The sequence below is a fragment of the Asanoa sp. NPDC049475 genome (assembly GCF_040676915.1).
Taxonomy (GTDB): domain Bacteria; phylum Actinomycetota; class Actinomycetes; order Mycobacteriales; family Micromonosporaceae; genus Asanoa.
In genome coordinates this window covers 1-56331 of sequence record NZ_JBFAPY010000004.1, presented here as the reverse complement: position 1 = coordinate 56331, position 56331 = coordinate 1, and the positions used below count along the sequence as shown (strand labels likewise).

Annotated in this window: 55 protein-coding genes, 1 pseudogene and 1 riboswitch (1 of these 57 only partly in view); of the genes and pseudogenes, 45 read left to right on the top strand and 11 right to left on the bottom strand. The window is 71.4% G+C overall.

Annotated features, from left to right (window positions below; all coding sequences use genetic code 11):
• The 6 genes from rpe to ribH form a co-directional block, all read left to right on the top strand.
• Positions 1 to 310, top strand: partial view of a ribulose-phosphate 3-epimerase gene (rpe, locus tag AB0J88_RS15760; protein ID WP_364344335.1) — the 3' portion only. 371 nt of this gene lie to the left of the window's left edge; only the last 310 of its 681 coding nucleotides appear in the window; its start codon lies beyond the left edge, outside the window; the stop codon is at positions 308 to 310.
• Complete coding sequence (locus tag AB0J88_RS15755) at positions 307 to 1284, top strand: response regulator (RefSeq protein WP_364344338.1); 978 nt, start codon at positions 307 to 309, stop codon at positions 1282 to 1284. Before rpe ends, AB0J88_RS15755 begins: the two co-directional genes overlap by 4 nt.
• Before the next feature lie 126 nt (positions 1285 to 1410).
• Positions 1411 to 1586: riboswitch (FMN riboswitch) on the top strand.
• A gap of 132 nt (positions 1587 to 1718) precedes the next feature.
• Positions 1719 to 2786 carry a bifunctional diaminohydroxyphosphoribosylaminopyrimidine deaminase/5-amino-6-(5-phosphoribosylamino)uracil reductase RibD gene (ribD, locus tag AB0J88_RS15750; protein WP_364344341.1) on the top strand — a complete coding sequence of 356 codons (1068 nt, stop codon included), beginning with the start codon at positions 1719 to 1721 and terminating at the stop codon, positions 2784 to 2786.
• Between the two features lie 5 nt (positions 2787 to 2791).
• Positions 2792 to 3388: a riboflavin synthase gene (locus AB0J88_RS15745; RefSeq protein WP_364344344.1), complete on the top strand. Its 597-nt coding sequence runs from the start codon at positions 2792 to 2794 to the stop codon at positions 3386 to 3388.
• A complete protein-coding gene (locus tag AB0J88_RS15740) occupies positions 3385 to 4617 on the top strand; it encodes a bifunctional 3,4-dihydroxy-2-butanone-4-phosphate synthase/GTP cyclohydrolase II (protein WP_364344347.1) in 1233 nt (410 codons plus the stop codon). The genes AB0J88_RS15745 and AB0J88_RS15740 overlap by 4 nt, the downstream gene beginning before the upstream one ends.
• Complete coding sequence (ribH, locus tag AB0J88_RS15735; protein ID WP_364344350.1) at positions 4617 to 5084, top strand: 6,7-dimethyl-8-ribityllumazine synthase; 468 nt, start codon at positions 4617 to 4619, stop codon at positions 5082 to 5084. The genes AB0J88_RS15740 and ribH overlap by 1 nt, the downstream gene beginning before the upstream one ends.
• Here ribH and AB0J88_RS15730 read toward each other — a convergent pair.
• Positions 5081 to 6856 carry an MOSC and FAD-binding oxidoreductase domain-containing protein gene (locus AB0J88_RS15730; protein WP_364344353.1) on the bottom strand — a complete coding sequence of 592 codons (1776 nt, stop codon included), beginning with the start codon at positions 6854 to 6856 and terminating at the stop codon, positions 5081 to 5083. The genes ribH and AB0J88_RS15730 overlap by 4 nt on opposite strands.
• Before the next feature lies 1 nt (position 6857).
• Positions 6858 to 7571, bottom strand: coding sequence for an SDR family oxidoreductase (locus AB0J88_RS15725; protein ID WP_364344356.1), 714 nt, complete (start codon positions 7569 to 7571; stop codon positions 6858 to 6860).
• A gap of 93 nt (positions 7572 to 7664) precedes the next feature.
• On the opposite strand from AB0J88_RS15725, the pseudogene AB0J88_RS15720 reads away from it, so the two are divergent.
• Positions 7665 to 8180 (top strand): annotated as a pseudogene (locus AB0J88_RS15720) (ABATE domain-containing protein); the annotation flags it as partial.
• Here AB0J88_RS15720 and AB0J88_RS15715 read toward each other — a convergent pair.
• Positions 8088 to 10508 (bottom strand): UvrD-helicase domain-containing protein, encoded by a 2421-nt coding sequence (locus AB0J88_RS15715; RefSeq protein WP_364344359.1) that lies wholly within the window; start codon positions 10506 to 10508, stop codon positions 8088 to 8090. The pseudogene AB0J88_RS15720 and the gene AB0J88_RS15715 overlap by 93 nt on opposite strands.
• A gap of 177 nt (positions 10509 to 10685) precedes the next feature.
• Here AB0J88_RS15715 and AB0J88_RS15710 point away from each other — a divergent pair, with 177 nt between their 5' ends.
• Complete coding sequence (locus AB0J88_RS15710) at positions 10686 to 11174, top strand: pyridoxamine 5'-phosphate oxidase family protein (protein WP_364344362.1); 489 nt, start codon at positions 10686 to 10688, stop codon at positions 11172 to 11174.
• A gap of 5 nt (positions 11175 to 11179) precedes the next feature.
• A complete protein-coding gene (locus AB0J88_RS15705) occupies positions 11180 to 11641 on the top strand; it encodes a hypothetical protein (protein ID WP_364344365.1) in 462 nt (153 codons plus the stop codon).
• Here AB0J88_RS15705 and AB0J88_RS15700 read toward each other — a convergent pair.
• The 4 genes from AB0J88_RS15700 to AB0J88_RS15685 form a co-directional block, all read right to left on the bottom strand.
• The gene (locus AB0J88_RS15700; RefSeq protein ID WP_364344367.1) at positions 11623 to 12075 is read right to left on the bottom strand and encodes a hypothetical protein; all 453 of its coding nucleotides are present in this window, start codon (positions 12073 to 12075) and stop codon (positions 11623 to 11625) included. The two genes, AB0J88_RS15705 and AB0J88_RS15700, sit on opposite strands and share 19 nt — an antisense overlap.
• 217 nt (positions 12076 to 12292) lie before the next feature.
• A complete protein-coding gene (locus AB0J88_RS15695) occupies positions 12293 to 13030 on the bottom strand; it encodes an amino acid ABC transporter ATP-binding protein (protein ID WP_364344370.1) in 738 nt (245 codons plus the stop codon).
• Positions 13027 to 13881 (bottom strand): amino acid ABC transporter permease, encoded by an 855-nt coding sequence (locus AB0J88_RS15690; protein WP_364344373.1) that lies wholly within the window; start codon positions 13879 to 13881, stop codon positions 13027 to 13029. The genes AB0J88_RS15695 and AB0J88_RS15690 overlap by 4 nt, the downstream gene beginning before the upstream one ends.
• The gene (locus AB0J88_RS15685) at positions 13878 to 14741 is read right to left on the bottom strand and encodes an ABC transporter substrate-binding protein (RefSeq protein WP_364344376.1); all 864 of its coding nucleotides are present in this window, start codon (positions 14739 to 14741) and stop codon (positions 13878 to 13880) included. Before AB0J88_RS15685 ends, AB0J88_RS15690 begins: the two co-directional genes overlap by 4 nt.
• A 172-nt stretch (positions 14742 to 14913) precedes the next feature.
• Here AB0J88_RS15685 and AB0J88_RS15680 point away from each other — a divergent pair, with 172 nt between their 5' ends.
• The 5 genes from AB0J88_RS15680 to AB0J88_RS15660 all read left to right on the top strand — a co-directional run bounded on the left by AB0J88_RS15680 (position 14914) and on the right by AB0J88_RS15660 (position 18021).
• Positions 14914 to 15435: a SigE family RNA polymerase sigma factor gene (locus AB0J88_RS15680; RefSeq protein ID WP_364344379.1), complete on the top strand. Its 522-nt coding sequence runs from the start codon at positions 14914 to 14916 to the stop codon at positions 15433 to 15435.
• Complete coding sequence (locus AB0J88_RS15675) at positions 15432 to 16292, top strand: GerMN domain-containing protein (protein ID WP_364344382.1); 861 nt, start codon at positions 15432 to 15434, stop codon at positions 16290 to 16292. The genes AB0J88_RS15680 and AB0J88_RS15675 overlap by 4 nt, the downstream gene beginning before the upstream one ends.
• Before the next feature lie 68 nt (positions 16293 to 16360).
• Complete coding sequence (locus AB0J88_RS15670; protein WP_089255983.1) at positions 16361 to 16624, top strand: phosphoribosyl-ATP diphosphatase; 264 nt, start codon at positions 16361 to 16363, stop codon at positions 16622 to 16624.
• 48 nt (positions 16625 to 16672) lie between these two features.
• Entirely contained in the window at positions 16673 to 17542 is an 870-nt protein-coding gene (hisG, locus tag AB0J88_RS15665; RefSeq protein ID WP_364344385.1) for an ATP phosphoribosyltransferase, read from the top strand.
• Between the two features lie 11 nt (positions 17543 to 17553).
• Complete coding sequence (locus AB0J88_RS15660; RefSeq protein ID WP_364344388.1) at positions 17554 to 18021, top strand: PH domain-containing protein; 468 nt, start codon at positions 17554 to 17556, stop codon at positions 18019 to 18021.
• On the opposite strand, the gene AB0J88_RS15655 is transcribed toward AB0J88_RS15660, so the two are convergent.
• Positions 18012 to 18620: a PadR family transcriptional regulator gene (locus tag AB0J88_RS15655; protein ID WP_364344391.1), complete on the bottom strand. Its 609-nt coding sequence runs from the start codon at positions 18618 to 18620 to the stop codon at positions 18012 to 18014. The two genes, AB0J88_RS15660 and AB0J88_RS15655, sit on opposite strands and share 10 nt — an antisense overlap.
• 76 nt (positions 18621 to 18696) lie before the next feature.
• Here AB0J88_RS15655 and AB0J88_RS15650 point away from each other — a divergent pair, with 76 nt between their 5' ends.
• Both AB0J88_RS15650 and AB0J88_RS15645 read left to right on the top strand, forming a co-directional pair.
• Positions 18697 to 19596 (top strand): alpha/beta hydrolase, encoded by a 900-nt coding sequence (locus tag AB0J88_RS15650; protein WP_364344394.1) that lies wholly within the window; start codon positions 18697 to 18699, stop codon positions 19594 to 19596.
• Between the two features lie 45 nt (positions 19597 to 19641).
• Positions 19642 to 21501 carry a sensor domain-containing diguanylate cyclase gene (locus tag AB0J88_RS15645; RefSeq protein WP_364344397.1) on the top strand — a complete coding sequence of 620 codons (1860 nt, stop codon included), beginning with the start codon at positions 19642 to 19644 and terminating at the stop codon, positions 21499 to 21501.
• A 69-nt stretch (positions 21502 to 21570) separates the two neighbouring features.
• On the opposite strand, the gene AB0J88_RS15640 is transcribed toward AB0J88_RS15645, so the two are convergent.
• A complete protein-coding gene (locus tag AB0J88_RS15640) occupies positions 21571 to 22701 on the bottom strand; it encodes an NAD(P)/FAD-dependent oxidoreductase (protein WP_364344405.1) in 1131 nt (376 codons plus the stop codon).
• A gap of 415 nt (positions 22702 to 23116) precedes the next feature.
• On the opposite strand from AB0J88_RS15640, the gene infC reads away from it, so the two are divergent.
• The 7 genes from infC to pheT all read left to right on the top strand — a co-directional run bounded on the left by infC (position 23117) and on the right by pheT (position 30308).
• Positions 23117 to 23743 carry a translation initiation factor IF-3 gene (infC, locus tag AB0J88_RS15635; RefSeq protein WP_089256009.1) on the top strand — a complete coding sequence of 209 codons (627 nt, stop codon included), beginning with the start codon at positions 23117 to 23119 and terminating at the stop codon, positions 23741 to 23743.
• A 21-nt stretch (positions 23744 to 23764) separates the two neighbouring features.
• Complete coding sequence (gene rpmI, locus AB0J88_RS15630) at positions 23765 to 23959, top strand: 50S ribosomal protein L35 (RefSeq protein ID WP_089255971.1); 195 nt, start codon at positions 23765 to 23767, stop codon at positions 23957 to 23959.
• 30 nt (positions 23960 to 23989) lie between these two features.
• The gene (rplT, locus tag AB0J88_RS15625; protein WP_089255969.1) at positions 23990 to 24376 is read left to right on the top strand and encodes a 50S ribosomal protein L20; all 387 of its coding nucleotides are present in this window, start codon (positions 23990 to 23992) and stop codon (positions 24374 to 24376) included.
• Between the two features lie 5 nt (positions 24377 to 24381).
• On the top strand, positions 24382 to 25206 hold the full coding sequence (locus AB0J88_RS15620) for an RNA methyltransferase (RefSeq protein WP_364344409.1): 825 nt from the start codon (positions 24382 to 24384) through the stop codon (positions 25204 to 25206).
• Between the two features lie 66 nt (positions 25207 to 25272).
• Positions 25273 to 26688: a transposase gene (locus AB0J88_RS15615; RefSeq protein WP_364344412.1), complete on the top strand. Its 1416-nt coding sequence runs from the start codon at positions 25273 to 25275 to the stop codon at positions 26686 to 26688.
• A gap of 23 nt (positions 26689 to 26711) precedes the next feature.
• Positions 26712 to 27812, top strand: coding sequence for a phenylalanine--tRNA ligase subunit alpha (gene pheS, locus AB0J88_RS15610; RefSeq protein ID WP_364344415.1), 1101 nt, complete (start codon positions 26712 to 26714; stop codon positions 27810 to 27812).
• Positions 27813 to 30308, top strand: a complete 2496-nt coding sequence (gene pheT / locus AB0J88_RS15605) for a phenylalanine--tRNA ligase subunit beta (protein ID WP_364344418.1) — start codon at positions 27813 to 27815, stop codon at positions 30306 to 30308.
• Between the two features lie 6 nt (positions 30309 to 30314).
• Here the strand turns inward: pheT and AB0J88_RS15600 are convergent, their stop codons facing one another.
• The gene (locus AB0J88_RS15600) at positions 30315 to 31004 is read right to left on the bottom strand and encodes a class I SAM-dependent methyltransferase (RefSeq protein WP_364344421.1); all 690 of its coding nucleotides are present in this window, start codon (positions 31002 to 31004) and stop codon (positions 30315 to 30317) included.
• 142 nt (positions 31005 to 31146) lie between these two features.
• Here AB0J88_RS15600 and AB0J88_RS15595 point away from each other — a divergent pair, with 142 nt between their 5' ends.
• The 17 genes from AB0J88_RS15595 to AB0J88_RS15515 all read left to right on the top strand — a co-directional run bounded on the left by AB0J88_RS15595 (position 31147) and on the right by AB0J88_RS15515 (position 50255).
• Positions 31147 to 32361, top strand: a complete 1215-nt coding sequence (locus AB0J88_RS15595) for a nucleotide sugar dehydrogenase (protein WP_364344424.1) — start codon at positions 31147 to 31149, stop codon at positions 32359 to 32361.
• Positions 32358 to 33143, top strand: coding sequence for a glycosyltransferase family 2 protein (locus AB0J88_RS15590; protein WP_364344427.1), 786 nt, complete (start codon positions 32358 to 32360; stop codon positions 33141 to 33143). The genes AB0J88_RS15595 and AB0J88_RS15590 overlap by 4 nt, the downstream gene beginning before the upstream one ends.
• Before the next feature lie 15 nt (positions 33144 to 33158).
• Positions 33159 to 34184 (top strand): NAD-dependent epimerase/dehydratase family protein, encoded by a 1026-nt coding sequence (locus AB0J88_RS15585; protein WP_364344430.1) that lies wholly within the window; start codon positions 33159 to 33161, stop codon positions 34182 to 34184.
• A complete protein-coding gene (locus AB0J88_RS15580; RefSeq protein ID WP_364344433.1) occupies positions 34181 to 35611 on the top strand; it encodes a hypothetical protein in 1431 nt (476 codons plus the stop codon). The genes AB0J88_RS15585 and AB0J88_RS15580 overlap by 4 nt, the downstream gene beginning before the upstream one ends.
• A 141-nt stretch (positions 35612 to 35752) precedes the next feature.
• On the top strand, positions 35753 to 38476 hold the full coding sequence (locus AB0J88_RS15575) for a YfhO family protein (protein ID WP_364344436.1): 2724 nt from the start codon (positions 35753 to 35755) through the stop codon (positions 38474 to 38476).
• Between the two features lie 83 nt (positions 38477 to 38559).
• Positions 38560 to 39561: an N-acetyl-gamma-glutamyl-phosphate reductase gene (gene argC / locus AB0J88_RS15570; RefSeq protein WP_364344439.1), complete on the top strand. Its 1002-nt coding sequence runs from the start codon at positions 38560 to 38562 to the stop codon at positions 39559 to 39561.
• On the top strand, positions 39558 to 40709 hold the full coding sequence (gene argJ, locus AB0J88_RS15565; RefSeq protein ID WP_364344442.1) for a bifunctional glutamate N-acetyltransferase/amino-acid acetyltransferase ArgJ: 1152 nt from the start codon (positions 39558 to 39560) through the stop codon (positions 40707 to 40709). The genes argC and argJ overlap by 4 nt, the downstream gene beginning before the upstream one ends.
• Positions 40706 to 41602 carry an acetylglutamate kinase gene (argB, locus tag AB0J88_RS15560; protein WP_364344445.1) on the top strand — a complete coding sequence of 299 codons (897 nt, stop codon included), beginning with the start codon at positions 40706 to 40708 and terminating at the stop codon, positions 41600 to 41602. Before argJ ends, argB begins: the two co-directional genes overlap by 4 nt.
• Positions 41599 to 42753: an acetylornithine transaminase gene (locus tag AB0J88_RS15555; protein WP_364344448.1), complete on the top strand. Its 1155-nt coding sequence runs from the start codon at positions 41599 to 41601 to the stop codon at positions 42751 to 42753. Before argB ends, AB0J88_RS15555 begins: the two co-directional genes overlap by 4 nt.
• The gene (gene argF / locus AB0J88_RS15550; RefSeq protein WP_364344451.1) at positions 42750 to 43679 is read left to right on the top strand and encodes an ornithine carbamoyltransferase; all 930 of its coding nucleotides are present in this window, start codon (positions 42750 to 42752) and stop codon (positions 43677 to 43679) included. The genes AB0J88_RS15555 and argF overlap by 4 nt, the downstream gene beginning before the upstream one ends.
• Positions 43676 to 44179 carry an arginine repressor gene (locus AB0J88_RS15545; protein WP_364344454.1) on the top strand — a complete coding sequence of 168 codons (504 nt, stop codon included), beginning with the start codon at positions 43676 to 43678 and terminating at the stop codon, positions 44177 to 44179. The genes argF and AB0J88_RS15545 overlap by 4 nt, the downstream gene beginning before the upstream one ends.
• Positions 44179 to 45390 (top strand): argininosuccinate synthase, encoded by a 1212-nt coding sequence (locus AB0J88_RS15540; RefSeq protein ID WP_364344457.1) that lies wholly within the window; start codon positions 44179 to 44181, stop codon positions 45388 to 45390. Before AB0J88_RS15545 ends, AB0J88_RS15540 begins: the two co-directional genes overlap by 1 nt.
• A 17-nt stretch (positions 45391 to 45407) precedes the next feature.
• The gene (gene argH / locus AB0J88_RS15535) at positions 45408 to 46841 is read left to right on the top strand and encodes an argininosuccinate lyase (protein ID WP_364344460.1); all 1434 of its coding nucleotides are present in this window, start codon (positions 45408 to 45410) and stop codon (positions 46839 to 46841) included.
• A 64-nt stretch (positions 46842 to 46905) separates the two neighbouring features.
• Positions 46906 to 47232: a hypothetical protein gene (locus tag AB0J88_RS15530; protein ID WP_364344463.1), complete on the top strand. Its 327-nt coding sequence runs from the start codon at positions 46906 to 46908 to the stop codon at positions 47230 to 47232.
• A gap of 109 nt (positions 47233 to 47341) precedes the next feature.
• The gene (locus AB0J88_RS15525) at positions 47342 to 47884 is read left to right on the top strand and encodes a hypothetical protein (RefSeq protein WP_364344466.1); all 543 of its coding nucleotides are present in this window, start codon (positions 47342 to 47344) and stop codon (positions 47882 to 47884) included.
• A 12-nt stretch (positions 47885 to 47896) separates the two neighbouring features.
• Positions 47897 to 48505 (top strand): DNA-3-methyladenine glycosylase, encoded by a 609-nt coding sequence (locus AB0J88_RS15520; RefSeq protein ID WP_364344469.1) that lies wholly within the window; start codon positions 47897 to 47899, stop codon positions 48503 to 48505.
• Between the two features lie 124 nt (positions 48506 to 48629).
• Positions 48630 to 50255, top strand: a complete 1626-nt coding sequence (locus AB0J88_RS15515) for a family 10 glycosylhydrolase (RefSeq protein WP_364344472.1) — start codon at positions 48630 to 48632, stop codon at positions 50253 to 50255.
• A 24-nt stretch (positions 50256 to 50279) separates the two neighbouring features.
• On the opposite strand, the gene AB0J88_RS15510 is transcribed toward AB0J88_RS15515, so the two are convergent.
• A complete protein-coding gene (locus AB0J88_RS15510) occupies positions 50280 to 50876 on the bottom strand; it encodes a TetR/AcrR family transcriptional regulator (protein ID WP_364344475.1) in 597 nt (198 codons plus the stop codon).
• Positions 50877 to 50965: 89 nt separating this feature from the next.
• Between AB0J88_RS15510 and AB0J88_RS15505 the strand changes: the two genes are divergently transcribed.
• From AB0J88_RS15505 to tyrS, 5 genes are all read left to right on the top strand, one after another.
• The gene (locus AB0J88_RS15505; RefSeq protein WP_364344478.1) at positions 50966 to 52402 is read left to right on the top strand and encodes an MFS transporter; all 1437 of its coding nucleotides are present in this window, start codon (positions 50966 to 50968) and stop codon (positions 52400 to 52402) included.
• 10 nt (positions 52403 to 52412) lie between these two features.
• Positions 52413 to 52772 (top strand): PadR family transcriptional regulator, encoded by a 360-nt coding sequence (locus AB0J88_RS15500; protein ID WP_364344480.1) that lies wholly within the window; start codon positions 52413 to 52415, stop codon positions 52770 to 52772.
• On the top strand, positions 52765 to 53454 hold the full coding sequence (locus tag AB0J88_RS15495; RefSeq protein ID WP_364344483.1) for a hypothetical protein: 690 nt from the start codon (positions 52765 to 52767) through the stop codon (positions 53452 to 53454). The genes AB0J88_RS15500 and AB0J88_RS15495 overlap by 8 nt, the downstream gene beginning before the upstream one ends.
• 427 nt (positions 53455 to 53881) lie before the next feature.
• Positions 53882 to 54520 carry an FKBP-type peptidyl-prolyl cis-trans isomerase gene (locus tag AB0J88_RS15490; RefSeq protein WP_364344486.1) on the top strand — a complete coding sequence of 213 codons (639 nt, stop codon included), beginning with the start codon at positions 53882 to 53884 and terminating at the stop codon, positions 54518 to 54520.
• Between the two features lie 42 nt (positions 54521 to 54562).
• Positions 54563 to 55822: a tyrosine--tRNA ligase gene (tyrS, locus tag AB0J88_RS15485; protein ID WP_364344489.1), complete on the top strand. Its 1260-nt coding sequence runs from the start codon at positions 54563 to 54565 to the stop codon at positions 55820 to 55822.
• Positions 55823 to 56331: the final 509 nt, after the last annotated feature.

Sequence of the window (56331 nt, the reverse complement as noted above, 5' to 3'; positions counted from 1 at the left end):
GCCCTACCTGGAACTGCTGCCCAGCTTCGACACGCTTCTGGTGATGACCATCAAGGCGGGCTTCGGCGGCCAGCGCTTCGTGCCGGAGCTGCTCGACAAGGTCCGCAAGGTGCGCGCCGCGCAGGAGAGCGGGCACCTGGAGCTGCGCATCGAGGTCGACGGCGGCATCGCCGCCGACACGATCGAGCAGGCGGCCGAGGCGGGCGCCGACGCGTTCGTCGCGGGCACCGCGGTCTACGGCGCCGACGATCCGGCGGCGGCGATCAGACGGCTGCGCGGCCTCGCCGCCGGTGTGGTCGGCCACCGATGAGCGAGCGCAACGAGGTCAGCCTGGAGACCGCCAACAAGCTCGGTCTCGTGCTGGTCGTCGACGACGACGAAGACATCGCCCGGTTCGTCGGCATCAGCCTCAAGCTGCACGGTTTCGACGTCATGCACGCCGCCGACGGCCAGGAGGCGCTCGACCTGATCGAGCGGGCCAGGCCGGACCTGTGCGTGGTCGACCTGATGATGCCCCGGATCGACGGCGTCGAGCTGACCCGGCGGCTGCGCGCCAACCCGATGACCGCCGCCCTGCCGATCATCATGTTGACCGCCAAGGGGCTGACCGTCGACAAGGTCTACGGGCTGACGAACGGTGCCGACGACTACATCGTCAAGCCGTTCGACACCTCGGAGCTCTGCGCGCGGGTCGAGTCGACGCTGCGCCGCAACCGCGAATATCGCGAGGTCTCGCCGCTGACCGGCCTGCCCGGCAACACGCGGATCGGCCGGGAGATCACCGACCGGGTCCGCAGCGGCACCGACTACGCGGTCGCCTACATCGACATCGACCGGTTCAAGAGCGTCAACGACGTGTACGGCTTCGGCCGCGGCGACGAGTTCATCAGCGCGCTGGCCCGCAGCCTCCACCGGGCGGTGATCGAGGCCGGCATGCCACCGGCCTTCCTGGGGCACATCGGTGGCGACGACTTCGTGATCGTCTGCTCGCCGCAGCAGGTCCGGCCGCTGTCCGAGAAGGCGGTCCTCGACTACGAGAAGACCACCGACGGGCTCTACGACGAGCGTGACGCGGCCCGGGGCTACGTCGAGGTGCGCGACCGCCGCAACAACATCCAGCGGGCCGCGCTGGTCACCCTCTCGATCGGGGTGGCGCTCTCCAGCGGCGACCGGAGGTTCTCCGACCCGCGCGAGATCATCGCGCTGGCCAACGAGATGAAGAGCGTCGCGAAGAGCCAACCTGGCTCGTACGTCGCCGTCGACCGCCGCCTGGCGGCCAGCTGAAGCACTCGCTGCCCGGTCACGCTGTCCGTTTTGTCGGAGTGTGTCCGTGACCGGCGCCGCGTGTGAGGTAGGTCGCCTGTCGATCGCTGTTCCGCGAATCGCGTGTAAGACTGGACCGTACCCACCACGCGCTGGCGGGACTCGGTGAAATTCCGAACCGGCGGTGATCCGGGGGCCTGGCCCCTGGTAAGCCCGCGACCCGGTCGAGGAACCTCTCGAACGGTGGACCTGGTGAGAATCCGGGGCCGACGGTTGGGCAGCCCCCATGGCCGCCCAGACAGTCCGGATGGGAGACAGCGCGAGGGCGGATGGCCGCGCCGTTCCCTGGCGCTGCCGTCGGGTCGGCGCGTCGTTGCCGTCCCGAGCCGCGCCTTGCCGCAATCCCAGACCCTGCCCGCGCCGCGCGTGACCATGGCGAACGGGAAGGAACGGGCATGGCGAGCGGCGGCGTCTCCATCGACGAGGCGATGCGGCGCGCGATCGCACTCGGTGCGCGCGGCCTCGGCACCACGAGCCCCAACCCGATCGTGGGCTGCGTGCTGCTCGATGCCGCGGGCGAGGTGGTCGGCGAGGGCTTCCACGCGTACGCCGGCGGACCGCACGCCGAGATCGTCGCGTTGGCGCAGGCCGGCGAGCGGGCCAGGAATGGCACCGCGATCGTCACCCTGGAGCCCTGCAACCACACCGGCCGCACCGGCCCCTGCACCCGTGCGCTGATCAACGCGGGCGTCTCCAAGGTCGTCGTCGGCGTCGCCGACCCGGACCCGGTCGCCCGGGGCGGCGCCGAGACGCTGCGCGCCGCGGGCGTCGAGGTCGAGATGGGCGTACGCGAGGACGAGGCCGAGGCCGGCAACATCGCCTGGCTGACCAGCGTGCGCCGGGGCTGGCCCTACGTGACCTGGAAGTACGCGGCGACCCTCGACGGCCGGTCCGCGGCCGCCGACGGCACCAGCATGTGGATCACCTCCGAGGCCGCCCGGACGGACGTGCACGCGCTGCGCTGCGCCAGCGACGCGGTCATGGTCGGCATCGGCACCGTGCTGGCCGACGACCCCCGGCTCACCGCCCGCAACCTGCGCGACGGCTCGCTGGCGATCCGGCAGCCGCTGCGGGTCGTGGTGGACAGCGCCGGGCGTACCCCCGCCGGCGCGAAGGTCCGTGACAACGCCGCCGCGACCTGGGTGGCGACCGCCGCGCAGGTCGGCACCGGCCCGGACGGCAAGGTCGACCTCCAGGCGCTGCTCGCGGCCCTGCACGTACGCGGCGTCCGGTCCGTGCTGCTCGAAGGCGGCCCCCGACTCGCCGGCGCGTTCCTCGCGGCCGGGCTGGTCGACAAGGTGGTCGGCTACGTCGCTCCGAAGCTGCTCGGCGCCGGTGCGTCGGCGCTCGTCGACGCCGGCGTGTCGACCATCTCCGAGGTCATCGACCTCGACCTCACCGATGTCACGCGGGTCGGCCCTGACCTGCGGTTCACCGCTGTGCCACGCAAGAAGGAGGGCTGACCCGCATGTTCACCGGCATCATCGAAGAGCTCGGCGAAATGGTCGGCTGGACGGCGACCGGCGACGACTCCGGCCTGATCGCCATCCGCGGCAAGACCGTCGTCGACGATCTCAAGCACGGCGACTCGATCTCGGTCAACGGCGTCTGCCTGACCGCCGTCGAGATCTCCGGCGAGGGGTTCACGGCCGACGTGATGGGCGAGACGCTGCGGCGTTCGTCGCTCGGCGAGCTGCACCCGGGTGACCCGGTCAACCTGGAGCGCGCGGCCCGGCTGGACACCCGGCTCGGCGGCCACCTGGTGCAGGGGCACGTCGACGGCGTCGCCCGGATCGTCGGTCGGGAGGCCGCCGAGCAGTGGACCACGGTGCGGTTCGAGCTGCCCGCGTCGATCCGGCGCTATGTGGTGGAGAAGGGCTCGATCACCGTCGACGGTGTCTCGCTGACGGTGATGGAGGCGGGTGACGACACGTTCTCGGTCGGGCTGATCCCGACCACGCTGTCGCTCACCACGCTCGGGCACAAGCAGGTCGGAGACCTTGTGAACCTCGAGGTCGACGTGATCGCCAAGTATGTCGAACGGCTGCTGGGGGAGAGGTCATGACGCTGTCCACTGTGGAAGAGGCCGTCGCCGCGATCGCGGCGGGCAAGCCGGTCGTGGTCGTCGACGACGAGGACCGGGAGAACGAGGGCGACCTCATCTTCGCCGCCGAGCTGGCGACGCCGGAACTCCTCGCGTTCACCGTCCGCTACACCTCCGGCTACATCTGCGCGCCGATCACCGAGGAGGACGCGGACCGCCTCGAGCTGCCGCCGATGTACCACACCAACCAGGACCGGCGCGGCACCGCGTACACGGTGACGGTCGACGCCCGGGCGGGCGTCACCACCGGCATCTCGGCCGCGGACCGCGCGCACACGATCCGGCTCCTGGCCGGGGCGGAGACGAACCCGGGCGACCTGTCCCGCCCCGGCCACGTCGTGCCGCTGCGGGCCAAGGCCGGCGGCGTGCTGCGCCGGCCCGGCCACACCGAGGCCGCGATCGACCTCGCGGTGCTGGCCGGCCTGCGCCCGGCCGGCGTCCTCTGCGAGCTCGTCAACGACGACGGCACGATGATGCGCCTGCCTGACCTGGAGACGTTCGCGGCCGAGCACGACCTGGTGCTGATCTCGATCGCCGACCTGATCGCCTACCGCCGGCACCACGAGAAGCAGGTCGAGCGGGTCGTCGAGACGCGCATCCCGACCGACCACGGCGTGTTCACCGCCATCGGCTACCGCGCCGAGCACGACGCGGCGGAGCACGTCGCGATGGTCTACGGCGACATCGGCGACGGTGCCGACGTGCTCGTCCGGGTGCACTCCGAGTGCCTGACCGGCGACGTGTTCGGCTCGCTGCGCTGCGACTGCGGCCCGCAGCTCAACGCGGCGCTCGCCCGCGTGGCGGCCGAGGGCCGCGGCGTGGTGCTCTACATGCGCGGCCACGAGGGTCGCGGCATCGGCCTGCTGCACAAGCTCCAGGCCTACCAGCTGCAGGACATGGGCCGCGACACCGTCGACGCCAACCTCGACCTGGGTCTGCCCGCCGACGCCCGCGACTACGGCACCGGCGCGCAGATCCTCTACGACCTGGGCGTGCGCTCGATGCGCCTGCTCACCAACAACCCGGCCAAGCGGGCGGGCCTGGAGGGCTACGGGCTGACCATCGTCGGCCGCGAGGGTCTCCCGGTGCGGCCGCACCCGGAGAACGTCCGCTACCTGCGGACGAAGCGTGACCGCATGGGTCACCTGATCGACGCGCTCGACGACGTCGACGTGGCGGAGGGATTCTGATGGCCGGTTTCGGCGAACCTGAGGTGGCCGCTGTCAACGCGGAAGGGCTGACGGTGGGCATCGTCGCCGCCCGCTGGCACGCCGAGCTGACCGACCACATGGTCGACCGCGCGGTGGCGGCGGCGAAGGCCTCGGCGGTCGCGGACGTGGCGGTCGCGCGGGTCGCGGGCTCCGTCGAGATCCCGGTGGTCGCGCAGGCGCTGGCGAAGAAGTACGACGTGGTCGTGGCCCTCGGCGTGGTCATCCGCGGCTCCACGGCGCACTTCGACTACGTCTGCCAGTCGGTGACCGAGGGGCTGACCCGGGTCGCGCTCGACTCGGGCAAGCCGGTCGCGCACGGCGTGCTCACCGTCAACACGCTGGAGCAGGCGCAGGACCGCGCGGGCCTGCCGGGCTCGGCCGAGGACAAGGGCTGGGCCGCGACCGTGGCCGCCCTGGACGCGGCCCTGGCCATCCGCGCGATCTAGAGGTCCAGGACCACCTCGCCGCGGGGGCGGGAGCAGCAGATCAGGGTGTTGCCCGGCCCCGCGGGCTCGAGGGGCTCCGGGTCGAACGCGACCTCGCCCGAGAGCAGGCCTGTCTCGCAGGTGTGGCAGACGCCGGTGCGGCAGGACCAGCGGGTCGGCACGTCGCACGACTCCGCCAGCTCCAGCAGCGAGTGACGGTCGTCGGACCACGGGACCGTCAGGCCGCTGCGGGCGAAGGTGACCCGCGGGCCGGTGCCCGGTGGGCCTTCCGGCGGGTGCGGCTGGCGGCGGGTCTTGTCGGTGATGCCGGGGTTGATCGCCGAGCGGGCCGCGAACAGCTCCGTGCGTACTCTGGCCGGCTTCATGCCGTAGTCGACCAGCGCCCTGCTGATGTCGTCCATGAAGGACTCCGGGCCGCAGACGTACGCGTCGGCGTCCTTGGGTGGTGCCAGCGCGTCCAGCACGGAACCGGTCAGCCGCGTCTTTGTCGACCAGAAGACGTGCTCCTGCGCGTTCGGCAGTTCGGCCAGCAGGGCGCGGGTCTCGTCGGCGAACGCCTCGTGGTTCGCGTCGTGCGCCGTGTGGATCCACCAGATCTGCCGCTGGTCGCGGTCGGCCGCCAGCTGGTGCAGCATCGCGAGCACCGGTGTCACGCCGATGCCGGCCGAGATCAGCAGCACCGGGTCCGTGCCATCGGCCAGCAGGAACTCGCCCCGCGCCGGCGCCACCTCGATCAGCGCGCCGGGCTTGCAGTGGTCGGCCAGGAAGCCGCTGACCGCTCCGTGCTGCTCGCGCTTCACGCTGATCCGGTACGCCACCGGGTCCGACAGCGAGTAGGAGCGCACCGGCACCGGGTCGCCGGCCTCCGGAACCCGCAGCGTCAGGTACTGGCCCGGCTGCACCGGCGGCAGCGCCTGGTCGTCGGTCGGGGCCAGGTAGTAGGACGTGATCGACGCGTTCTCCGGGACGATCCGGTCCACCCGCAGCTTCTTGAAGCCCGTCCACGCCGGTTCCTTGCCCACCGGGATCGGCGCGAGCCCGCCCCCGCCGGCCAGCATCTCCTTGAACGACGCCTGCCAGCCCGGGCTCAGCGCCGGGACGTCGAGGGCGTCGCGGATCCGATCGTGGTCGGGGTTCGGCAGGTAGAGCAGCGCGTCGACCTCGGCCACCGTGATCTGGTGCGGGCCGACCCGGGTGCGGACGATCTCGTCGCCGGCGCCGACCTCGCCCTCGGTGATCACCCGCAGGTAGAAGCCGGGGCGGTGGTGGCCGACCAGCAGCGCCGGGAGCCTCGGCTCGCCGAGCCGCAGGCCCACCCGGAAGCAGGTGACGCGGGGTTGGGTGACCTCGAACTCGGCGTCGCCGATCCGGTAGCGGTCGCCGACGTGCACCTTGTCGTCGGGCAGGCCGTCGACGGTGAAGTTCTCACCGAACGCGCCGTGCCCGCCGAGGTCCTTGTCGAAGAAGTCCGACCAGTGCGCGTACGAGTCGGTCTGGTAGACCAGCACCGCCCGCATCTCGCCGCCGTGGCCGGCCAGGTCGCCCTGGCCGTCGCCGTCGACGTTGAGCCGGCGGACCATCGTGCGTCCCGGCACCGGCGTCTTGAACACTCCCGTGTAGACGGTCCGGCCCTGCCACTCGACGTCCTTCGGCAGTCCCACGTTCACCGACACCAGCGTGGCCATGGCTCCCCCCTCGCCAACGTAGATCGGTGGCAGCGGGCCGACAACGGGCGTCACCGCCGCCGGGCCGCTGGGTTCGGTGCCACGCATGTCACACCAGCCTCTCGCCGCCGTCGATCCCCAACGACACCCCGGTCAGGAACGTGTTGGTCAACGCGAAGACGACCGCCTGAGCCACGTCGTCGGCCGTGCCGACCCGGCGGGCCGGGTTGGTGCCGCCGCGGCCCGCGAACAGCGCCGCCTTCCGCTCCGGGCCGAGCGCGTCGTACGCGCCGGTGTCGATCGTGCCCGGCGAGATCGCGTTGACCCGGATCGGCGCGAGCTCCACCGCGAGCGAGCGGACGATCGCGTCCACGGCGCCGTTGGTGGCCGCCACGGCCAGCATCCCCGCCGCCGGCTTGACCGAGGTCGCACCGGACAACAGCAGGAACGAGCCGTCCGCGGGCATCCGGGTGGCGAAGTGCTTGGCCAGCAGGATCGCCCCGACCGCCTTGGTGCGCAGGGACAGCGCCACCACGTCGGGGTCGAGCTCACCCACCGGCCCACGAGCCCGCGCGGACGCGGTGGTGACCACGTGGTCGACGGTGCCGAGGCGCGCCGCCAGCGCCGCCACGCTGGCCTCGTCGGTCAGGTCGACGGTCTCGGCGGTGATCGCCGGGTCGTCGTAGGCGACCGCGAGCTTGGCGGGATCGCGCCCGGCGACCACGACCGACGCACCGGCCTCGCGCACGGCGTCGGTGGTGGCCCGGGCGATCCCGCCGCCCCGGCCGATGACCAGCACGGTCCGGTCCTTGAGTGTCATCATGCCTCCCTAATGCATAACTCGACGCTAGAAGCATTAGGCAGTGGGGCGCAAGCGGTTCTCGCGATCGTCTCAACTAATGGATAGGCTGGGTAAATGAGCATCAGTCTGGCCGACGTCCAGGCGGCCGGCTTCCCGATGGGCGGCGAGCCGCTGGTCGCGCTCGACCTGGTCGACACCAAGATGCTCGTCACCGACCCGCCGCAGGACCTGATCGCCGACCCGGCCGCGGCGGAGGCCTGGTGGCGGCTCCAGGCGTCGCGCCTGCCCGCCGGCCCCACGCCGGACCTCGCCGGGACCCAGCGCCTGCGCACGGCGATCCGCGACCTGTTCGACGCCCACCTGGAAGGCCGCGGGCCGGCACCGGGCAGCCTCGACGAGGTCAACGCCGTGGCCGCCGCGGTGCCGACCAGCCTGCGCCTCACGGCCACGGACGGCGGCTACCGCGAAGAGACCGACTGGCACACCGAGCACGGCGGCAACGCGGCGCTGGCCTCGACCGCGCGCGGCGCTATCGAGCTACTCGCCGACGAGCGGCGGCTGGCCCGCCTGCGCCGCTGCGCCAACCCCGCCTGCTCGATGCTGTTCCTGGCCGAGACCACCCGCCGCCAGTGGTGCACCCCCAACATCTGCGGCAACCGCACCCGCGTCGCCCGCCACTACGCCCGCACCCACCACAAGGGTTAGCTCCTCCGGTAGTGGCTCGTGGTGGAGCACGACCAGGCCGGCGACCGCTCGGGTCAGGGTCACGTAGAGGCGGGCCAGGCCGCGGGGCTCGGCGCTGACGATGGCGGCCGGCTCCAGGACGATCACGTGGTCGTACTCGAGGCCCTTGACCATGCTGGCCGGCACCACGGCGGCCCCGGGCACGTCGCCCAGGGTCGCGGCCAGGTCGTCGGCGGCGATCACCGCGACCGTCGCGTCGGCCGGAACCTCGCGGACCGCCACCCTCGCCGCCTCGGCCAGGTCGTCGACCTGGCGCACCGAGAGCGCGCCGCCGGGCTGGTAGGAGCGGGTCGGCTCGATGCCGGGCGCCAGCGCGCGGGCCGCGTAGTCCGCGATCGTCTGCGGCACCCGGTAGCCCGTGCGCAGGTCCAGCGTGCGGACCTCGTGCTTGCCCAGCCGGGCGACCAGGTCCGACCACGAGTCGGCGGCCAGCGGGTGGGTCGCCTGGCCGAGGTCACCGACGATGGTCATCGACGCGTACGCCGCCCGCCGCGCGATCATCCGGCACTCCATCGGCGACAGGTCCTGGGCCTCGTCGACGATCACGTGGAGGTACGGCTCCTCCACGGGGGCGTCGTCGACCTCGGCGACCGGCAGCGGCTCGGCGAGCACCGGCACGTAGCCCTCCTCGCCGTGCGGGTCGAAGCCGTCGGTCCAGCCGACCACCTTGTGCCCCTCGCGGAGGATGACGGCCTCGGCCCACTGCTGGGCCAGGCCGGCCGCGTCGTTGTCGATGCCCGGGCCGGCCAGCGCCATCGGCGTCGCGAGGCCCGGAGCGTAGAGCTCCCAGCCCTCCTGGAGCCCGCAGCTCAGCACGAACGTGTCGGCGAGCCGCCGCTCGGTGGTCAACTCGCGTAGCTGCCACTCCGGCTTGGGTGCCCGGGGCGGCGGCGGTGGGTCGCCGAGCAGCCCGGTCAGCTCGTCGAGCAGCGGCACGTCGTCGACGGAGAAGCCGTCGCCTCGATAGGACGCGGACAGGGTCTCCGCATCCGGGCCGGTCACGCGGGCCGGGTCGGCCAGCCACGGCAGCACCGCCGTCGGCGTCAGAGAAGGCCACCAGGCGCGGAGGAACCGTTGGAACTCGCCCCGGTCGCCGACCTCGTGCACGAAGAGCTCCCGGTCGAGGTGGTCGGCGTCCACGGTGGACCACAGCTCGTCGAGCAGCACCGCGGCGGCGGCCCGGCGGGCGGAGTTCGGGGGCGTGCCGTCCGCCTCGCAGCGGGCGCGCACCCGGGTGCGGGCGGCCGACAGGTCTCCGGCGCCGATCGTGAGCACCTGACCGGCGTACACGACGCGCAGCTTGTCTGGCGCTCCCGGCGGTGTCTGCCACATCAGCTCGGTCAGCACCTCGCGCATGCGCTCGCCGCCCTTGACCCGGGCGACCTCGGCACGGTCGCGGCGCGTGGCCGTCACGCCGTCGAACAGCTCGCCGATGGCCCGCAGCTGCACGCTGTCCTCACCCAGCGACGGCAGCACCCGGCCGATGTAGTCGGTGAACACCGTCGACGGGCCGACCACCAGGATGCGGCCGCCGGTGAACCGGCCGCGGTCGGTGTAGAGCAGGTACGCCGCCCGGTGCAGTGCCACCTGCGTCTTGCCCGTGCCCGGGCCGCCGGTGATCAGGGTGACGCCGCGGGCGGGTGCCCGGATGGCTTCGTCCTGCTCGCGCTGGATGGTGGTGACGATGTCGCGCATGTGCGGGCCGCGGGACCGGCGCAGCGCGGCCAGCAGGGCACCCTCGCCGAGCACGCGCAGGTCGCCGGCGGCGTCGGCCTCGGGGGAGAGCAGGTCGTCGTCGAGGTCCACGACCCGCTCGCCCCGGCAGAAGATGACGCGGCGGCGCACCACGTCCAGCGGGTCGCCGGTGGTCGCGCGGTAGAACGGCGCCGCGGCCGGCGCGCGCCAGTCGACCAGCAGCGGCTCGATGCCGTCGCGGACGCCCAACCGTCCGATGTGGTACGTGTCGCCGTCGGTGAAGTCGAGCCGCCCGAACACCAGCCCGTCGGCCTCGGCGTCGAGCTCGTGCATCCGGCTGGCGGCCCGGTGGACGATGGCGTCCCGCTCCACCAGCCCGGTCGCCGACCTGGTCGTGGCCCGCTGGTGCCCCTCTCCCTCGAGCGCCCTGGCCTGCTCGCGCAGCACGTCGAGGCGCTGGTAGACCCGATCGACAACCTGTTGCTCAGCGGCGATCTCCTGTGTCCTGACTGCGGGCACGATGCTCCCCCGGGTATCCGCTCGTAGTGGGTCCCGACGAGCATATGAGCAGGTCAGAGCACGAAAATCAGCATCCGGGCCGATTCGTAGAGGTTGCGCCGCACGTATAGTGGAAGGGGCAGAGGGAAACACCGGTCGTGCGAGAGCATTGACGATCCACGGCCGAAGGGACGCCCCATGAGCGACGAGCTCGACGAGATGGCGCGCCAGATCATCGACGCCAACAGCTATCTGACTCTCGGCACCGTCGGCCCGGACGGGCGGCCGCGGGTGTCGCCGGTCTACTTCACGCACGTCGGCTATCGCGACTTCTACTGGGTCTCCTCGCCGGTGGCGCGGCACTCGGTCAACGTCGCCGAGCGGCCCGACGTCGCGATCGTCGTCTTCGACTCCACGGCCGCGATCGGGCAGGGTCGCGCCGTGTACGTGGACGCGGTGGCGGCCCTGGTGCCGGACCACGAGTTGCCGCAACGGTGTGCTTCGGCGTTCGGCGACGTCGCGCCCGGCGCGGTCGCGTTCACGCCCGACGAGCTCTCCGGCGACGCGGAGCTTCGGCTCTATCTGGCGCGCGCGACCGCGCTCGACGTGCACATCCGGGGGAGCGACCCGAAGTACGGCGCACCCAACGGGATCGACTCACGCCGCGGCGCGCGGCCCTGGGCCTGACACCCGTGCGGCGATGGCGCCCGGTCGTCGCCGGTCACGACAAGGGGCGTTACGGGTTCGCGCTGGGTTGGTCCGTCGTGGGGCTCGTGCCGGCGGTCGCGCCCGCGCTCACCGGCCGCACGGTGGCGGCGTTGGTGGCCCTCCCGATCGTGCTGCTCTGGCAGGTCGGGCTGTGGCGGACCGTGCTGGTCGGCGTCTACGTGAGCGCGCACGGCATCAAGATCCGCTCTCTGGCGCGTACCCGCGTCGTGCCCTGGTCCCGGGTCGACCGGGTCTGGACGGGCCAGGCCGAGGGCTACGACGCCTGGCAGATCTGGGTGACGACCCGTGAGCCGCGGCGCCACCTCCCGACACCGATCTGGCGCCGCGGCTCACAGTCGTTCCACGTCAACCGGATCGTGCTGCCGGCCGACCAGTTCAGCGCGGTGCTGGCCGCGCTGGAGCCGCGTCAGCTCGGCGCGGTGTAGCAGAGGATGTAGGCCGTTCCCGCGTGCACCTCGTCGGTGGTGTTGGTGAAGGTCGCCTGCCAGCCGAGCGGGCCGCTGCCGCCCGGACCCACCAGCGGCACGCTGCCGACCACGGTGAGGTCGGGGGAGTCGACCTGGAAGCCACCGCCCGTCGGCACGAGCCCGTCCGGGCACGAGACGCTGACGTTCTGGAACGCGCTGTTGGCCGGGATGTCCTCGGTCTCGCTGAGCACCTGGCTCGGGCCGGTCAGGCCGGCGGGTCCGGGCGGACCCTGCGGGCCGCGTGGGCCGCGGACGTTCCAGCGCACGCTCTCCTCGAACGGGCCGCACTCGGGCCGGAAGCCGGTCGGGATCCGCACGTCGCCGGTCGCCTTGTTGACGCAGGCGTTGATGACCCGCGTGCCCTCCGGCTCGGCCTGGGCCAGGCTGCCCACGGCCAACAGGGTCGCGGCCGGCGAGGCCGGTCACGCTCAGCGCGCGCAGCGCGCGGCGTCGACTAAGAGATTTCACGTCTCTCCTCGATGAGAACCGAATATGCCTCCTGATTGGAGGGCCAAAACGGTTATATCGCGAAGAAACTCCATATATCCGGTCTTTGTGCGGACCAGGCAGAGACGGCCCGGGCGAAGGTCGAGCGACGCGGCGAGGTCGCTAGGCCGGCGCCAGGCGGCCGAGGAACTGCCGCGTGCGTGGCTCGACCGGATTGTCGAGGACCTGCTCCGGCGGACCCTGTTCGAGGATGCGGCCCGCGTCCAGGAAGCAGACCCGATCGGCGACCTGACGCGCGAACGTCATCTCGTGCGTCGCCAGCACCATCGTCATGCCGTCGCGCTTGAGGTCGCGGATCAGGTCCAGCACCTCGCCGACGAGCTCCGGGTCCAGCGCCGACGTCACCTCGTCCAGCAATAGCAACCGAGGCGAGTTGACCAGGGCACGCACGATCGCCACCCGCTGCTGCTGGCCGCCCGAGAGGCGGTCCGGATACGCCGACGCCTTTTCCGCCAGCCCGATCCGGGACAGCAGCGCCAGCGCCTGCTCGCGGGCCTCCGCCACGGGACGTTTGTGGACCCGCACCGGCGCCAGTGTGATGTTGTCCAATACCGACAGGTGCGGGAACAGGTTGTACGCCTGGAACACGATGCCGATCTTCCGGCGTACGAGGTCGGGGTTGACCCGTGGATCGGTGATGTGTGCCCCGTCCAGGTGGATCATGCCGTCGTCGACCTCTTCCAGCAGGTTGACGCAGCGGAGCAGTGTCGACTTGCCCGAGCCGGACGCGCCGATCAGCGCCACCACCTCGTGCTCGGCGACCTCCAGGTCGAGCCCGTCGAGCACGACCGTCGGCCCGAAGACCTTGCGGACGCCCTGGCAGGCGAGCACGGCGGTCATCGGCCGGCCTGCCGGCGGGCGGCCCGCAGCGTCACCCAGTCGGTGACCGCGATCAGCGGGATGGCGAGCAGCACGAACAACACCCCCGCGACGATGTACGGCGTGTAGTTGAAGTGCTCGGCTGTCGAGATCTGCGCGGCGCGCACCGCGTCGATCGGACCCGCGAGCGAGACCAGGCCGACGTCCTTCTGCAGCGCCACCGTGTCATTGAGCAGCGGCGGCGCGACCCGGCGCACCGCCTGCGGCAGCACCACGTGCCGCATCGCCTGGCGGTAGGTCAGCCCGAGCGAGCGCGCCGCGGCGACCTGGCTGGGGTGCACCGACTCGATGCCGGCCCGGAACACCTCGGCCAGGTAGCCCGAGTAGGTGAGCACCAGCGCCGCGCCGCCGAGCACCAGTACCGACGGCATGCCCTGCAGGCGCAGCCCGGGCACGCCGAGGGTGAGCACGTAGATCACGATGATCAGCGGCAGCCCACGGAACGTGTAGGTGTAGCTGGTCGCCAGCGCGCGGACCGGGAAGAAGACCGGGCCACGCAGGGTACGCAGCAGCGCGATCACGAGGCCCAGCGCCAGCGACCCCAACGCGCAGAAGACCAGCAGCCGGACGTTGAGCCAGAGCCCGCGCAGGATGTCGGGCAGCGCGTCGGCCGCGATCGACGGGTCCAGGAACGACGCGCGGACGCGGTCCCAGCCGGGCGCGCCGGTGACCGCGACGACCAGCAGCACGCCGAGCACGGCGGTCGACGCGGCGGCGACCAGGATCGACCGGATCGTTTGGCGTCGCCGCCAGGCGACCCGGTCGAGCTGGACGGCCGAGAGCGGCGGTGCGCCGTCGGCCAGCCGGGTCACGAGAGCTCGGGCGCGCCCGCCGTGTCGGCGAGCCACTTCTTTTCGAGCTCGGCGAGCTGACCGCCGCTGCGGAGCTGGTCGACCGCGTCGCTGACGCACTTCGTCAGCGGCGAGCCCTTGTCGAGCAGCAGGCCGAAGGTCTCCGGCGTGCCCACCTGCGGCAGCTGTCCGACGATCTTGCCGTCGGTCAGCTCGGCGCCGGTGATGTAGAACGCCGTCGGCAGGTCGACCACGAGGCCGTCGATCTGGCCGTTCTCCAGCGCCTTCTTGGCGTCGTCGTTGGAGTTGTAGACCTGCGGCTCGCTGCTCGGCTTGATCAGCTCGGTCACCGCCTGGAAGCTGGTCGTGCCCACCTGGGCGCCCAGCTTCGCCGACGTGAGCTCGGCGACGGACTTCGCGTTGGCGATCTTCGACGACTTCAGCGTGATGACGGTCTGCCGGACCAGGTAGTACGGCGACGAGAAGTCGACCGCCTGCTGGCGCTCCGGCGTGATCGAGAACTGGTTGACGTCGAAGTCGAACGCCTTCGGGCCGGGCGCGATCGCGTTGTTGAAAGTGACCCGGGTCCACGCCACATCGGACTTGGCGAAGCCGAGCCTCTCCGCGACGGCGTAGGCCACCGCGGCCTCGAAGCCCTCACCGGACTCCGGCTTGTTGCCGACCACCCACGGCTCGTACGCCGGGTCGTCGGTGGCGATCGTCAGCTTGCCCGCGGTCTGCGTCTGGAGCGAGTCCTTGGTGCAGGACGCGGCGGCCGACCCCGAGGGCGTGGCCTCCGGCGTCTCCTCGGGCGCGCAGGCCGCGAGGGTCGTTATCAGGGCGGCCGCGACCGCGACCGCGAGAGGAAGTCGCCTGGACATGGGGGACAGCTTAGAGACGCGTCGGCGTACGTCCATCGAGTTCCCTATCACATCTATCGGGAATTTGGACATTCAAGGCATGGCGTACGGTGCCGTTGGCGGTAAACCGGATGCGTCCGTCGCGCGTCAGGATTCCGTGCGAGCCGACACGGCGCTACGTCCCCGGAGGGGCATGGCCGACCGACCGTCCACCGAATGGGACGCCGACCAGGCGGTCACCCATCTCTTCGGCGCGCACTACCGACCGATGGTGCGGCTGGCCAGCCTGCTGCTGCACGAGCGGGGCATCGCCGAGGAGATCGTGCAGGACGCGTACGTCCGGCTGCACGCCCGCTGGCACACGCTCCGCGATCCCGACAAGGCGCTGGCCTACCTGCGGGTGGCGGTGGTCAACGGCTGCCGCTCGGCGTTGCGGCACCGCCGCGTGGTCGACGCGCACCTGGCCGCGAGCCGTCCCCCGGCGGACGTGCCCAGTGCCGAGTCCGGCGCCCTGGACCTGCTCACCCAGGCCGCGGTGGTCGACGCGATCCGCCGCCTCCCGACCCGCCAGCGGGAGGCGATCGTGCTGCGCTACTACGCCGACCTGTCCGAGGCGGAGATCGCCGAGGCGATGGGGGTCAGCCGCGGTGCGGTCAAGAGCCACGCCGCGCGGGCCGTCGCCGCCCTGCGCCCGATCCTGGAGCGGCTGTCATGAACCCGGAGGAGACGATCCGGCGCGCGCTGGAGGCCGAGGCGTCCACGGTGGAGGTGCGGCCCGACGCGCTGGCGGCGATCCGCGCGCGCACCCGGCGCCGGCGCTCGCGAGGCTGGGTCGTGTGGGGTGCCGGCCTCGCCGCTGCCGCGGCGGCGGCCGTCACGATCCTCGTCCTGCCGGACGCGCCGCAGCCGGAACCGCCCCGGCCCGCGGCCCCGACCGTCGCCGTCACCCCTTCGCCCGTCGCGACCGGGCCGTTGGTGGCTGTCTACTACGTCGGCCCGGGCCGCGACCGTGCCCTCGTCCGCGAGTTCCACCGGGTCGCGCCCGGGTCGGACGCCGTGCGAGCCGCGCTCGGGCTGATGTTCGGCACGGCGCCGCTGGACCCCGACTACGCGTCGGCGTGGCCGCGTGGCACGACCGTCCGGGGTGTGACCGTGGCCGGCGACGTGGTCACCGTCGACCTCGGTGGCGCCACCCCGCCGTCGGCGATCGCCGCGCAACAGCTCGTCTGGACGGTGACCGCGGCCAGTGGCCTGCCTGGGGTGCGGATCGGCCCGGGCGGCGACGTGCTGCGCCGGGCACCCGCCGTCGACACGCTCGCGTCGGTCTGGCTGATCAACCCGCAGGAGGGCGACGTCGTCCGGGGCGGGCGGGTCTACGTACACGTGGCGGGCTTCGGATCCTCCGCGCGGTTGACGGTCGTTCCCGGTGGGGTTGGCCAGGATCTGACCCTCCGCGGAGGTAGCCCCGCCCAGCGTGAGGCGCACCTCACACTCTCGCTTCCCCCTGGGACGTACACGCTGACAGTGACCCTTGACGGGGTCTCCGACGACCACACCGTGGTCGTCGAATAGGGCGACCACCTCTTGGAACGGGGTCGGGTCGGTTCGGCGGCGGGGTCGCTGCCTGGTTGGATGGCTGCGTGAAGACGTTCGAGGAGCTCTTCGTCGAGCTGTCGGCGAAGGCCGAGGCCGGCACGCCGGGCTCGGGCACCGTCGCCGCGCTCGAGCGCGGGGTGCACGCGATCGGCAAGAAGGTCGTCGAGGAGGCGGCCGAGTCGTGGATGGCCGCCGAGCACGAGGGTCCGGAGCGGGCCGCCGAGGAGATCTCGCAGCTGCTCTACCAGACCCAGGTGCTGATGCTGGCCAGCGGCCTGAAGTTGGAGGACGTGTACCGACATCTGTGAGCCCCGCTCACGGACCGGCACACCCTTCTTCCGACAGGAGTCTTCGAAATGCTGCGCATCGCCGTGCCCAACAAGGGCACCCTCGCGAGTCCGGCCGCCGAGATGCTGCGCGAGGCGGGCTACCGCCAGCGCACCGACCAGCGCGACCTGGTCTGCCGTGACGAGGTCAACGACGTCGAGTTCTTCTACCTGCGCCCCCGTGACATCGCGACCTACGTCGGCTCGGGCGACCTCGACCTCGGCATCACCGGTCGCGACCTGCTGGTCGACGCCGGCAGCCCGGCCGACGAACTGCTCGATCTCGACTTCGCCGGCGCCAGCTTCCGCTTCGCCGCCCACCCGTCCACCATCACCACCGTCGACCAGATCGCCGGCCGCCGGGTGGCCACCTCGTTCCCCGGCGTGGTCAACCGCTACCTCGCCGACAACGGCATCGCGGCGGAGGTGATCCGGTTGGACGGCGCGGTCGAGAACGCCATCCGGCTCGGCGTGGCCGACGTGGTCGCCGACGTGGTGGAGACCGGCGCGACGCTGCGCCAGGCCGGGCTCGCGGTGATCGGCGACCCGATCCTGACCTCGTCGGCACTGCTGATCGGCCGGGACCCGACCACCGACGGCCGGCGCGGCGGCGCGGTCGCGACGTCGGCGGTGGCCCAGCTCGTCCGGCGCCTGCAGGGCGTGCTGGTGGCCCGCCGCTACGTGATGCTCGCCTACGACGTGCGGGCCGACCTGCTGGAGCAGGCGACCATGCTGACGCCGGGCATCGAGTCGCCGACCGTCTCGCCGTTGCACCGCGAGGGCTGGGTGGCCGTCGAGGCGATGGTCCTGCGGTCCGACGTCCACAAGATCATGGATGAGCTGTACGACCTGGGCGCCCGCGCGATCCTGGTGACGGGCATCCACAACTGCCGCCTGTAGATTGGGCTGCCATGGACAGCGCAGCGGTCACCTTCCGCCCCCAGCGGGCGCGCAAGGTCGCGATCGGCGCGGCCGTCGCGGTCGTCATCGTCTTCACGGCCGTCAGCTTCGGGCTGACCGGCTCGACCGGCGAGGGCAAGGCCGTGTTCCAGCGCGGCGACCAGACCGCGATGATCGGCCTCGGCATCGCGTTCGCCGCCGGGATCCTGCTCTTCCTCCGCCCGCGCGTCGAGGCCGACGCCAACGGGATCCGGATCCGCAACGTGATCGGCTCGTACGACCTTCCCTGGGAGGTCGTGCGGGCCATCCGCTTCGACGGCGGCGTCTCGTTCGCGGGCGCGGAACTGCACGACGACGAGCTGATCACGATCGTCGCCCTGCAGGTCGTCGACAAGGAGTACGCGCTGTCCGGCGTGCGAGCCCTGCGCGAGCTGCTGGCCGCGCACCAGGCCGCGGCCGCCGCACCTAGTCAGTCCTGAGCCGCCTGCATCGAGGCGTTGGCGAGTGGGGCCAGCTCGTCGTGGCTCCAGGTGAACGAGCCGTCCCGTAGGTCGGCCAGGGTGCTCTCGACCCAGCTCAGCTCCGCGCGCGTCATGGCCCGCGAGTAGTCGTCCTCGATCGCGATGATGCGCGGCAGCGGCGTCTCCAGCTTGGCGTCCTGCTCGGCGAGCCGGCGCGCGAGGTGGGCGCGCCGCTGTTCGAGCAGCTCCGTCGTGGCCTCCGGCGTCAGCATCAGCAGGAACGACAGGGCCGCCGGGAGCTCCGGGAACTCGTTGCGCGGGGTCGAGACGATCTCGGCCAGCCACTGCCTCGTTGCCTCGCGGCCCGCGTCGGTGACCTCGTAGGTCGTGCGCTCGGGGTAGCGCTCGTCCCGGTCCGTGCCGGTCGTGGAGATCAGGCCGGCCTCGTCGAGCCGGTCGATCATCCGGTAGAGGCTCGCCCGCTGGCCGACGTTCACCACCTGGTCCTTGCCCCATTGCTTGATCAACCGCTGGATCGCGTACGGGTGCATGGGTCCGGTCTCCAGCAGGCTCAGGATCGCGAGCGCCAGCGGGGATCGGCGAAAGGTCGACGTCACGTCCTCACGGTAGCAGCGCGACCAGTTTCTAAAGAACTAGTTGCATTGCAACTAGACACCATGCAACTATCTCGGCATGACAGAGATCGAGATGACCACCGGATCGGTTGCCTCCGCCGACGGCACGACCATCGGCTACTGGAAGACGGGTCGCGGCCCGGCCGTCGTCCTGCTGCACGGCAGCATGGAGTCGGCCCGCAGCCACACGCTGCTGGCCCGGGCGCTGGCCGACGAGTTCACCGTCTACCTGCCGGACCGGCGCGGCCGTGGCCTGTCCGGTCCGCACCGACCGGACCACGGCATCCGCACCGAGGTCGAAGACCTGGCGGCCGTCGTCGAGGCGGCCGGCGCGCATCTCGCGTTCGGCGTCAGCGCCGGCGGCCTGGTCGTCCTCGAGGCGGCGCGGCGGATCCCGGCGATCGAGCAGGTGGCCGTCTACGAGCCGGCGCTGTTGACCGACGGCACCCGGCACACCTCGTGGCTGGCCCGCTTCGACGAGGAACTGGCGCGCGGGGACGTGGCCGCCGCCATGATCACCAGCATGTTCGGGCTGGACCTCGCGCCGCCGATCTTCAAGGTGTTCCCGCGCCGGCTGCTGGCCGCCCTCACCACCGCGCTGATGAACAAGGAGGACCGCGCGGCGGCGCCGGACACCATCACGATGCGCAAGCTCGCGCCGACGATCCACTACGAGGGCGTGATCCTGGCGGAGCTCGCCGACTCGGTCCACGCGTACCGCGACCTGCGGGCCGAGGTGCTGTTGATGGGCGGGTCCAAGGGGCTGGCCTTCCTCGAGCCGGCCCGCGACGCGCTGGTCGCGTGCCTGCCGCGCAGCCGGCGCGTCGAGTTCCCCGGCTTCGACCACGGCGCGTCAAGCGACCCGAGCAGCACCAACCAGGACGGCAGGCCCGAAAACGTCGAGCGAATCGCCACCGAGATCCGGACATTCTTCGCACCGGTCCGCGTACGCCCCTGATGCGGCGCCGCGGAATGGTGTGATGGGACCTTGGCGGCGGTCCCTGTGAAGCCTCGGAGCGGCCCCGCCGGCACGATGCTGGCGGAGCCGTGGCTCTGGGCACTCCTGGTGATGTTCGGGGGCGCGACCATCGCGATCCTGGTCGGCCCCGCGCCGGTGATCGCGTCGTGGACGACGCAGGCGGCGTTCTACCTCGTGTTCGTCGCGCTCTCGTGGCGACTGGCCACCAGCGGGACGCGGTCATACCGGTCGCGACGGTTCTGGCGGGCCGCCACCGTCAGCGGTGGCATATATTTCGCGGCCTCGCTGCTGCGTACCGTCGACGAGATCGTCGCACCGGGTTTCCAGAGCACGGCCTGGACGGCGCCGTCCGCCCTGTTCACCGTCGGCTCGGCCTGGTTGCTGGCAGCCATGCTCACCGGGATTCCCTACGACGGCGGCATGGTGCGGCGCGACCTGTGGATAGACGCCGGCACGGTGATGGTCGCGGCGGCGGTCTTCATCTGGACCATCGCGCTGACCGGGGAGCAGAGCGCCGAGGGAGCGGAACAGCTGGTCTGGACCGGCGTCGGCGCGGTCATCCTGCTGGTCTCGGCGTTCGCGGTGACGCAGCTGCTGATCACCGGAATGGCGCCTTTCGCCGCCGCGGCGGGTGTGGTCATCGGGATCGGCGCCGCCCTGCACGGCCTGGAACGCGCGCTGAACCCGCAGGTCATGGACGCCGACGACGGGCTGCTGGTGCTGGTGCTGCGGCTGGTGCCACCGGTGCTGCTGGCGGCCGCCCCGGCCCTGGAGCGGGTGGGTCCGGCCACGCTGACGGTCCTGCAGGAGCGGCGGGCGCGGGTGCTGGCGCCGCTGATCGCGCTGGGCACGACCCAGATCCTGCTGATCGCCCAGCTGTCCGACGAGGGACTGACCGCGCGCAGCTGGGGCACCGCGATGGGCACGGTCGCGATCGCCGGCCTGATCATCCTGCGCCAGGACCTGCTGCTGGTGGAGAACGCCCGCCTGGTCGGCCAGCTCGACCGCACGGTCGACGTGGTCGGCCGCAAGGAACGCTGGTTCAGGTCGCTGGTCGAGCATGCCTCGGACTGCACGATGGTGCTCGACCGCCAGGGCGCGGTCACGTACGCGACGCCGGCCATGCACCCGGTGCTCGGCCGTGACCCGGAGGCGGCGGTCGGCATGCCGGTCGCCGACATGCTGCACCCCGTGGACCCGGGGCGGCTGAGATCCCTGCTCGCGCCGATGCTCGCCGGCTCGTCCGCCACGGCGGCCGACGAGATCGAGTCCCGCCGCGTCGACGGCACCACGGTCTGGCTCAACGTGATCGCGACGGGCCGGCTCGACGACCCGGCGGTCGCGGGCGTCGTGCTCAACATCCGCGACGTGTCCGACACCGTCACCCTGCGGAACCGGCTCCGGCACGACGCGAGCCACGACCCGCTGACCGGGCTGGCCAACCGCGCGCTGTTCAACGAGCGCGCCGAGGCGCTGCGGGACGCCGGGTCGCGGGCGGTCCTCCTGCTCGACCTCGACCAGTTCAAGGACGTCAACGACACCCTGGGCCACCAGGCGGGCGACGAGCTGCTGCGGGTCGTCGCGCAACGGATCCGGCACAGCGTGCGCCCGCAGGACACGGTGGCCCGCCTCGGTGGCGACGAGTTCAGCGTCATCCTCGCGGACACGACCGAGGCCGACGCGGCGGCGACCGCCCGGCGCATCGTCGACACGCTGGCGGGGCCGGTCTCGATCGGCGCGCACACCGTGCACCCGGCGGCAAGCGTCGGGGTCGCGGTCAGTGCCGACAAGCCGGTAGAGGCCCTGCTGCGCGACGCCGACGCCGCCATGTACGCGGCCAAACGGCGCCACTCGGGCACCGAGGTCTACGAGCCGGGCGTGTAGGGCCTGTCCTGTCGATCAACGCGGCCTGCGGTGGGCCGTCTCGGCTCACGTCGATCGACAGGACGAGCGCTAGGCCTCGACGGGGTTGCGCAGGCCGGTCGGCGCGACGTCCGGGAAGGAGCCGTCGCCGAACAGGACGCGGGCCGCAGCGGCCTGGCCGGCCGGGCTGTGCAGCAGTGCGACCGCCGCTTCGGCGAGCAGGGGCGAACGGATGCCGGCGAACGCCCGGCGCAGCAACAGCCGGCCGCGGAACCGGGCGCGCAGGGCACCACCGTCGTACCGGCGCAGCACGCCCTCGTCCCCGGTCCGCAGGAACTCGGCCGTGACCCGCGCGGCGAGGTCGGACATCCGCAGGCACGGGTCCAGGCCGCCGGCGGTCAGCGGCGACACGGCACCCGCCGCGTCCCCGACGACCAGCCCGGCCGGGCTCGCGAGCCGGCGCAGCACGCCGCCCACCGGGATCGGGCCGCCGCGCCGCTCGACCGGTCCGGTCGGCACCCCACGCCCCGGCGCGTCGGCGGCGAACTCGTCCAGCAGGTGGCGAAGGCCCGAGCGCATCGCGTCCGGAGAGCCGGCGATCCCGACGTGCGCGTGCCGGCCGTCGTCGATCACCCACCCCAGGTAGCCCGGCGCCACCCGAGGGTCCAGCACGCAGTGGAACACCGGCGCGTTGCCGGTGGCGGCGATCGGGTGGACGAGCTCGGCGCCGACGATGAACCGCCGGTTGACGTCGAGACCGAGGTCGCGGGCCACCCGGGAGCGGGCACCGTCCGCGCCGACCACGAACCTCGCCGCCACCGGATCGGCGCCGGCGAACCGCACGACCTCCGAGGAGGCGCCGAGGTAGCGGACCCCGAGGCGCACCTGGGCGCCGGCCGCTTCCGCCGTGCGCCGTGCGTGCGCGTAGACGCCGGCCATGTCGGCCACCCGGTACTCGTTGCGGTCGCTGACGAGCCGCACCGGCGCCCGGCGCGACGGCGGATAGATCAGCACCTCGCGAACACCGGGACCCAGCAGGTGGTCGGGCAGGTCGAAGTCGTCGAGCGTGCGGCGGACGAAGATCCCGGTGGTACGGATGCCCACGGACAGCGAGGAGCGGCGATCGACCACGAGCACCCGCAACCCACGCGCCGCCAGCCGGCGGGCGGTGTGCAGCCCGGCCAGCCCCGCTCCCACGACCAGCACATCTACGGTCTCCACAACCAGACCGTAGGATCGGCGGCGCGCCTCGGACAGGTTCTGCGCGCCATCCGCCACGAACCTTCACGAAGCCCCCACGGACGGGTGCTTTATCCGCTGACGTCCGATCCCGATGGGGTCGGTGCCCCTTTTCGCGGGTTCGCGTCCGACCTGGTAACCTTGTCGTCGTCGACCATGCCGTCTGTGTGCGTCAAGCACTCGGCCGGCGGTGAAGCGGAGCGCCTGCTCCCACCCGAGCCTCGATCGCAGAGAGCCGGGTCCGGTCACCGGAGGCGAGCCTATGGGCTGCCATCCGGAAGTGCACGTCCGCGTGCCGACCGGTCGAGCGGGCCCTGGCATGCGCCGGGGCCTTCTGCTTCTCCTCGGTTGGCACAAGCTGCGACCGCAGCGACAGACATGGCAACGAGGAGGCCTCATCAGCGTCGAACCACGCGTCAACGAGCAGATCCGGGCACGAGAGGTCCGACTGGTCGGTCCTGAAGGCGAGCAGGTGGGCATCGTCCCTCTGGAACGCGCACTTCAGCTGGCGGCGGATGTAGACCTGGACCTGGTCGAGGTTGCGCCCATGGCGCGCCCGCCGGTGTGCAAGCTCATGGACTTCGGCAAGTTCAAGTACGAGAGCGCACTGAAGGCTCGCGAAGCACGGCGTAACCAGCAACAGACGGTCATCAAGGAAATGAAGCTCCGTCCGAAGATCGACCCGCACGACTACGAGACCAAGAAGGGTCACGTGGTGCGGTTCCTCAAGGCCGGAGACAAGGTCAAAGTGACGATCATGTTCCGTGGTCGCGAGCAGAGCCGTCCGGAGCTTGGCTACCGCCTGCTGCGCCGGCTCGAGTCCGAGATCTCGGAACTGGGATATGTCGAAGCCGCTCCTAAGCAGGACGGCCGCAACATGATCATGGTGTTGGCTCCGCACCGGGCCACCAAGGCCGCTGCCGTGGCCGCGAACACCAAGGCGCCGACGCGCGAGCCGCGTCCGGAGGACGCCGAGGTGACACCGGCTGCTACGGCCGGGCCCGCCGGAAATCCCGGCGAGTGACAGGGGAGAAGACGTAACAAGATGCCGAAGATGAAGAGCCACACCGGCACGGGCAAGCGCGTCCGCGTCACCGGGGGCGGCAAGATCGTTCACGAGCCCGCCGGTAAGCGGCACAAGCTCGAGGGCAAGTCCTCGACCCGTACCCGTCGGCTGTCCGGCACCGAAGAGATTTCGAAGGCCGACACCAAGCGCATCAAGAAGCTGCTCGGGCGCTGACGCGCGCCACCGACCGAAGGAGAACACTCGATGGCACGCGTCAAGCGGGCGGTCAACGCCCAGAAGAAGCGCCGCACATTGCTCGAGACCGCGAGCGGATACCGCGGTCAGCGCTCCCGCCTTTACCGCAAGGCCAAGGAGCAGGTGCTGCACTCGATGCAGTACGCCTACCGCGACCGTCGCGACCGCAAGGGTGACTTCCGCCAGTTGTGGATCACCCGCATCAACGCGGCCGCCCGCGCGAACGGCATGACCTACAACCGGCTGATCCAGGGCCTCAAGCTCTCGGGGATCGAGGTCGACCGCAAGATCCTGGCCGACCTGGCCGTGCACGACGAGGCTGCCTTCGCGGCCATCGTCGAGGTCGCCAAGGCCGCCGTCGCGGCCGAGGGCACCGGGGCGCAGAAGGCCGCCTGAGCGACTTGTCGCAGCTCCACCAGCGACCCGGGGTAGCTCCGTTCACCGAACGGACGCCCCGGGTCATTGCTGCCCGGCGCCTGCAGAGGCGTCGCGAGCGGGACGAGAAAAGCCTGTTCCTGGCCGAAGGCCCCCAGGCGGTCCGGGAGGCTCTGGCCGCCGACGCGGTCCAGGAGCTCTTCGCGACCGCGGAGGCCATGCAGCGCCACCCCGGGCTCAGCCAGAACGCCACCCTGGTCACAGACAGCGCGATCGCCGCGCTGGCCGAGACCGTCGCGCCGCAAGGGATGGTCGCCGTCTGCCACCAACAGGGTGTACGCCTCGACGACGCGCTCGCGAAGACGCCAAAGCTGGTGGCCGTGCTGGCCGAGATCCGCGACCCGGGCAACGCCGGCACCATTCTGCGCACCGCCGACGCGGCCGGTGCCCAGGCGGTCGTGTTCGCCGGTGACGCCGTCGACCCGTACAACGGCAAATGTGTCCGGGCCAGCGCGGGCAGCGTCTTCCACACAGACCTGGTCCGCGACCCCGACGCCGGCCGAGCGGTGGAAGCCTTGCGGGCCAACGGCCTGACCGTGCTCGCGGCCACTGGCTACGGCGACACCGACCTCGACGACCTCGCCGACAACGGTGGCCTCGCGCGGCCCACCGCCTGGCTGTTCGGCTCCGAGGCCCACGGTCTCCCGGACGACCTGTTGGCCGCCGCCGACCAGCGGGTGCGGGTGCCGCTGCACGGCCGCGCCGAGAGCCTCAACCTGGCCGCCGCGGCCGCGGTCTGCCTCTACGCGAGCGCCCGAGCCCTGCGCCGCCCGGCCACCGGCCGCCCGTAGACTTGCGAGGTTGTCCCGAACCCGGCGTTGCCGGTTCGGTAGGTCATTCGAGGTGGGAGGTGGGTTGTGGAGGTCACGCGGATTGCCTATTCGGCCCGCCTGAACCCCGGCAAGTTCGAGGCTCTGCGAGAACAGGCGCGCCGTTTGGGTCGAGTCCGTTCGCTGGCGTGGCAACTGTTCGGCTCAATCAACGCTGCGCCGTGCACCGGTCAGGATCTGCGAAACCTGTGGATGCGCGACGGCACGTGCCAGACCTTCGGCGTGGCGGCAAACGCCTGGAAGGAAACGCTGCGCGACGCTCTCGATGACATCGTGGCGAGCCGCGAGTCAGCGAAGGCTGCGGTCAGACGTCGCGTGGCGAGACGGCCGGTCGTCGACCAGGAACGGTGCTACCGATTGCTGAAGGCGAACCGGTGGACCGAGGACCGGTGGCTGTCACGGCAGATGCGTCAGCAGTGGAAGCGCGGCAAGAACCACACCCATAACCAGATCATCATTCGGGCCGACAAGGTCAGCACGTTCGTCCTCGCCGAGGGCGGCGACGTGTGGCTGAAGGTCCCCGGCCTCGAGCCCCGACGACCGGTCGCCGTCCCACTCAACACCAAGATCGCACCGCAGGGGACGCTGCGACTGATCCTGCGCCATGGGCGGGTCGAGGTTCACCACCAGGTCGACGCCGACACCATGCATACCTCGCACCGGCCCTGCGGAACCCGCATGGTCGGAGTCGACAAGGGCTACACCGAGGTATTGACCGACTCTGACGGCGATCATCATGGCGAACGCCTGGGCATGCTGCTGACCAGTGAGTCGGATCGGATAACCGAACGCAACCGGCGGCGGGCTAAGCTCCGGTCAATCGCCAACACCGCCTCAGAGGCGGGTCGATGCGCGAAGGCAGCGCGGGTTCGGGCGAACAACCTCGGCACCATGAAGCGGGACCGGCAAGCTGCCAGGCATCAGGCGCAGGTCCGCACAGAGATCTTTACTGCCGTGCATCGGGTAGTGGACAAGGCAGCGATCGTTGTGGCCGAGGACCTGACCAAGAAATTTTCGGGCCGCAGGCCGTTTGGGAAAAAGATGAAGCGTCGCCTCGCGGCCTGGACCAAGGGCGTCACCGCAGAGGCCCTGACGAACGTGTCGGAGCGCAGAGGTTCTGCGCTCGTGCTGGTCAACGCCGCTTACACGTCACGAGTCTGTCCCAGGTGCGGTGGCCTCGGTAGCCGGGCCGGGGAACAGCTTTACTGCACTTCGTGCGGGGTCATGTGGCAGGCCGACCACGCCGCCGCGATCAACGTCCTGCGTAGACATGGTGATCCCGACATCACCCTCCGCACCCCGTACCAACGGGTCAAGGAGATCCTGCGGGAACGGGCCGATCGCCAACGGATCAGACTGCCGATCCAGGACTCCAGCCGGGCAGGCGACGGCGGAGAGCGAAGTATCCGTTTACGCCCACACCTAGATAGGTGTCCGCAATGAACAGGGAAAGCGGAAGCAGAGTCATGTCCTACCGCAACGACCCGTACGACCCCAAGCAGGTCGCCTACCTCGACCCCGCCGCGCTCGACGCCGCGGTGGCCGAGGCCGACAAGGCGTTCGCCGGCGCGGCCGACCCGGACGCCCTGACCCAGCTGCGCCACCTGCACCTCGGCGACAAGGCGCCGGTCTCCCTGGCCCGGCGCGAGATCGGCGCGCTGCCGCCGGCCGCCAAGTCCGACGCCGGCAAGCGGGTCAACGAGGCCCGGCGCCAGATCCAGGACCTGTTCGACGCCCGATCGACGGCCCTCGCCGCCGAGCAGGAGCAACGGGTCCTGGCCGAGGAGCGCGTCGACGTCACGCTTCCCTGGGACCGCCGCCCGCGCGGCGCCCGGCATCCACTGAGCACGCTCATGGAGCGCATCGGCGACCTGTTCGTCGGCATGGGCTACGAGATCGCCGAAGGCCCCGAGGCCGAGCTCGAGTGGACCAACTTCGACGCGCTCAACATCGCGCCGGACCACCCGGCCCGGGGGTTGATGGACACGTTCCACATCGCGTCGCCGACTGCGGAGCAGACGGTGCAAGCCAGCTCTGCGGGCAGCGGACTAGTTTTACGAACGCACACGTCGCCGGTGCAGGCGCGGGCGATGTTGACCCGCACGCCGCCGATCTACGTGATCGCGCCCGGCCGGGTCTACCGCACCGACGAGCTCGACGCGACCCACACCCCGGTCTTCCACCAGGTGGAGGGTCTGGTCGTCGACCGCGGCATCACGATGGCGCACCTGCGCGGCACGCTCGACCACTTCGCCCGCGCGATGTTCGGTCCGGACGCGCGCACCCGGTTCCGGCCGCACTACTTCCCGTTCACCGAGCCGTCAGCCGAGTTCGACATCTGGTTCCCGGAGCACCGCGACGGTCCACAGTGGGTCGAGTGGGGCGGCTGCGGCATGGTCAACCCGCGGGTGCTGCGCGCCTGCGGCATCGACCCGGACGAGTTCAGCGGCTTCGCGTTCGGGATGGGCATCGAACGGTCGCTGATGTTCCGCCACGGGATCAGCGACATGCGCGACATGGTCGAGGGTGACGTGCGCTTCACGCGCGCATTCGGGATGGAGCTGTAGATGCGGGTCGGACTGTCCTGGCTGCGCGAGCACGTCGACCTGCCGGCCGACATCTCCGCCGCCGACCTCGAGCAGGCGCTGGTCGGCCTCGGCATCGAGGTCGACTCCGTCGCCGACCTCCGGGCGAGCGTGACCGGCGGCCTGGTGGTGGGCCGCGTGCTGACTGTCGAGGAGCTGACCGGTTTCAAGAAGCCGATCCGGTTCTGCACGGTCGACGTCGGCAAGGCCAACGGCACGGGGCAGCCGCAGGAGATCGTCTGCGGCGCCGCCAACTTCGCGCCCGGCGACCTGGTCGTCGTGATCCTGCCCGGCGGCGTGCTGCCCGGCGGCTTCGAGATCGGCGCGCGCAAGACGTACGGCCACATGTCGGCCGGCATGATCACGTCGGCCCGCGAGCTGGGGCTCGGCGACGACCACGACGGCATCATCGTGCTCCCGCCGGACACCACGGCGACGCCCGGCGACGACGCCCGGCCCGTGGTTGGGCTCGACGACGTGCTGGTCGAGGTCGAGATCACCCCGGACCGGGGGTACGCGATGTCGGTGCGCGGCATCGCCCGCGAGCTCGCGCTGGCCCTGGGCCTGCCGTTCCGCGACCCGGCACTGGTCCCGGCGCCCGGCGCGACCGCCGAACCGGCGTACCCGGTCGACGTGCGTGACCCGATCGGTTGCGACCGGTACGCCGCCCGCGCGGTCCGGGGCGTCGACCCGGCCGCCGCGACGCCCGCGTTCATGGTCCGCCGGCTCACCCAGGCCGGCATCCGCACGATCTCGCTGCCGGTCGACATCACCAACTACCTCATGCTCGAGCTCGGCCAGCCGATGCACGCCTTCGACCTCGACCGGCTGCGCGGCCCGCTCGTGGTGCGCCGGGCGACGCCGGGGGAGAAGCTGACCACGCTCGACGGTGCCAACCGCAGCCTCGATGCCGAAGACATGGTGATCTGCGACGACAGCGGGCCGATCTCGCTGGCCGCGGTCATGGGCGGCGAGACCAGCGAGGTGCACATCGGCACGACGGACGTGCTCTTCGAGGCGGCGCACTGGGACCCGGTGATGGTCGGCCGCACCGCCCGCCGGCACAAGCTGTTCAGTGAGGCCGCCAAGCGTTGGGAGCGCGGCGTCGACCCGGCGCTGCCGCTGGTCGCGCTGGAGCGCGCGGTGACGCTGATGACGACGTACGGCGGCGGCACCACCGGCGACGAGATCCTGGACTTCGACGCGGTGCGCCCCCGCACGCCGGTCGACATGGCCCTCGACCTGCCCACCCGCCGGGTCGGCGTGGTCTACGAGCCCGCCCGCGTGGTCGGCCTGCTCGAAGCGGTCGGCTGCACGGTGACCGTCGACGGCGACCGGCTCTCCGCCGTGCCGCCGACCTGGCGCCCGGACCTCACCGACCCGGCCGACCTGGTCGAAGAGGTGGTCCGCCTCGACGGCTACGACAAGGTGCCGGGTCGGCTGCCGTTGGCCCCGGCCGGCCGTGGCCTGACCGACGCGCAGCGCCGGCGCCGCTCGGTGGCCCGCGCGCTCGCCGAGACCGGCAACGTGGAGGTGCTGTCGTACCCGTTCGTCGGCGCCTCGGCGCTCGACGCGCTCGGCATCCCGGACGACGACCCCCGGCGGTCGCTGGTCCGGCTGGCCAACCCGCTCTCGGACGAAGAGCCGTACCTGCGCACCACCCTGCTCCCGCCGCTGCTGGCGACGCTGCGCCGCAACGTCGGCCGGGGCGCCCGCGACCTCGCGCTCTACGAGGTCGGCGTGGTGTTCCGGGCCCGCACCGGCGCCGGCGCGCCGCCCGTGATGGGCGTCGACGACCGGCCGGCCGAGTCGGTGTTCGCCGCCGCCGACGCGGTGGTCCCCGAGCAGCCCTGGCACGTCGCGGTCGTCATGGCCGGCGAGGTCGAGCCGACCGGCTGGTGGGCCGGCGGTCGCCAGGCGAGCTGGGCCGACGCGGTGCAGGCCGCGCGGACCGTGCTCGACACCGCGGGCATCCCCGAAGCGCGGGTCAGCGTCCGGTCCGCCGCGGTCGCGCCGTGGCACCCGGGCCGCTGCGCGGAGATCGCGGTCGACGACGTGGTCGTCGGCTGGGCCGGCGAGCTGCACCCGGGCGTGGTCCGCGCGCTGGACCTGCCCAAGCGCACCGCGGCCGTCGAGCTCGACCTGGACGCGCTGCCGGCGGCACCGGTGACCCCGGCACCGCGGGTCTCCGGCTTCCCGCCGGCGCTGATCGACGTGGCGCTGGTGGTCGGCGAGGGCGTGCCGGCGGCCGACGTGCGGCAGGCGATCGTCGACGGCGCCGGCGACCTGCTGGAGTCGGTGCGCCTCTTCGACGTGTACGCGTCGGAGCAGCTCGGCGCGGGCCGCAAGTCGCTGGCCTACAAGCTGACCTTCCGTGCCCCGGACCGCACCCTGACCGTCGAGGAGGCGGTCGCGGCGCGGGACGCGGCGGTGGCCGAGGCGGCGAACCGGTTCGGCGCCACGCTCCGAGGCGCCTGACAGCGGTCAGCCGGCTGGCTTCTCGGCAACCACGAACATCTGCTTGCCGAGAAGCCGCCACGCGGGGCGCAGGCGCAGGTAGGCACGGACCATCGCGGGACGGACCTTCACCGGCGAGTCCTTGACCGTGTACGGCAGGAACCGCGGGATCACCTCGCGCGGCTGGTAGCCGGCGAGCTGGAGGCCCTCGACCAGGCTGTGGTGCGTCAGCGGCAGATGGTGGTCGAAGTAGTCCCAGTAGCGCTGGCCGACGAACCGCAGGTTCGGCATCAGCACCAGCAGCCGACCACCCGGACGGAGGACGCGGCGGCACTCGGCGAGCGTGCTCAGCAGCGCCCGCTTGTCCGGCATGTGCTCGAAGAAGTTGGACGTGAACACCACGTCGACGCTGCCGTCGCCGATCGCCGCCATGTCGTCACTCGGCGCGATGACCACCTCGGCGTCCGTGAACTTCGGTGTGTCCGGGTTGAGGTCAACAGCGATCTTGCGTTTCGCCCTGATGGCGTTGGTGAACTCGCAGGTCCCGGCGGCCAGGTCGAGCACTGTCTCCTCTGGACCCACGTAGCGGTCGAAGAAGCCGCGGCAGAGCGCCTCCCACAGGATTCGCTTGCCTTCGAGCTCGGCGGGATCGAAGCGGTTGTCGTAGAGCTGGGCCAGCTCGTCGCCCGAGAAGTCACGCTCATGCGTAGGCGCCACCCGAGAGACCTTAGAGGCACGACGCGTACGCGTGAAGCTGGGGTCGAAGGCGCGAAGCGGGGTTGGCCCGGTCCTCACGTTCGGCTAGCCTGCGATGGTTGTCGACGCGTGTCGGCGTCCACTGCGATCAGCGGGAGACGAAGTGGCCTCTGCGGATGCGTCGGCGACCGCCTTCGACGTCGATGTGTGCATCGTCGGTGGGTGCGGCCGGGTCGGCCTGCCCCTCGGCATCGCGCTGGCGTCGCGTGGTCTCGCTGTCGTCCTCTACGACATCAACGCCGACGCCGTGGACGTGGTCAACTCCGGCACCCTCCCGTTCGCGGAGGAGGACGCCGCCGACGTGCTGGCCGACGTCGTCGCGGCCGGCCGGCTGCGGGCCACCACCGACCCGGCCAGCGTCGGCTCGGCCGAGAACCTCGTCGTGGTCGTCGGCACCCCGGTCGACGAGCACCTCAACCCCGATCTGGGCGCGGTGCCGCGGGCGCTGGACCGGTGCGCCGAATACCTGCGGGACGGCCAGCTCGTGGTGCTGCGCAGCACCGTCTACCCGGGTGTCACCGCGCTGACCGAGAAGCTGCTCGCCGGCAAGGGCGTGGCGGTCGACGTCGCCTTCTGTCCCGAGCGGATCGCCGAGGGCAAGGCGATGACCGAGCTCTTCGAGCTGCCGCAGATCGTCTCCGCCCGCACACCCGTCGCGCTGGCCCGGGCCGAGGCGCTGTTCCGCAAGCTGACGACGCGGATCGTGCAGCTGGAGCCCGAAGAGGCCGAGCTCGCCAAGCTGTTCACCAACACCTGGCGCTACATCAAGTTCGCGACGGCCAACCAGTTCTGGATGATGGCCAACGACTTCAACCTCGACTTCGCGCGGATCCGGCACGCGATCGCCTTCGACTATCCGCGCGCCGCGGACATCCCGATGCCGGGCTTCGCGGCCGGGCCGTGCCTGTTCAAGGACACGATGCAGCTCGCGGCGTTCAACCGGAACAACTTCGTGCTGGGCCACTCCGCGATGCTGATCAACGAAGGGCTGCCGCTCTATCTGGTGTCGCGGTTGGAGGAGCGGTTCGACCTGTCCGAGCTGACCGTGGGCGTGCTGGGCATGGCGTTCAAGGGTGGCAGTGACGACCCGCGCGAGAGCCTGGCGTACAAGCTGCGCAAGATCTTGATGTTGAAGACGCGCGAGACGCTGTGCACCGACCCCTATGTCGCGGACGACCGGCTGACCCCGCTCGACGAGGTCCTCAAACGGTCGGACCTGCTGGTCATCGCCGCGCCGCACCTGGACTACGCCAACCTCGACACCGACAAACCGGTGATCGACATGTGGGGGCTGACCGGGCAGGGCGTGCGCGTATGACGCCCAGAGTGTCGGTCGTCATTCCCGTTTACAACGAGGGCGAGAACATCGTTCGTTGTCTCGACCGTATTCTGCGTGAGGTGTTGCTGCCCGCCGAGGTCCTGGTCGTGCACGACATGCCCGAGGACACGACGGTGCCGTACACCGAGGAGATCGCGCGCAAGGACCCGCGGGTCCGCGCCGTGCTCAACACCTACGGCCGCGGGCCGGCCAACGCGATCCGGTTCGGGATCGACGCCGCGCGGGCACCGGTGGCCGTGGTGACGATGGCCGACGGCTGCGACGACCCGCGGCAGATCGACGAGCTGGCCCGGCTGGTCGACCGCGGGGTGGTGGTCGCGGCCGCGTCCCGCTACATGCCCGGCGGTCAGCAGGTCGGCGGGCCGCGGTTCAAGCGGATGCTGTCGAAGTGGGCCGGGCGCAGCCTGCACGTGCTCGCCCGCGCGGGCACCCGCGACGCCACCAACAGCTTCAAGGCGTACGACACGGCGTTCGTGCGTGAGGTGGGCATCGAGTCGCGGACCGGATTCGAGATCGGGCTGGAGCTCACCGCCAAGGCGACCCGGCTCCGGCGCCCTGTCGCCGAGATCCCGACCATCTGGCTCGACCGCCAACTCGGCGAGTCCCGGTTCGACGTGGGCCGTTTTCTGCCCGGTTACCTACGGTGGTATTTCTTCGCGTATGGTCGCCGGTTGACGTCCGAGCGGCTCACCGCCCGCCTGCTCACGCAGCGCACCGCCGCCGTCGCGGAGAAGACCGACGAGTTTCAGGATGCCCGGTAAAGGAGAGCGCTGGCAGTGGCAAAGGTTCTGGTAACCGGTTCGGCGGGCTTCATCGGCGGTTACGTGGTCGAGGAGCTGCTGGGTCGCGGGCACGAGGTCGTCGGTCTCGACAACTTCTCCAAGTACGGGCCGGTCTCGCACAGCTACGACGACCACCCGAGCTATCACTTCGTCGAGGGCGACGCGCGTGACGTCGACCTGATGACCAAACTGCTCTCCGACTGCGACCACCTGATCGCCGGCGCGGCGATGATCGGGGGCATCTCCTACTTCCACGCCTACGCGTACGACCTGCTCGCCACCAACGAGCGCATCATGGCCTCGTCCTGCGACGCGGCTATCGCGGCGCACCGCGACGGCAAGCTCAAGAAGGTCACCTACCTGTCGTCGTCGATGGTGTTCGAGTCGACGACGACCTGGCCGAGCAAGGAGGGCGACGAGCGCACGGTGCCGCCGCCGCTGTCCTCCTACGGCTTCCAGAAGCTGGCCGTGGAATATTACGCACGGGCCGCCTGGGACCAGTACAAGTTGCCGTACACGATCGTGCGGCCGTTCAACTGCGTCGGCGTCGGCGAGGGCCGCGCGTTGGGCGAGGCCGAGGTGCTGTCGGGCAACGTCAAGCTGGCGATGTCACACGTCGTGCCCGATCTCGTGCAGAAGATCGTCAAGGGCCAGGACCCGCTGCACATCCTCGGCTCGGGCGACCAGGTCCGGCACTACACCTACGGTGGCGACCTGGCGCGGGGCATCGTCGTGGCGATGGAGCACGAGGCCGCGACCAACGACGACTTCAACCTCTCGACCGCGGAGTCCACCACGGTGCTCGACCTGGCGACCGTGATCTGGCACAAGATAAAGGGCCCCGACGTTCCGTTCCGCTTCGTGTCGGACGATCCTTTCGAGTACGACGTGCAGAAGCGCGTGCCCGACGTGGCGAAGGCGCGCGACGTGCTCGGTTTCGAGGCCACCACGAGCCTCGACACCATGCTCGAGGAGGTCATTCCGTGGGTCACCCAAGCGGTGCGTGACGGCCGGCTGTGACCATCCGGCACGACCGGGTCGAGTCCGACGACCAGGCGGCGCCCACCGCGCCGCCGGTCGTCGACCCACCGCAGGACCCGCCGACGAAGCCGCCCGCGGGTTCGGCGGCCAGGCTGCGCGATGCCCTCTTTCCCGTGGTCGCGGAGCAGTCCCGTCGGCGGCGGCTCGCGGTCTGGGTCGTGGTGCTCGTCGCTGCCGCCGTCTACCTCGCGTTCCGCACGCCGGGTGTGGGCGCGTTCGACACGGTGTGGGCCGAGGACGGCGCCGACTTTCTCGACGACGCCGCCAAGATGGGGACGCTCGAGGCGGTCACCCGGCCGGTCAACGGCTATTACCTGCTCTACCCGCGCCTGCTGGCCGAGATCACGACGCTGTTCCCGGTCTCCTGGTGGGCCGTGGTCAACACCGTGTTCGCGATCGCGACGACCTGTGCCATGGCCGCCGTCGTCTACCAGGCCAGTGCCGGCCATTTCCGCCGGCCGCTGGTCCGGCTCGCGGTGGCCGCACCCGTCGTGCTCCAGTGGGTCGCCAACGGAGAGGCCGTCAACAACGTCGCCACCGTGCAGTTCGCGGCGCTCTACACCGGGTTCTGGCTGCTGGTGTACGTGGCCCAGGGGCGGGTCGGCAGGATCGGCGGGCCGGTCGTCGTGGCCATGGTGTCGCTGACCACGATCCTCGCACTGGCGCTCGTGCCGCTCGCCCTGCTTCGGCTGGCGCTGCGCCGCGACCGCGACAGCCTGTGGCTGACCGTCGCCACGGGCGGCGGCGTGCTCGTGCAGGTGCTGGGCGCGGAGTCGGGCGCCGCGACACGCGACGGCATCGGTGAGACCACGCCCGACCCGGGGTGGGTGGTCGAGAGCTTCCGCAAGATCGCCGTGCCCGCCACCTTCCTCGGTGAGTCGGCGATGAAGACCATCGCTGATCATCCGAAGCTGTGGGTCGTCGCGTGGCTGGTGCTCGTCGCCGCCGTGCTGGTCTCCTTCTGGCGCGCGTTGCGTCCGGCCCGGCTGTTCGCGGCGCTCGCCTTCGCGTACGCGCTCGGGGTGTTCGCGATGGAGATCGTCGCGATGGGCCGGGTGCCCGGACGCTATCTCGTGGTGCCGAGCTTCCTGTTGGTGACTGTGGTTGTCGCACTGCTGCGGCCACAGGACGCGGCCCCGCCCGACGACCCGCCGACCGGCGGTCGACGCGGGCTGGCCTCGTACGTGCCGCTGGTCGTGCTCCTGGGGCTGATCGGCCACCTGTCCGTCGCCAACTACCGGGTGGACCACCAGAGCCGCACCGGTCTGCCGAGTTGGACGGCCCAGGTCGACGAGCGGGCCCACGAGTGTCAGGACGATCCGGCCCTGCGCAGTGTGGTCGTGCGGTCCGGGCCGGAACGAACGCCGTACAGCAGGGTCAACGTTCCGTGCGAGCGGCTACGGTGACCTCGAGCTGATCCGACGAAACGCATATACGGGGCCTAATTCGCGATGCGACCTGTCACGCTTACCGACGCTGAGAGCGACTCCGGCAGCCGTGGTGCGCCACCCGGGACGCGAGCCGAACGACTCGTCGACCGCGTCGCGATGTTGGCCGTCGTGGTGTTCGCGGTGGTCGGCATCGGCACTCCGCTGCTCGGCCTGGCCACGTTCGCCAACACCGACCTGCTGGCGGACAACAGCCCGTACATCAGCGCGGCGGAACCGGGTCCGGTCAAGAACGACATCGCCAACGACGTGGTCGCCTCGGTGCTGCCCAGCACGTCGCTGTTCGCCTCGGAGCTCAAGGACGGCCGCATCGCGGCGTGGAACCCGTACGTCGCCGGCGGCGGCACCCTCGGGTCCACACCCAACTTCGCGCTGCTCTCCCCGTTGACGCTGCCGACCTACGTGTTGCCGGCCCCGGTGGCACCGGCGTTCGTCAAGCTGCTGGAGATCCTGGTGGCGGCCGGCGGCACGTATCTCTTCCTGCGCCGGCTGCGGCTGGGCAGGGCCGCGGCGTGGCTCGGCGGCCTTGCCTTCAGCAGCAGCGCCTTCATGATCGTCTGGACCAACTGGCCGCAGACCCGGGTCGCCGCGTTCATCCCGGCGGTCTTCTGGGCCACCGAGCGGCTGGTCACGGAGCGCCGGGTGCGCGACGGCGCGCTGCTGGCGGCGGCCCTGGCGGCCATGCTCTTCGGCGGCTTCCCCGCCGTCACCGGCTACACGGTGCTGACCGCCGGCGGTTACCTGCTGGCGCGCGCACTCAGCCGGGGCCGCGCACTGGCGCCGGTGCTCGGCGCCGCGGGCGCGCTGGTGGGCGCGGTGATGATCACCGCCATCCAGCTTCTGCCGTTCGCGGACGCGATGCGGCACGCGAAGCTGAGCGGCCGCGGCCAGACCGGAGCCGACCACCTCGATCCGACCGCGCTGATCACCTCGTGGGCGCCGTGGTCGCTTGGCCGGGTCAACGACTTCGTGCTGGAGCCCAACGCGGTCGAGTCGCTGTCGTACATCGGTGCCGCCGGCCTCGTGCTGTTCCTCGTCGCGGTGGCGTTGCCCGCGCCGGCTCGCGCGTTCCTGCCCCGCGCCGTGTGGACCTACCTGGTGGCGGCCACCGCTGGTTGGCTCCTCCTGATCTACGTGGGCGGGCTGCCCTTGGCGGCCCTCCAGAAACTGCCGGTGCTGTTCGCCGACAACTTCGTCGGACGGTCCCGAGCGGTGCTGGGCTTCCTCGTCGCCGCGCTGGTCGCGGTCGGGTTCGAGATCGTGCTGCGGAAGGCCAAGGCGACCCTGGGCGCCACCGACCCGGACGGGGTTGTCGCGGCGGGCGGCGGGCGGCGGGCCTGGACCGTCGGTGTGGGAGTGCTCGGGCTCGTCTTCGTCGCTCTGACCCTGTTCGGCGGCTGGCGGGCCGTCTCCGGCCCGGACAGCGGGCTCAGCACGCTGGGATTCGTCGTGCGCTGCGCCGCCGGGTTGGCCATCATCGGTGTGACCGGCCTGGCGCTTTGGGTCCTGTGGCGACTCGGCTCCCGGGCCGCGGAGGGTCGCCGCCGTGCGCTGATCGTCGCCGCCGCGGCTGTCGTGCCGCTGCTGCTGCTCGGCCAGGCGCTGACGACGGTCAACGCCTACTGGCCGAGGCCGGACAAGGACACCTGGTATCCGCAGACCGACGTGCACCGCTTCCTGGCCGCCAACCTGGGCCATGAGCGCTTCGCGGCCGCTGACCGCGGCATGTACCCGGGCGCCGACAGCGAGGCCAAGCTGCGCTCGCTCACCGGGGAGGCGTTCTTCGAGAGCCGGTTCGCCGAGACCGTGCAGGGTCTGCCGGGTGAGCTGTTCGGCAGCACTCTGCTGCGCCTGCCAGCCACCCCGGAGATGGTGCGGAGCCCCGTGCTCGACCGGCTGTCCGTGCGGTACTTCGTGACCACGCCGTGGGAGAAGATCTTCGGCACCGAGCGGGTCGACGCCGGCGACGGTTCCACGGTCACGCTCGAGCCGGGCCGGCCGGTCTCCGTGCCCCTGGCCGTGCAGGGACCGATTCGTGGCGTGGGGATCACCTGGCCGGACAAGCTTCCCGAACGGAGCCGCGTCGACGTCAGCATCCGCGACGGGCGGGGCACGGAGCTCGCGAAGAACAGCCGGGTTCTGCTGGATTCCGATCCGGAGGCGGACACGCCGAGCTACATCGCGTTGGCGGGCGACGGCATCGCGGCCGGTACGCCGCTGACCGCCGTCTTCACGGTCGCGACGGCCGCCCCGGTGACTCTCGCCGCGAGCGGTGGCCGGCCCGCGGTGTCGACCGTCGTGCCCGGGGACGACGGGCTCGAGCTGGCCTACGCCGGCAACTCGACGGTCTGGGAGCGGACGACCGCGCTGCCCCGGATCCGGTGGGCCAGCGAGGTCTACGTCGGTCCCGACCTCGCGTCCCGGATGTCCGCGTTGACCGGCACCACGTTGCGGCGGGACCACGTGGTGCTGGACGGTCCGCCCGCGGTCGCGCCGGACGGGAAGCCCGCCTCCGTCACCGTGACGGAGGACGGCACCGACGACATCGAGGCCCGGGTCGACGCGCGGGGCGCGGGCTACCTGGTCGTCGCCGATGCGCTGCAGAGCGGTTGGGGTGTCACTGTCGACGGCGCACCCGCCACTCTGGTCCCGGCCGACAACGGCCTGGTCGCGGTGGCGGTGCCGGCCGGCACCCACACGGTGCGCCTGGGCTACCGGGTGCCGATGCACAACGTGGGCGCCTGGATCTCCGGTGCCGCGCTGATCGTGCTTCTGGGCATCTGGGTGGGGGTGTTGCTGCGGCGCCGTCGCTCGTCCGCGTGATTGGCCATACACCCGACTGCATGATCTTGCGTTCGGTGAACGCCTGCTGCTAGCGTTTACCGCATAGACATGCGGAGGTACACATGGGCATCCGGGTCGCGGTGGCCGGAGCGAGCGGATACGCGGGCGGTGAGCTCGTCCGCCTGATCGCCGGGCACCCGGAGCTCGACCTCGTCGCCGCCACCGCGCACAGCCAGGCCGGCTCCGCGCTGTCGGCCGTCCACCCGCAGCTCGCGGGCCTCGATCTGACCCTGTCGGCGACTGACCCGGCCGAGTTGGCCGACGCGGACCTGGTGTTTCTCGCTCTCCCGCACGGGCAGTCGGCGGCCCTGGCGGCCCAGCTGCCCGAGTCGGTCAAGGTCGTCGACCTCGGCGCCGACCACCGGCTGACCGACGCGGCGGCCTGGGAGAGCTACTACGGTGGCCCGCACGCGGGCGCCTGGACCTACGGGCTTCCCGAGCTGCCCGGTCAGCGGGCCGCGATCGCCGCCGCGAGCCGGGTCGCCAACACCGGCTGCTACGCAGCGACGATCACGCTGGCGCTCGCGCCGCTGGTCGCCGCCGGCGCGGTCGAGGCCGACGACGTGGTCGTGGTGGCCGCCTCCGGCACCAGCGGCGCCGGTCGGGCCGCCAAGCCGCACCTGCTGGCCACCGAGGTGATGGGCGACCTGTCGACCTACAAGACCGGCGCGCACCAGCACGTTCCCGAGATCAAGCAGGCCACCGGGGCGCGGTCGCTGTCGTTCACGCCGCTGCTCGCTCCCATGCCGCGCGGCATCCTGGCCACCGTCACCGCCCGGCCGACCGGCACCGCCGACGCCGCCGAGGTGCTGGCCGACGCGTACGCCGGGGAGCCCTTCGTCCGGGTGTTGCCCGCCGGGGTGTTCCCGCGCACCGCGGCCACCCTCGGCTCCAACGCCTGTCACCTGCAGGCCACCGTCGATCGCGACTCGGGCCGGGTGATCGTCGTCAGCGCGCTCGACAACCTCGGCAAGGGCGCCGCCGGCCAGGCCGTGCAGTGCGCCAACCTCATGCTCGGCCTGCCGGAGACCACCGGCCTGTCCGCCCTTGGAGTCATGCCGTGACCGTTTCGACCCCTCGCGGTTTTCGCGCGTCCGGTGTCGCCGCCGGGCTCAAGGCCAGCGGCAACGACGATGTCGCCCTGGTCGTCAACGACGGTCCCTCGGCAGCCGTGGCCGGGGTGTTCACCACCAACCGCGTCAAGGCCGCGCCCGTGCTCTGGTCGCAGCAGGTCGTGCGCGGGGGAGTGGTGCGCGCGGTCGTGCTCAACTCCGGCGGTGCCAACGCCTGCACTGGCACGCTCGGCTTCCAGGACACCCACGCCACCGCCGAGCACGTCGCGGCGGCCCTGGAGATCGGGGCGGGCGAGGTCGCGGTCTGCTCCACGGGGCTGATCGGCGAGCGGCTGCCGATGGACAAGCTGCTGCCGGGCGTGACCGCGGCCCTTGGCGCGCTGGCGGCCGACGGCGGCGACGCGGCGGCGCGGGCCATCATGACCACCGACACCAAGCCGAAGTCCACTGTGGTCTCCGGCGGTGGGTGGACCGTCGGTGGGATGGCCAAGGGCTCCGGCATGCTGGCACCCGGGCTGGCCACCATGCTCTGCGTGCTGACCACCGACGCCGTCGCCGACGCCCGGACGCTCGACGTGGCGCTGCGCGCGGCCACCCGGCTCACCTTCGACCGGGTCGACTCCGACGGCGCGATGTCCACCAACGACACCGTGCTGCTGCTGGCCAGCGGGGCGTCGGGGGTGTCCCCCTCGACGCACGAGCTGACCGAGGCCGTCACCGCGGCCTGCCGCGACCTGTGCGAGCAGCTCGTCGACGACGCCGAGGGCGCGACCAAGAAGGTGGCGATCGAGGTGACCAGCGCCGCGTCCGAGGACGACGCGGTCGAGGTCGGGCGGTCGATCGCCCGCAACAACCTGGTCAAGACCGCGCTGTTCGGCAACGACCCCAACTGGGGCCGGATCCTGGCGGCGGTCGGCACGACGTCCGCCGCCTTCGCGCCGGAGGAGCTCGACGTCGCGGTCAACGGGGTCTGGGTCTGCCGCTCGGGCGCGGCGGCCGAGGACCGCTCCAAAGTGGACCTCACCGGGCGCGACGTGACCGTTCGCGTGGCGTTGCACGCCGGCGAGGCGTCGGCGACGATCTGGACCAACGACCTGTCGCACGGCTACGTGCACGAGAACTCGGCGTACTCGACATGACGGCTTCGCTCTCCCGCGACCTCAGTGACGCGCAGGTCAAGGCGGCCACGCTGATCGAGGCGCTGCCGTGGCTGGCCAGGTTCCACGGCGCGACCGTCGTGGTCAAGTACGGCGGCAACGCGATGGTCGACCCCGAGCTCCAGCGGGCGTTCGCGGCCGACATGGTGTTCCTCCGCTACGCCGGCCTCAAGCCGGTCGTCGTGCACGGCGGCGGGCCCCAGATCTCCGCGATGCTGGCCAGGCTCGGCATCGTCACCGAGTTCCGCGGCGGCCTGCGGGTCACCACGCCCGAGGCGATGGACGTCGTGCGGATGGTGCTGGTCGGGCAGGTCGGGCGCGAGCTCGTCGGGCTGATCAACGAGCACGGCCCGTACGCGGTCGGGCTCTCCGGCGAGGACGCCCGGCTGTTCACCGCCGTGCGTCGTCCGGCCTTCGTCGACGGCGAGGCGGTCGACGTGGGCCAGGTCGGCGACGTGGCCACGGTCGACACCTCCGCGGTCGACGACCTGATCGCCGCCGGCCGGATCCCGGTCATCTCCACCGTCGCGCCGGACGCCGACGGCGTGCTGCACAACCTCAACGCCGACACCGCGGCGTCCGCCTTGGCCATCGCGCTCGAAGCGCGCAAGCTGGTCGTGCTCACCGACGTGCCCGGCCTCTACGCCGACTGGCCCGACACCGCCAGCCTGGTCTCCCAGATCACCGCCACCGACCTCGAAGCCCTGCTTCCGACGCTCGCCGCGGGCATGGTGCCGAAGATGGAGGCGTGCCTGCGCGCGGTGCGCGGCGGGGTGCCCGCCGCGCACGTGGTCGACGGTCGGGTCGCCCACTCCACGTTGCTCGAAGTGTTCACGTCGGAGGGTTTCGGAACCATGGTGGTGGACGCGTCATGACTCTGGTCGACCGCTGGCAGCGGTCCATGATGGACAACTACGGGACCCCTCCGCTGGCACTCGTGCGCGGCAACGGCGCGGTGCTCACCGACGAGGCCGGAAAGTCCTATGTCGACATGCTCGGCGGGATCGCGGTCAACGCCCTCGGGCACGCGCACCCCGCGGTCGTCGAGGCGGTCAGCCGGCAGATCGGCACGCTCGGCCACGTCTCCAACCTCTACGTCGCCGAGCCGCCGGTCGCGCTGGCCGAGCTGCTGCTGGCGCTGGCCGGACGGCCAGGCCGGGTGTTCTTCAGCAACTCGGGCGCGGAGGCCAACGAGGCGGCGTTCAAGCTGTCGCGGCTGACCGGCCGCGGCCACGTGGTGGCCACCGTCGGCGGCTTCCACGGCCGCACGATGGGCGCGCTGGCCCTGACCGGGCAACCCACCAAGGTCGACCCGTTCCGCCCGCTGCCCGGCGAGGTCACCCACGTGCCCTACGGCGACGTCGCCGCGCTGGCCGACGCCGTCACCGCCGAGACGGCGATGGTCATCCTGGAGCCGATCCAGGGCGAGAACGGCGTGGTCGTCCCGCCGCCCGGCTACCTGGCCGCGGCCCGGGAGATCACCACGAAGCACGGCGCGCTGCTGGTGCTCGACGAGGTGCAGACCGGCATCGGCCGCACCGGGCACTGGTTCGCGCACCAGGCCGACGGCGTCGAGCCCGACGTCATCACGCTGGCCAAGGGCCTCGGCGGCGGGCTGCCGATCGGCGCCTGCGTCGCGTTCGGCGCGGCCGGCGACCTGCTCGCGCCCGGCCTGCACGGCACCACGTTCGGGGGCAACCCGGTCAGCTGCGCGGCCGCCCTCGCGGTCATCGGCACGATCGCCAACGAGGGCCTGCTCGACTCGGTCAAGCGGGTCGGCGAGCGGCTGCGCCGCGGCATCGAGGCGCTCGACCACCCCTTGGTCGGCGAGGTGCGCGGCGCCGGCCTGCTGCTCGGCATCGTGCTGACCGACGCGGTGTCCGGCGATGTCGCCGGACGCCTGCGTGACGCCGGCTTCCTGGTCAACCCCGTCCAGCCCGGCGTGATCCGGCTGGCGCCACCCCTGATCCTGACCGCCGACCAGGCCGATGCCTTCGTCGCGGCCCTAGCCAAGGTGCTCCCATGAACCCCCGGCATTTCCTCCGTGACGACGACCTGTCCCCGGCCGAGCAGTCGGCCGTGCTCGACCTCGCCGCCGCGATGAAGGCCGACCGCTTCAAGTACCGGACCCTGGAGGGTCCGCGCTCGGTGGCCGTGCTGTTCGACAAGCAGAGCCTGCGTACGCGCGTGTCGTTCGCGGCCGGCATCGCGGAACTCGGCGGCAACCCGATCGTGGTCGACAGCGGCGGCACGCACGCCGGCCGGGGCGAGACCGCGGCGGACACCGGCCGGGTGCTGTCCCGCTACGTCTCCGCCATCGTGGTGCGGACGTTCGCCGACAGCCACCTCGCCGAGCTCGCGTCCGGTGCGACGGTGCCGGTGGTCAACGCGCTCACCGACGGCTTCCACCCCTGCCAGCTGCTCGCGGACCTGCTGACCGTGCGCGAGCGGTGCGGCGGCACGCAGGGCCGGGTGCTGGCCTACCTGGGCGACACGGCCAACAACATGTCCCACTCGTACCTGCTGGCCGGGGCCACCGCCGGCATGCACGTGCGGGTCGCCGGCCCGGACGCGCACACGCCGGACCCGGCCGTGCTCGAACGCGCCACCGAGATCGCCGCGAAGACCGGTGGCTCGGTGCGCACGATGACCGACCCGTACGTGGCCGTGCGTGGCGCCGACGTCGTGGCCACCGACACCTGGACCTCGATGGGCCAGGAGGAGGACGGCCACGACCGGACGACGCCGTTCCTGCCGTACCGGATCGACGCCGACCTGGTCGCCGAGGCCGCCACGCACGCCGTCGTGCTGCACTGCCTGCCGGCCCACCGGGGCGACGAGATCACCGACGAGGTGCTCGACGGCACCCAGAGCGCGGTGCTCGACCAGGCGGAGAACCGGCTCCACGCACAGAAGGCGCTGCTGGCGTACCTGATCGAGGAGTCGGCATGACTTCTCCGGTTACCCGCGCGGCGCGGCACGCCCGGATCGTCGACCTGATCCGCGCCAAGGCGATCCGGTCGCAGACCGAGCTCGCCGAGCTGCTCGCGGGCGACGGCCTCGTCGTCACCCAGGCCACGCTGTCCCGCGACCTCGAGGAGCTGCGCGCGGTCAAGGTGCGCGGAGCCGACGGGCCGGCCGTGTACGTGATCCCGGAGGACGGCGTGCGCCCGCTGCGGGACGCGGAGACCGCCTCGGCGAAGCTGATCCGGCTGCTCCGCGAGCTGCTCACGGGTGTCGACGCGAGCGGCAACATCGCCGTGCTGCGCACCCCGCCGGGCGCCGCGCAGTTCCTGGCCAGCGCGCTGGACCGCACCGGCCTGCCCGAAGTCGTCGGCACCATCGCCGGCGACGACACCATCCTCGTCGTGTCCCGCGATGCCATGGGCGGCGCGGCACTGGCCGACAAGCTTTCCGGCTGGGCCGGAGAACCACTCGAAGGGAGCAACTGATGACCGAGCGCGTCGTCCTCGCATATTCCGGAGGCCTCGACACCTCCGTCGCCATTCCGTACCTCGCCGAGAAGACCGGTGCCGAGGTCATCGCGGTCGCGGTCGACGTCGGCCAGGGCGGCGAGGACATGGCCGTCATCCGCCAGCGGGCGATCGACTGCGGTGCGGTCGAGTCCGAGGTGGTCGACGCCCGCGACGAGTTCGCGGCCGACTACTGCCTGCCGGCGATCCGCGCCAACGCGCTCTACATGGACCGCTACCCGCTGGTCTCGGCGCTGTCCCGGCCGCTGATCGTCAAGCACCTGGTCGCCGCGGCGCGCCAGCACGGCGGCACGATCGTGTCGCACGGGTGCACCGGCAAGGGCAACGACCAGGTGCGCTTCGAGGTCGGCCTGGGCGCGCTCGCGCCGGACCTCAAGGTGGTCGCGCCGGCCCGGGACTTCGCCTGGACCCGGGACAAGGCGATCGCGTACGCCGAGGAGAAGGGCCTGCCGATCGACGTGTCGGCGAAGTCCCCGTACTCCATCGACCAGAACCTGTGGGGCCGCGCCGTCGAGACGGGCTTCCTGGAGGACATCTGGAACGGCCCGATCGAGGACGTGTACTCGTACACGGCGAACCCGGCCGAGCCGCGCGACGCCGACGAGGTCGTGATCACCTTCGACGCCGGCGTGCCCGTAGCGATCGACGGCGAGACCGTGACCCCGTTCCAGGCCGTCGCCGAGCTCAACCGGCGTGCCGGTGCGCAGGGCATCGGCCGGCTCGACATGGTCGAGGACCGGCTGGTCGGCATCAAGAGCCGCGAGGTGTACGAGGCTCCGGGCGCGATCGCGTTGATCACCGCCCACCAGGAGCTGGAGGCCGTCACCGTCGAGCGCGACGTGGCCCGCTTCAAGAAGAGCGTCGACCAGCGCTGGGCGGAGCTCGCGTACGACGGCCTGTGGTTCTCGCCGCTCATGGGCTCGCTGAACGCGTTCATCGAGGACACCCAGAAGCACGTCAGCGGCGAGATCCGGCTGACCCTGCACGGCGGTCGCGCGGTCGTCACCGGCCGGCGCTCGGAGTCCTCGCTCTACGACTTCGGCCTGGCCACCTACGACACCGGCGACACCTTCGACCAGTCGCTGGCCAAGGGCTTCGTCCAGCTGTGGGGCCTGCCGTCGCGCATGGCGGCGGCCCGGGACGCCCGGTTGGGTGGCCCGTCGGCGTGACCGACAGAATGGTGTCCGTGACCGATCAGTCTGTTTCGCGCACGAGCCTGTGGGGCGGCCGGTTCGCCGGCGGCCCCGCCGAGGCCCTGGCCCGCCTGTCGGTGAGCGTCCAGTTCGACTGGCGCCTCGCCCCCTACGACCTGGCGGGGTCGCGGGCGCACGCCCGGGTGCTCGCCCACGCGGGTCTGCTCGACGCGGAGGAGCTGGGCCAGATGCTGGCCGCGCTAGACGACCTGGAGGCGGCCTGCGCCTCCGGGTCGTTCCGGCCGACGGTCGAGGACGAGGACGTGCACACCGCGCTGGAGCGCGGCCTGCTGGAGCGCCTCGGCACGCTCGGTGGCAAGCTGCGCGCCGGCCGGTCCCGCAACGACCAGGTCGCGACGGACCTGCGGCTCTATCTGCGCGACCACGCGCGCGGAGTGGCCGCCCGGCTCGTCGAGCTGGCCGACGCCCTGGTCTCACAGGCGGCGCAGCACGTCGAGACCCCGGCGCCGGGCATGACGCACGTGCAGCACGCGCAGCCGGTGACCTTCGGGCACTGGCTGCTGGCGCACGTGCAGCCGCTGCTGCGCGACCTCGACCGGCTGCGCGACTGGGACAAGCGCACGGCGATCTCGCCGCTGGGCTCCGGCGCGCTGGCCGGCTCGTCGCTGCCGCTGGACCCGGTGGTGGTGGCCAAGGAGCTCGGCTTCACCACGTCGGCGGCCAACTCGATGGATGCCGTGGCCGATCGCGACTTCGCCGCGGAGTTCCTGTTCATCACCGCGCTGGCCGGGGTGCACCTGTCTAGGCTCGGCGAGGAGGTCGTGATGTGGACCTCGCAGGAGTTCGGCTGGGTCGAGCTCGACGACGCGTTCGCCACCGGCTCGTCGATCATGCCGCAGAAGAAGAACGCGGACATCGCCGAGCTGGCCCGGGGCAAGTCGGGCCGGCTGGTCGGCGGTCTGGTCGCGGTGCTGACGATGCTCAAGGGCCTGCCGCTGACGTACGACCGGGACATGCAGGAGGACAAGGAGCCGGTCTTCGACGCGGTCGACACGCTGGAGCTGCTGCTGCCGGCGCTGGCGGGAATGATCGCGACGATGACGGTCCGCACGGACCGCCTCGCCGCCGCTGCCCCGGTCGGCTTCACGCTGGCCACCGAGGTGGCCGACTGGCTGGTCCGCAAGCACGTGCCGTTCCGTGACGCGCACGAGATCACGGGCAAGCTGGTGTCGCTGTGCGAGGCGCGGGACTGCGCGCTGGACGAGCTCTCCGACGCGGACCTGCAAGGCGTCAGCCCGCTGCTGACGCCGGAGGTGCGGCAGGTGCTGACGGTCGAGTCGGCGCTGGCCTCGCGCACGACTCCGGGCTCGACCGGCCCAGGCCCGGTCGCGGACCAGCTGGCGTCGGTGCAGGACAAGCTGGAGGGCTGGCGAGAGTGGACGGCGCAGCGCGTCGTCCCGCGCTGACCACGGTGTCGCCGTTCGGGTGACCTTGTGGCCGGCCACCACCGGCGTTGCCACAATGTCGGACATGACCGACTTCGAGGGACGCACGCGGTCGCTTCCGCGTCCCTCGAAGCGCGTCCTCCGATTGATCCTGGTCGTGTTGCTCAGCTGCGCCGCGGTTCTCGTCGCGGTCGCGGCGGGCCACGCCGAGTCGCAGGACCCGTCGGAGATCCCCGGGGTCGCCGTCGTCGGTTGTCCGTCGGTGTCGCCGGACGAACAACAGCCGCACGACATAGCCGGCTACCTCGACCGGGCCGTCGCCGCGGAGCGTCGAACGCTGGCGCCCACCGACGACCGCGTCGACCGACTTACCGGCCTGCCCGCTGACCCCTCCTCCGGTTGCGGGCGCTGACCGACTACGAGTGGGCCTCGACCGACGCCGCCGCCAACTACTGGCACGCCCGCTGCCTCGCGATCGGCCGCTGACGATTGGCGCGACCACGACGGGTCGCGATCCGCTGATGACCGCCCCACCCAGGTCGCCCGCCCCGGAACCGTCGTCGGCCCTCCGCCAGGCCGCCGAGACCCTCGCGGCGGCCCTGGCGCCGATGGCCGCGGTGACCGGGCTGCTCTACTACTTCGGGTGGGTGCGCACCGGTGCCCTGTTCGGCCAGTTCGGCGTCGACCAGCGGCTGCTGGGCTACTCGGCGCAGGACTACGTGCTGCGCAGCGCCGGCGTGGCGTTCCGGCCGGCGGCGGTCCTCGCACTGACCGCGGCGGGAGTCGTCGCCGGTGTGCGCAGCCTCGCTCGGCTGCGGGCACGCGACCCCGACCGCGCGTCCTCGGTCAGCCAGATCCTCGGCGTGGTCGTCGGCCTCTTGATCCTTTTCGGCGTCGCCGTCGTTTTCACCGACGCGTCGTACCGCATCGCCCTTGTCGGTGCCTGGTGTCTGCTGGCGGGAGCGCTGGAAGCGCGCCGATCACACTTCCGCGATCGTCCTGCGCGACGAAGCCGGCCTGCGCGTGGAGCTCGTCGCGCCCGGTCGGTGACGAGGGCGCTGTGATCTGATCGGCTGGTGAAAGATCTGCGAGACGTGCTGACCAGGGGTGGCGAACAGGCCGCGCGCGACCTGCTCGGCTGTCACCTGACCGCGGGTGGGGTCACGGTCCGGCTGACCGAGGTCGAGGCGTACGCGGGCACCGGGGAGGACCCCGCCTCGCACGCCCACCGGGGTCGCACCAACCGCAACGCCGTGATGTTCGGGCCGGCCGGGTTCTCCTACGTCTACTTCACCTACGGCATGCACTGGTGCATGAACGTCGTCACCGGGCCGCCCGGGCTGGCCTCGGCCGTGCTGCTGCGGGCCGGCGAGGTGGTCTCGGGCCTCGACGCCGCCCGGGCCAGGCGCACCGCGGTCCGGCGTGACGTCGACCTGGCCCGCGGCCCCGCCCGGCTCTGCTCGGCCCTCGGCATCGACCGCTCGGCGTACGGGCTCGACCTGTTCGACCCGGCCAGTCCGGTGCGGCTGTCCTGGGGCACCGCGTGCGTGCCGCGCGCCGCGATCGTGGCCGGCCCGCGGGTCGGTGTCACCGGCGCGCACGACCTCGAGTGGCGGTTCTGGATCGCCGACGACCCGACGGTCAGCACCTACCGGCGTCACGTGCCACGCAAACGCGGCGAATGACTCGCTGACACCACCTATCCTGGACGGACATCCACGAAGGTCTTGCTTTCGATCCGTCTGGGCCTGAAGATTTCCTTCAGTGCGACAGACCTGATGACGGAAATCTTCACGGAGGTACGCGCGCATGGTGGCTCGCAGACTCGGCGCGGCGTTGGGCGCCGCGACGTTGACCCTTTCCTTGCTGGCCGTCGTCGCGCCCACGCCGGCGTCCGCGGCCCTGACCACGGGCTCCGCGACGTGTGTCACCAACCCGGCCGCGCCGAAGCGGCAGTTCCGCGCGATGTGGATCTCGTCGGTGGTCAACATCGACTGGCCGACCAAGGCGTCGCAGACCGCGCCCGACCGGATCGCCGCGCAGAAGGCCGAATACCTCGGCTGGCTCGACCTGGCCCAGCGGCTCAACCACAACGCGGTCATCGTTCAGGTCCGCCCGACCGCCGACGCGTTCTGGCCCTCGCCGCACGAGCCCTGGTCGGAGTTCCTCACCGGCGTGCGCGGCCAGGACCCGGGCTGGGACCCGCTCGCCTTCGTGATCGACGAGGCGCACAAGCGCAACCTCGAGTTCCACGCCTGGATGAACCCGTACCGCGTGTCGATGCCCGACGGCGCCGGCGTCGACATCAACAAGCTCGCGCCCAACCACCCGGTGCGGCAGCACCCCGACTGGGTGGTGCCCTACCCGATCAACGCGGCCGGCGCCCGGCTCTACTACAACCCCGGCATCCCCGAGGTACGGGCGTTCGTGCAGACCGCGATGCTCGACGCGGTCGCCCGCTACGACGTCGACGGCGTGCACTTCGACGACTACTTCTACCCGTACCCCGCGGCCAACCAGGACTTCGCCGACGACGCGACGTTCGCCGCGTACAACCGGGGCTTCACCAACAAGGCGGACTGGCGGCGCGACAACATCAACCTGCTGGTCCGCGAGTTCGGCACGGCCGTCAAGGCGGTCAAGCCGTGGGTGAAGTTCGGCATCAGCCCGTTCGGCATCTGGCGCAACAAGTCGGCCGACCCGCTGGGCTCCGACACGGCCGGCTCGCAGTCGTACGACATCATCTCCGCCGACACCCGCAAGTGGGTCAAGGAGGAGTGGATCGACTACATCGTGCCGCAGATCTACTGGAGCATCGGTTTCACGGTCGCCGACTACGCCAAGCTGATCCCGTGGTGGTCCGATGTGGTCAGTGGGACCAAGGTCCACCTCTACATCGGCGAGGCCGACTACAAGATCGCCGCCAACGCCGACACCAACTGGAACGATCCCCGCGAGATGACCGACCACCTGGCGTTCGCGAAGGACTACAACGTCTCCGGCCACGTGCACTTCAGCGCGGTGCAGGTGCGGGCCAACAAGCTCGGCGCGACCGACATCTACGCCGCCGAGCACTACTCCCGCCCGGCGCTCGTGCCGACGATGAGCCACCTGCCGGCCCAGCCGCTGCTGTTCCCGGTCGTCACGTCGGCCCGCCGAGACAGCGCGGGGGCGGTCACCCTGCAATGGCGGCAGCCGGCCAACGGGGTCGGGCCGTTCGGCGAGGCCACCGGGTACGCGGTCTACCGGTTCAACGGGATCCGCGTGCCGACCGGATGCGACCGGGCCGACGCCGACCACCTGCTCGGCACGGTGCGCGGTTCCCAGTCCTTCGTGGACAGCACTGCGCAGCCGGGGCAGCGTTACACGTACGTCGTGACCGCGCTCGACCGGCTGTGGAACGAGAGCCCCGGGGTCCCGATGCCCGTGCTCTGACCTCGCGCGACGAAGGGACCCTGGTCAACGCTCCGCGCGTTGAGCGGGGTCCTTTCCGTGTGCGTGGTGGTCCGGATGGCCGAAGCTGCTGATCATCTCGGTCATCCAGGGAGTCTGCTCCACCGGGTCGGGGCCGATGACCCGCATCGAGGCGAGCACGGTCAGCAGCATGCCCTTGGAGATGAAGTCGACCGCCTCTTCGGCCGAGGCGCCGGTCAGGTCGCGCACCAGGGTGAAGATGTCGCCGTAGCAGGTGCGGGCCGTGCGGCCGATCTCCTCGTCGGCGTTGGCCGCGGCGAAGCCGTGCAGCAGCACCGGCAGCAGGTAGCGCTGGGCCAGCAGCCGGTCGAACCCGTCCGCCAGGTCGGCGAGCTGCGCGTTCTCGACCGGTGCGGCGTCCCGGAAGACCTGCTGGATCCGGTCGCTCACGTGGGTGATCACCGTGATGAACAGGGCGTGCTTCGAGCCGAAGAGCCGGATGACGTACGGCTGGGAGACCCCCGCCAGCCGGGCCACGTCGTCGGTGGTGGTGCCGGCGTAGCCGCCCTTGGCGAACGCGGTGATCGCCGCGTCGATCAGCTGCTCGCTGCGCTCGGCGGCCGTGAGCCGGGTGCGTGTCACTGGTGCGCTCCTCACTTCTCCTGTTGACAGGTTATCAGTCGATAACTACTTTCGAAGTTATCAGTCGATAACAACAAGGGGGGACCACCATGACCACTACCGCCACACCCGTGGCCGCCGGGCCGGGAGCAGCCCGGCCGAGGTCCCGGTCGCTGGCCTGGGTCCTGGTCGCGGTCGGCGTGCCGATGTTCATGGTCACGCTGGACAACCTGGTCGTGACCACGGCGCTGCCGGTGATCAAGACCGAGATCGGGGCATCGCTGAGCGATCTGTCCTGGTTCGTCAACGCGTACACGCTGCCGTTCGCGGCCCTGCTGCTCACCGCCGCGGCGATCGGCGACCGGGTGGGCCGGCGCCGGCTCTTCGTTCTCGGCATTGCCCTGTTCACGTTCGCGTCGGCGGCGTGCGCGCTGGCGACCGAGCCCTGGATGCTCACCACCGCCCGCGCGGTGCAGGGCGTCGGCGGCGCCATGGTGATGCCGCTGTCGCTGACCCTGCTGGCGGCGGCCGTACCCGAGAAGATGCGCAACGCCGCGATCGGCATCTGGGGCGGGATCAGCGGCCTTGGCGTCGCCGTCGGCCCGGTGGTCGGCGGCGCGGTCGCCGAGGGCCTGCACTGGACCTGGATCTTCTGGCTCAACGTGCCGATCGGCGTGCTGGCCGTCGTGGTGGTGTGGCTCGTGCTGACCGAGTCGCGGGGGAGCGCCAAGCGACTGGACCCGCTCGGCCTGGTGCTGGTCTCGCTCGGCATGTTCGGCCTGATCTGGGGCGTGGTGCACGGCTCGGACGACGGCTGGACCTCACTGTCGGTGCTCGGCACGCTGGTCGGCGGCTTCCTGTTGCTGGTCGCCTTCGTGGCCTGGGAGCGCCGCGCTCCGGAGCCGATGCTGCCGCCCCGCCTGTTCCGCTCGCGCGGCTTCTCGGTCGTCAACGTGGTGGCGTTCCTGTTCTCCGTCGGCGCCTTCGGCTCCGTGTTCCTGCTCGCCCAGTTCTTCCAGGTGGTCCAGGGTCTCGGCCCGTTCGGCTCGGGGGTGCGCACGCTGCCGTGGACCGCGGCCCCGATGGTGGCGGCCCCTCTTGCGGGTCTGCTGGTCGGCCGGGTCGGCAGCCGGGTGCTGATCGTGCTCGGCCAGGTGCTGCTCGGTGCCGGCCTGCTCTGGATCGCGCTGTCGTCGACGGTCGACGTCGGCTACGGATCGCTGGTGCCGGCCTTCGTGCTCGCCGGCCTCGGCATGGGCCTGACCTTCGCCCCGCTGAGCACGGTGGCGCTGGGCAGCGTCGAGGCGGGTTCGGAGGGGATGGCCTCCGGAACACTCAACATGGTGCGGGAGTTCGGCGTCGCGGTCGGCGTCGCGGCACTGGCCTCGGTCTTCGCGAGCCAGGGCAGCTACACCAGCGGCACGTCCTATGTGGATGGCCTGGTCCCCGCGGTGCTGGTCGGTGCCGCGGTGGTTGGCGCGGCGGCGCTCGCCGGCCTGCTGCTCCCGGGTCGCCGGTATTTGACGACACCTAATAGCCCTCACTAATATGTCTCGCATGACACCTGTCGAGGGCGGCGAACGGCAAACGCAACTGCTGCGCGGCGCCCTCGACATGTGCATGCTGGCGCTCCTGGCCAAGGAGCCCGCGCACGGCTACGAGCTCGTCCGCCGCCTCGACGAGGCGGGCCTGGACGCGGGCGGCTACGGCACGGTCTATCCGCTGCTGACCCGCATGCGCCGGCTCGGCCTGGTCGAAGACGAGGTGCAGGAGAGCCCGAGCGGTCCGCGCCGCAAGGTCTACAAGGTCACCCCGGCCGGCCACAACCGGCTGGTCGCCTGGCGGCAGCAGTGGCAGAGCTTCGTCACCACCGTCAACTCGACCCTCGCAGACACACCTGGAGGCGGCCTTGAATGAGTCCCAGCAGTGGACGATCGACCAGACGGTCCGCTCCGCCGAGCGCGAGTGGCGGCGCCTGCACGTCCGCGGCGCCGACGCGGCCCGACTGAGCCGCGACCTGCGCGACGACCTGACCGCGGCGGCGTCCGAGGGCGTCGCCGCGTCCGAGCTGGTCGGCACGGACGTGCGCGGCTTCGCGGCCCGGCTGGCCGACGAGGCCGGCGTCGACCGGGTGCCCTACGAGTTCGACCGCCTGCTGCTCACGGCGCTGGTGGGCGCGCTGCCCGGGCTGGCGTTCGCCTACGGGCTCCTCTATGGCTACATCCCGGTCCCGATGCGGCCGCCGTCGGACCAGCCGGACCTGGGCGCGGTGGTCGCGACGTACGCCGTCCTGACCGCGCTGGTCCTCGCGTCGTCCCTGCTGACGGTCTGGTTCCGGCTGCGCCACCTACCGGCGATGCCCCAGACTGTTCTGGCGATGGCCTTGCTTTTGCCCCTGGCCGGCGCGATCGCGACGCCACTGACGATGGCCTTCGCGTCGACGGTCAACTACAGCAACGCCCTCCCGGTGCTGGCCATCGAATGTGGCCTGTTCGGCGCCATCCTGGCGGTTTCCATCGTCCTGGCCCGCCGCTGGGCGCTGCGGGCCTGGGGTTCGCCGGCCGAATCCCGACCACAACTGCCTGCCACCCAATCCTGACCGCGGCTCGGGGTCGCGCCTGGCCGGAAGATCCGGCAGATCGAGGGCGCGCCATCGATCATGTGCGGCTCGGAACTCCGACCGCACTCGGCGCCCGCGAGGGGCGACCTCGCCGTCGACGACCGCGATTCGCGCGGTTCGGAGGCCCCGCGGACCCGGCAGCGCAGCGAAGCGGAGCGGTCTCCGCGGGAGCAACGGTCCGGACCACCGCGGACCCGGGACAGCGATGCGGTGATTCTTGGGATCGTGCCAGCAGCGATCCGGACCATCGTGAGCCCCGGGACGGGCTTTCGAAGTGACTGTTGGGACAGGTTGGATTCTCATTCGGACTTGGCCGGTTTTGGCCGTACCGGTGCGCAGTCGGCGCCGGTACCGTGTGTGGAGCGGTCCGGGCCGGCCGGACACCAGCTGTGAGGATTACATCACCGTGAGCAACCGGATTGCCGAGACGAAGAACGAGCGGCGGGCTGCTGCCAAGGCCGCGCGGCTGGCCGCCGAGGCGCGTGCGGCGAAGGCCAAGAAGCGCCGCCAGCAGTTGGCGATCGCGCTCGCGGGTCTGGCTGTCGTCGCCATCGTCGTGGCGATCGTGTTGTTCGTCCGGGGCGGCGACGACGACAAGTCGACGGCGTCGCAGCCCAGCTCTGCTCCGACGGCGACCGCTCCGGCGCAGGCCGGCGGCGTTCCGGCCGACGTCGACCCGGCGCTCAAGACCAAGCCTGAGGTCAAAGCAGGCGAGGGCACCGTCACCACGCTCAAGGTGACGCCGATCATCGAGGGCAAGGGTCCCGCCGCGCAGAACGGGCAGACGGTGACCGTCAACTACGTGGGTGTCACCTACGCCGACGGCAAGGAGTTCGACGCCTCCTGGAACAGCGGACAGCCGTTCCCGGTGCAGCTCGGCTCCGGCAGCGTCATCCAGGGCTGGGACAAGGGCCTGCTCGGCGTCAAGCAGGGCAGCCGGGTGCAGCTCGACATCCCGGCGACGATGGCGTACGGGGAGAAGCCCCCGGCCGGCTACCCCGCAGGGGCGCTGCGGTTCGTCGTCGACGTGCTCTCCGTGCAGTAAACCGGGTGTGAGCACCGCGGACCGGTGCGAGAGAATCGCAGCGTGAGCGAATTCATCGACGACCTGCTGTGGCGAGGCCTGCTGCAGGACTCCACCGACCTCGACGACCTGCGCAAGCATCTGGACTCGGGGCAGGTGACGTTCTATGTCGGTTTCGACCCGACGGCGCCGAGCCTGCATCTCGGTCACCTGATGCAGGTGCTCACCGCGCGCCGGTTGCAGCTCGCCGGGCACCGTCCGCTGCTGCTCGTGGGCGGTGCCACCGGGCAGATCGGTGACCCCCGCGAGAGCAGCGAGCGCACCTTGAACCCGCCCGAGGTGATCGCCGGGTGGGTCGACAAGATCCGGGAGCAGGTGCGGCCGTTCGTCACCTACGAGGGTGACAACGCGGCGACGCTGGTCAACAACCTCGACTGGACAGGGCCGATGTCGGCCATCAGCTTCCTGCGCGACGTGGGCAAGCACTTCCCGGTCAACCGGATGCTGGCCCGCGAGGTGGTCAAGGCGCGTCTGGAGACGGGCATCAGCTTCACCGAGTTCGCCTACCAGCTGCTCCAGTCGCACGACTTCTACGAGCTCCACCTGCGGCACGGGTGCACGCTGCAGTTCGGCGGCTCCGACCAGTGGGGCAACATCACCGCGGGGGTCGACTACATCCGGCGGCGGGGTGGTGGGTCGGTGCACGCCTTCGTGACGCCGCTGATCACCAAGGCCGACGGCACCAAGTTCGGCAAGAGCGAGGGTGGGTCGGTCTGGCTCGACGGTTCGATGACCAGCCCGTACGCCTTCTACCAGTTCTGGCTCAACACCGACGACCGGGACGTCACGTCCTACCTGCGCTACTTCAGCTTCCGCCCGCACGCCGAGATCGAGGAGCTCGAACGGGCGACCGCCGAGCGGCCGGGAGCGCGCGAGGCACAACGGGCGTTGGCGGCGGAGCTGACCACGTTGGTGCACGGTGAGGCGGAGACCGCCCAGGTGCTCGCGGCGAGTCAGGCACTGTTCGGGCGAGGGTCGCTGGCCGATCTCGCGCCGGGCACGTTGCGGTCCGCGCTTTCCGAGGCGGGTCTGCACGAGGTACGGGGAGAGCTGCCGACCGTGGCCGCGCTGTTCCGGGACGCCGGTCTGGTGTCCAGCCTCAACGAGGCACGGCGGGCGATCACGGAGGGCGGTGCCTACGTGAACAACGAGCGAGTGTCCGATGTGGAGGCCACGGTGCCCGCCGACGCCTTGCTGCACGGGCGTTTCCTCGTCCTGCGGCGTGGAAAGCGCACGTTCGCCGGCGTCGAACAGGTCTCCTGAACCGCTCTTGTGATCATGTGACGCGGGACGCAGCCCCCCGATTTGACGATCATCTCGGGGGCTGCGTATCTTTCTTTCTGCACGGCGGGAGCAACACGGAACGATCCGGACAACGGGTCGATTTGGTGAGGCGAAACCGACGGGGTAAGCTTTGCGAGTCGGTAGGGCACCGGGCGCGGGGCGGCGAAAGCCGCAGCGGACGGCCTACCAAATCCCTTGAAGCGAGAGTTCGGCAGGTTGACTGCTGCGCGCCCGCAGACGGGGGACCCGCCCAAGGCATGACAAACCGGGAAACACCGGGTTGACAACGCCGAAAGGACCGGGTAACGTAGTAAAAGTGCCCAGCGCGGAAGCGCCGGACACGGGAGCTAAACAAAGCCCTAGGATACGGGCTCGGAAACGAGCCAGTTTCTTGGTGTGTGTTTGTTCTTTGAGAACTCAACAGGGTGTTTGATAAGCCAGTGCCAATTGTGATTGATTTTGGCATCCGTTAATGGATTGTCAGGTCG

Coding starts and splice junctions, on each gene's coding strand:
- ribH (WP_364344350.1), top strand. CDS start 4,617: ATGGCCGGTTTCGGCGAACCTGAGGTGGCCGCTGTCAACGCGGAAGGG.
- AB0J88_RS15725 (WP_364344356.1), bottom strand. CDS start 7,571: ATGATGACACTCAAGGACCGGACCGTGCTGGTCATCGGCCGGGGCGGC.
- AB0J88_RS15660 (WP_364344388.1), top strand. CDS start 17,554: ATGGACAGCGCAGCGGTCACCTTCCGCCCCCAGCGGGCGCGCAAGGTC.
- AB0J88_RS15505 (WP_364344478.1), top strand. CDS start 50,966: ATGACCACTACCGCCACACCCGTGGCCGCCGGGCCGGGAGCAGCCCGG.
- AB0J88_RS15685 (WP_364344376.1), bottom strand. CDS start 14,741: ATGTCCAGGCGACTTCCTCTCGCGGTCGCGGTCGCGGCCGCCCTGATA.
- AB0J88_RS15710 (WP_364344362.1), top strand. CDS start 10,686: ATGAGCGACGAGCTCGACGAGATGGCGCGCCAGATCATCGACGCCAAC.
- AB0J88_RS15555 (WP_364344448.1), top strand. CDS start 41,599: ATGACTCTGGTCGACCGCTGGCAGCGGTCCATGATGGACAACTACGGG.
- AB0J88_RS15530 (WP_364344463.1), top strand. CDS start 46,906: ATGACCGACTTCGAGGGACGCACGCGGTCGCTTCCGCGTCCCTCGAAG.
- pheT (WP_364344418.1), top strand. CDS start 27,813: ATGCGGGTCGGACTGTCCTGGCTGCGCGAGCACGTCGACCTGCCGGCC.
- AB0J88_RS15680 (WP_364344379.1), top strand. CDS start 14,914: ATGGCCGACCGACCGTCCACCGAATGGGACGCCGACCAGGCGGTCACC.
- AB0J88_RS15740 (WP_364344347.1), top strand. CDS start 3,385: ATGACGCTGTCCACTGTGGAAGAGGCCGTCGCCGCGATCGCGGCGGGC.
- AB0J88_RS15575 (WP_364344436.1), top strand. CDS start 35,753: ATGTTGGCCGTCGTGGTGTTCGCGGTGGTCGGCATCGGCACTCCGCTG.
- AB0J88_RS15590 (WP_364344427.1), top strand. CDS start 32,358: ATGACGCCCAGAGTGTCGGTCGTCATTCCCGTTTACAACGAGGGCGAG.
- AB0J88_RS15545 (WP_364344454.1), top strand. CDS start 43,676: ATGACTTCTCCGGTTACCCGCGCGGCGCGGCACGCCCGGATCGTCGAC.
- ribD (WP_364344341.1), top strand. CDS start 1,719: ATGGCGAGCGGCGGCGTCTCCATCGACGAGGCGATGCGGCGCGCGATC.
- rplT (WP_089255969.1), top strand. CDS start 23,990: ATGGCACGCGTCAAGCGGGCGGTCAACGCCCAGAAGAAGCGCCGCACA.
- AB0J88_RS15695 (WP_364344370.1), bottom strand. CDS start 13,030: ATGACCGCCGTGCTCGCCTGCCAGGGCGTCCGCAAGGTCTTCGGGCCG.
- AB0J88_RS15540 (WP_364344457.1), top strand. CDS start 44,179: ATGACCGAGCGCGTCGTCCTCGCATATTCCGGAGGCCTCGACACCTCC.
- pheS (WP_364344415.1), top strand. CDS start 26,712: ATGTCCTACCGCAACGACCCGTACGACCCCAAGCAGGTCGCCTACCTC.
- AB0J88_RS15500 (WP_364344480.1), top strand. CDS start 52,413: ATGACACCTGTCGAGGGCGGCGAACGGCAAACGCAACTGCTGCGCGGC.
- argF (WP_364344451.1), top strand. CDS start 42,750: ATGAACCCCCGGCATTTCCTCCGTGACGACGACCTGTCCCCGGCCGAG.
- AB0J88_RS15675 (WP_364344382.1), top strand. CDS start 15,432: ATGAACCCGGAGGAGACGATCCGGCGCGCGCTGGAGGCCGAGGCGTCC.
- argB (WP_364344445.1), top strand. CDS start 40,706: ATGACGGCTTCGCTCTCCCGCGACCTCAGTGACGCGCAGGTCAAGGCG.
- argC (WP_364344439.1), top strand. CDS start 38,560: ATGGGCATCCGGGTCGCGGTGGCCGGAGCGAGCGGATACGCGGGCGGT.
- AB0J88_RS15650 (WP_364344394.1), top strand. CDS start 18,697: ATGACAGAGATCGAGATGACCACCGGATCGGTTGCCTCCGCCGACGGC.
- AB0J88_RS15755 (WP_364344338.1), top strand. CDS start 307: ATGAGCGAGCGCAACGAGGTCAGCCTGGAGACCGCCAACAAGCTCGGT.
- rpmI (WP_089255971.1), top strand. CDS start 23,765: ATGCCGAAGATGAAGAGCCACACCGGCACGGGCAAGCGCGTCCGCGTC.
- hisG (WP_364344385.1), top strand. CDS start 16,673: ATGCTGCGCATCGCCGTGCCCAACAAGGGCACCCTCGCGAGTCCGGCC.
- AB0J88_RS15730 (WP_364344353.1), bottom strand. CDS start 6,856: ATGCGTGGCACCGAACCCAGCGGCCCGGCGGCGGTGACGCCCGTTGTC.
- AB0J88_RS15745 (WP_364344344.1), top strand. CDS start 2,792: ATGTTCACCGGCATCATCGAAGAGCTCGGCGAAATGGTCGGCTGGACG.
- AB0J88_RS15515 (WP_364344472.1), top strand. CDS start 48,630: ATGGTGGCTCGCAGACTCGGCGCGGCGTTGGGCGCCGCGACGTTGACC.
- AB0J88_RS15525 (WP_364344466.1), top strand. CDS start 47,342: ATGACCGCCCCACCCAGGTCGCCCGCCCCGGAACCGTCGTCGGCCCTC.